Here is a 54,480-nt window from a genome sequence, read left to right as displayed (position 1 = left end):
GACGACCGCGCCGATCCGTGCCCCGAGCCGCAAGCGAAGCCGCTCGCGTCGTGCATTGCCGTGGCGTTCGCGCGATGACGCTGCGTTCCTTTCCCGCGCGCGGCCACACGCTCGTCGAACTCGCGATATCGCTCGCGCTCGGCATGCTGATCGTGCTGGCCATGCTGTCGCTGTATCGCGGTCAGCGCGCGGCGTTCGACCGCGCCGCCGACGCCGCGCGCATGCACGACGCCGGCGTGTCCGCGCTCGACCTCATCGCGCAGCAGATGCAGATGGCGGGTTTCGGGGCAACGCGCTCGGATGCCGCGCTATTCGGCTGCTCGCAGCCGCGCGTGGTCGGCGCGGACACGGCGGCGTCGTGCGAACCGCTTCCGAGCCGGTCCGACGGCGTGCAGGTGCGCTATGCAGCCGACACGGTTTCGACGTGGCCGACATCGGCGGGCGCGCCGACGGATTGCATCGGCCAGTCGGTCGCGGATGCCTTCGTCGGCAACCGCTTCTATGCGAAGGCCAGCGCGTCGACGGGCGAGCCGGAACTGTATTGCGAGGGCAGTGGCAAGCAGGCGCAGCCGCTCATCGAAGGCATCGAGCGCATTCGAGTTTCGTACTGGCTGGCGGGCGCGTCGAGCGCGGTGGATGCTTCCGCGATCCCGCGCGACCGTTGGCCCGATGTTCGCGCCGCCGACCTGTGCGTGCTCGTGCGCGGCTTCTCGGTCGCGAGACAGCGCCGCACGAACTACGTGGATTGCACCGGCGCGCCCGCCGTCGCCGACGATGCGCGCATGCATCAGGCGTTCTGGCGTCGCGTTCAGATTCGCAATGCGGCTGCCGCGAATGACGGAGGCGCCGCATGAACCGCCGCGACCTGTCTCGCGGCACGGCGCTGCCCATCGTTCTGCTGCTCGCCGCGATCATCCTCGTCACGGCGAGCGCATGGCTGCAAACATCGCTCGTGGCGGCGCGCACGACCGTTGCGGCGCGCGAGCGCGTGCAGGCCTTCCACGCGGCGGACAGTGCGCTCATTCGATGCAGCCACATGCTATCGGCGGCGTTGCCAGCGAGAGGAGCGGTCGATCAGGAGCCGGCGCGCTGGCGGCTGAAGGCGTCGTTCGAAGGCGCGTCGGCGATGGCAGTCGCGCCGTACGCGTCGTGGCCTTACGCAACGCGTCCGCCGCAATGCCTGATCGAGACATGGTCGCGATCCGGTCAGTCGTCGATGACGTCCTATCTGATCACGGCACGCGGTTTCGGCGCGACGTCGCAGACCGAAGCCTGGCTGCAATTGCGCATCGATTCGGCGAAGGGCACCGCTACGCGACAGTGGCGGCGCGTCGCGGGCAAACCATTTTAAGGAGGGCCAAGAATGAGCCGAGTGAGATCGAGCGCGGGCTTCAGCCTGCTCGAACTGATGATCGCGCTGGGCGTCGCGGCGATCATCGCGACGTTCGCCATTCCTGCGTATCAGTCGCATGTCGCGAAAGCGCATCGGCTGGACGCGGCGGCAGCGCTGTTCAAGGCGGTGCAGTTCGTGGAGAGCGCGCGACTATCCCAGATGAGCGCCGGCACCGTTGCGCTGAGCGCGGGCATCGACCAGGCGCCGTCAAGCGGAACGGCGGTGTACCGGCTCACGCTCTTGCCCGAGTCCGCGACCAACGGCGGTTATACGATCGAAGCCTCACCCGTGTCGCCTGGCCCGATGGAGGCAGACGCATGCGGCGTGTTCACCATCGACGCGACCGGCTCGCGCTCGAATCGGCTGACGGATGGCGCAGCGGCGCTCGACGCGGCCAAATCGGCCGCGTGCTGGACGGGCAAGGGGTAATGCGGCTATGCGACTAGAAAACGGTCGGATCGACGGCGTCGGTGGACGTTTCCACGCTCGTGGCCTTCATCTGTTGCCAGATGCGCCAGCCTTCCCATGCAGCGAGCCCGAGACCGCCCCATTTGATGAGCGGCTTCGCGCCGCGCAACAGACGGGTGCGTACCGGCTTCGTCAACAGCAGCGAAGCGAGCGATCCGACCACCGGATATTGCTTGAAGAGGAAGCTGAACTTGCCCGCGCCGCCGCGGCCGAGGAGCGAATCCAGCACGCCGCTGATGGTGCCACGCGGCGATGTATTTCGGATGCCACGTCGCGCAGGGCGGCTGCCCGGCACCAGCATGCCGATGAGCGGCAGATGCGCGACGTTATCGCGCAATTCGTGCGTGGCCTGTTGCAGTTCCATGCGTTCGACATCCGCGCGCGCAAGCAGCAATTCCTTGCGCAGCGTGCGCATGCGCGGCGTGCGAAGCTGCTGTTGAACTTCCTGCTTGGCTGCGCTGGAGGTGGCGTCGTTATGGCTCATGATCGAACGGGCAAGTGAGTTTCGCGTGGAAAGAGAAGAATCGCGTTCAAGGCGTCGCGCGGCGGCGCTCAGTTGAACATGTCGCGGTCCTTGCGGAACTGGTCGAGCGTGTCGTCGAACAGATGCGGCGCATCGCTCAACTTGCCGCGCGCGCGCAGGCCGCATCCAATGGCGAGCACCGCGTACAGCAGCGTGATGCCGCCGAGCGCCTGCCAACGATACGTATCCCAAAAGAATATGGCGATGAGCACTGTCAGCGAGATCAGCGCCATCATGGCGAGCAGCATGGCAGCGAGCCCGAGAAAGAGCACGCCGATGAGCCTGACTTTTTCTTCCTGCAACTCGATGCCGATCAGTTCCAGCCGGGTCTCGAAGATGGCGAAGGCGGAACTCACAATGCGGCGCAAGGGTCCGGGGGACGAATCGCGCGGTAGCCGTTCTGTCGTCATGGTTTGGGTGCGAGAGCGCGTTGGGTGCCGCTTGATGGTTTCCCGGCCGATGCACGAAGCATGGAGCCGGGGCGAAAGTCGAGCCGCCCGCCCGGTAAGAGCGTCGCAGTTCGAACTGATTCGATCCCGAAGGACCGCATCGGTTACGGGTTTAGCAAACCTCGGGCCATTGCGGCGAAAAAAATGCTGCCCGCGCAAGCGGGCAGCATGGAACGACTACTTACGATTGATGAGCAGACCGATCACCATGCCGACGCCCGCCGCGATTCCAATGGACGCCCACGGATGCTCGTGAACGTAATCGTCGGTGGCGCGCGCCGCTTTACGGCCGCGCTCAACCACGACGACTTGCGCGTCGGCGGCTTTTTCCTTGGCTTGTTTCAGGCGCGACATGGCGCTTTCGCGCAGCTCGGAAGCGCGCTCGCCCGTGGCGGCAGCGGCTTGCTTGAGCAGGTCTTCGGCGTCAGCGAGAACGGTTTTGATGTCCGACATGAATCGCTCCTTATTGGTATCTGACATTGAAAGCTCCATCGGTGAGGCTACGGGCATCGTAACCAAAGATGCCATCGCTGACGAGGAGGCTTTGGTGCAGCGGCTTGCGGATGCAGGTTCCGTTCCAGTCGCTTGGCGCCGCGCCGCTGCAGGCGGGCGGCACGCGCTGAAGCCGGCCCACTGTCCAGCATGGAGACGATCTGGCCCGTAAAAGTTTCAGCCGGGCATCGAAAGTTACAAAACGGCTGCGGCGCGCATCAACGAAAAAGGCCGGTCGTGCCACGACCGGCCTTGTCGCGAATCGGGGCCTGCGCGTTCAAAAGAACGCCTGAATGCCCGTCTGCGCGCGCCCGAGAATCAGCGCGTGGATGTCGTGCGTGCCTTCGTACGTGTTGACCACTTCGAGATTGACGAGATGCCGCGCCACGCCAAACTCGTCGGAGATGCCGTTGCCCCCGAGCATGTCGCGCGCAAGCCGGGCGATCTCCAGCGCCTTGCCGCACGAATTGCGCTTCATGATCGACGTGATCTCGACGGCCGCCGTCCCTTCGTCCTTCATGCGGCCGAGGCGCAGCACGCCTTGCAGCCCGAGCGTGATCTCGGTTTGCATGTCGGCGAGTTTCTTTTGAATCAGCTGATTGGCGGCAAGCGGTCGACCGAATTGCTTGCGATCGAGCGTGTATTGCCGCGCCGTATGCCAGCACGCTTCGGCCGCGCCGAGCGCGCCCCACGAAATGCCGTAGCGCGCCGAATTGAGGCACGTGAACGGACCTTTGAGTCCGCGCACGTTCGGCAGCAGGTTGTCCTCCGGCACGAACACGTCGTCCATCACGATTTCGCCGGTAATCGACGCGCGCAGTCCGACCTTGCCGTGAATCGCGGGCGCCGAAAGCCCCTTCCAGCCTTTTTCGAGGATGAAGCCGCGAATCTCGTCGCGCCCGTCTTCTTCCAGCTTCGCCCAGACGACGAACACGTCCGCGATCGGCGAGTTGGAAATCCACATCTTCGCGCCCGACAGCGAATAGCCGTCCTGCACTTTCCTCGCGCGCGTCGTCATGCTGGCCGGGTCCGATCCCGCGTTCGGCTCCGTCAGTCCGAAGCAGCCGATCCACTCGCCGCGCGCGAGCTTCGGCAGATACTTTTGCTTTTGCGCCTCGCTGCCGAATGCGTGAATCGGCACCATGACGAGCGACGATTGCACCGACATCATCGACCGGTAGCCGGAGTCCACGCGCTCGACTTCCCGCGCGATCAAACCGTAGCTCACGTAGTTGAGTCCCGGTCCGCCGTACTGTTCCGGAATCGTCGGGCCGAGCAGACCGAGTTCGCCCATTTCGCGAAAGATGGCCGGATCGGTCTTTTCCTCGCGAAACGCCTGCATCACGCGCGGCTGCAGCTTGTCCTGCGCGTAGGCGCGCGCCGCGTCGCGCACCATGCGTTCTTCTTCGGTTAATTGCTGATCCAGAAGCAGCGGATCTTCCCAGTTGAAGCGGGCGGCGTCGGCCATCGCGTTCTCCTCAAGTCGTGGAAAGCGCCATCGCGCGGCGCTTGACGTTGGTTCCGCTGTGCGAAACAATGTTCTGAAAACGAACCCCAGTTTAGCATTCGATGCAAGCCGATTCCAACTCATACGCCCCCGCGAAGACGCCGCCCGAAGGCATCGACGAGCGGCGGTTCGTCGTCGCGCTTGCACGCGGTCTCGATATGTTGCGCGCGTTTCGCCCGGGCGACACGCTGCTCGCCAACCGCGATTTCGTCGAGCGGACCGGCTTGCCGAAGGCGACCGTCAATCGCCTCGCGTACACGCTCGCGACGCTCGGCTATCTGCGTTTCGACGAAGCCGCCGGCAAGTACGCGCTCGACACCGGCGTGCTGTCGCTGGGCTTCGCGCTGCTCGCGGGCGCGGACACGCTCGAACTCGCGCGGCCGCACATGCGCGCGCTCGCGCGAGAGATCGGCGCGGCGGTGTCGCTCGGCTGCCGCGACGGGCTCGACATGATTTATCTGGAAACGATCCGCAGCGAGACCGCGCTGACGCTCGGGCTTGCACCCGGCTCGCGCCTTTCGATGCTCACGAGCTCGATGGGCCGCGCGTATCTCGCGGTGCAGGAGCCGGCCGCGCGGGCGGCGCTGTTGGAAGAACTGGGAAAAGCGGAAGGCGCAGCGCGCGTCGCGGCGGCCGAGCGCGCGATCGAAGACTACGCCCGCGACGGCTGTTGCTACTCGTTTCGCGAATGGCACGACGACGTGAACGCGATCGCCGCGCCGTTTCGCGACGAGCGCAATGGCCGCTGGCTCGTGTTGAGCAGCAGCGGCCCGGCTTCGTCGATGGACGAGGCGTATTTCCGCGAAACCATCGGCCCGAAGCTGCGGGCGCTGGCCGCGCGGCTCGCTTGAACGGTGAACGGTGAACGCTCAGAGCAGCGTGCGCACGTGCCAAAGCTCCGGAAACAGCACGACGTCGAGCATCTTGCGCAGATACGACGCGCCCGCCGTGCCGCCCGTGCCCTGCTTGAAGCCGATGATGCGCTCGACGGTTGTCACATGACGGAAGCGCCACTGGCGGAACGCGTCTTCGAGATCGACGAGTTCTTCCGCCATTTCATACAGTTCCCAATGCTTCGACGGCTCGCGATACACCGCGAGCCACGCGGCTTCGACTGACGCGTCGTGCGTGGTCGGCTGCGTCCAGTCGCGTTCGAGGCGCGCGGGATCGATCTCGAAGCCGCGTCGCGCGAGCAGACGAATCACTTCGTCGTAGAAAGAGGGCGCTTCGAGCGCCGCGCGCACCTCGCCGAGTATTTCCGGCCGATGCGCGTGGGGCTTGAGCATCTGCGCGTTCTTGTTGCCGAGCATGAACTCGATCTGCCGATACTGATGCGACTGAAACCCCGACGACGCGCCCAGATACGGCCGCATCGCGGTGTACTCGGAAGGCGTCATCGTCGCGAGCACGTTCCACGCTTGCACGAGTTGCTCGAAGATGCGCGACACGCGCGCGAGCATCTTGAACGCGGGCGGCAATTCGTCACGATGCACCGCGCCGAGCGCCGCGCGCAATTCGTACAGCGCGAGCTTCATCCATAGCTCGCTCGTCTGATGCTGCACGATGAACAGCATCTCGTTGTGATCCGGCGAGAGCGGATGCTGCGCGGTCAGAATCGAATCGAGGCCGAGATAGTCGCCATAGCTCATCGAATCCGAGAAATCGAGCTGCGCGTCGTGCCAACCTTCATTCTCTTGCGCCGCCGCCTTGCCGTGGCCGAACGGACAACCTTGGGTTTCGCTCATCATCTCAGTCCTCAGGTCACCGACGCGCGTTCGGCGAACTCCGGCGCGCGCCAGCTTTCGGTCGCGAGCACGTCGCGCAGCACCTCGACCGCATCCCACACATCGACGAAACGCGTGTAGAGCGGCGTGAAGCCGAAGCGCAGAATGCCCGGCTCGCGATAGTCGCCGATCACGCCGCGCGTAATCAGCGCCTGCATCACTTCGTAGCCGTGCGGATGCTCGAAGCTCACCTGCGAGCCGCGCCGTGCGTGGTCGCGCGGCGTCGCGAGCGTGAGCGGAAAGTCGCCGCACCGCGCTTCCACGAGCGCAATGAACGCATCGCCGAGCGCCAGCGACTTGCGCCGCAGCGCCTGCATGTCGGTTTGCAGGAACACGTCGAGTCCGCATTCGACGAGCGCCATCGAAACGATCGGCTGCGTGCCGCAGAGAAAGCGGCCGATGCCGTCGTCCGGGCGATACACCGGGTCCATCTCGAACGGTTTTTTGTGGCCCCACCAGCCGGAAAGCGGCTGCGAGAACGCGTTCTGGTGACGCTTCGGCACCCAGACGAAGCCGGGCGATCCCGGGCCGCCGTTCAGATACTTGTACGTGCAGCCGACCGCGTAGTCCGCGCCGACGCCGTTGAGATCCACCGGCACCGCGCCCGCCGAATGCGCGAGGTCCCACACCGCGAGCGCGCCCGCGCGATGAATCGTCTCGGTCAGCGCGGCCATGTCGTGCATGGCGCCGGTGCGGTAATTGACGTGCGTGATCATCGCGACGGCCGTGTTTTCGTCGATCGCGGCGGGCAGGTGGGCGGCATCGTCGACGAGACGCAGTTCGTAACCGCGATCCAGCTGCTCGATCAAGCCCTGCGCGATGTAGAGATCGCTCGGAAAATTCGAGCATTCGGAGACGATCACGCGGCGCTTCGGGTCGCGCTCGTTCGCGAGCTTCAGCGCGGCGGAGAGCACCTTGAAGAGATTCGCGGAAATAGTGTCCGTCACGACGACTTCATCTTCTTCTGCGCCGATCAGCGAACTCAGCTTGTTGCCGAGGCGCTTCGGCAGCGCGAACCAGCCCGCCGTGTTCCAGCTTCGAATCAGCCCTTCGCCCCATTCGCTGCCGATCACGCTCGCGGCGCGCGCGGCGGCGGCTTTGGGCGGCACGCCGAGCGAATTGCCGTCGAGATAAATGACACCGTCGGCAAGCGCGAACTGGTCGCGCAGGCGGGCGAGCGGGTCGTCGCGGTCGAGGGCGGCGGCGTCGTCACGAGATTTCATCGAAAAGTCCATGTGTTCGGGGAAGATTCAGGGAAGCCGGCGCAGAACGGCGCGCACGGGGCTAGCGTCGAGCGTCGAGAACTTGAGCGGCAGCGCGATCAGTTCGTAATCGCCGGGCGCGACGGCATCGAGCACGAGTCCTTCGAGAATCGCCATGCCGTGTGCGCGAATGCGGCGGTGCGCGTCCATCGTCTTCGACTCCTGCGGATCGAGCGAAGGCGTGTCGATGCCGACGAGCTTCACGCCCTTTGCCGCGAGCAGGTCGATGGTTTGCGGCGCGACCGCGCAGAACGCGCTGTCCCATGCGTCGAGCGGCGCGCGGTCATAGGTGCGGATGAGGATGCGCGGCGGTGCGTCGTCGAGATGCGGCGCGATCATCTCGGGCGTGACGACAGGCGCAGCGCCGATGCAATGCACGACACGGCACGCGCCGATGTACGTCTCCAGCGCGACCTCGCCGATTGCCGCGCCGTGTTCGTCGTAGTGCAGCGGCGCGTCGGCATGCGCGCCGGTGTGCGGCGAAAGCGTGAGACGCGCGACGTTCACCGGGGAGCCGGCTTCCATCCGCCAGACGCGCTCGATGCCGACAGGCGTGTCGCCCGGCCAGACCGGCGTCGCGGCGGCGATCGGCGGCGAGATGTCGATGAGCGTCATGGCGGCCTAGCAGAGAGCGTGGAGATGCGTCAAATCATAGCCGCGTTATCTTGGAAAGTGATTGCAAAATAACCACCCAAAAGGTTTGTGGCCAGAACATAATTCGAGGAAACGGGCTAGGAGACTCAAAAGTGACCGGATTCACGCTCGATGCAACGGATTGCCGAATTCTGGCGGTGCTGCAGGAAGATGGACGGATCAGTAACCTGGACCTCGCGGAGCGCATTTCGCTGTCGCCTTCCGCGTGCCTGCGGCGCATGCGCCTGCTGGAAGAGGAGGGCGTGATCGCGAGTTATCGCGCGTGTCTGGACCGCGAGCGGCTGGGGATCGAACTGGAGGCGTTCGTGCACGTCTCCATGCGCAACGATCAGGAGAACTGGCACGAGAAGTTCGCGGCGGCGGTGCGCGAGTGGCCGGAAGTGGTCGGCGCGTTCGTCGTGACCGGCGACACGCATTACGTGCTGCGCGTGCTGGCGCACAATCTCAAGCACTACTCCGATTTCATTTTGACGAAGCTGTACAAGGCGCCGGGCGTGATCGACATCCGCTCGAATATCGTGCTGCAAACCATGAAGGACGACGCGGGCGTGCCGGTCGCGCTCATCGAGCAGCCGGCGCGCGGCGCCTGAGCCGGCGTTATTCCAGCGGCCCGAGCGAATGGAAGCCGCCCGCCTGAAAGACGAGCGGCGCGACCTCGGAGGCGTCTTCGCGCACGCCGCAGCGTTCCACTTCGCCGACGAAGATCACGTGATCGCCTTCGTCATAGCGGCTGCGGTTATGGCATTCGAACCAGGCGAGCGCGCCGTCCAGCACCGGCATGCCGCTGTCGCCCGCCGCGTGCGAGACGCCCGCGAAGCGGTCGCCCTTGACCGTCGCGAAGCGTCGGCACAGGTCCAGTTGCGAAGCGGCCAGCACGTTGATGACGTAATGACTGTTCGCGCGAAACACGGGCATCGACGCCGAGCGCGTCGCGAGACTCCACAGCACGAGCGGCGGATCGAGCGAAACGGAATTGAACGAGCTAGCGGTGATGCCGATCAACTGGCCGGAATCCGTGCGCGTCGTGATGACGGTGACGCCTGTCGCAAACTGGCCGAGCGCGGCGCGGAACGCGGTGGGATCGAAGTTCGGAGTTCTGGCGCGTTTCATCGGGCAAGTGGGCGATCGAATAGGTCTTGTGGCACCGAACAGGCCGAGTGTCGTGCTGAATGTCGCGCTCGAGTCGGACGAACCTTTTTGAAGCCGTGTAAAAGCTGGAGATTGACTCGATTCTAGCGGAATCGGCTGCTTCGAGCCGCCATAAGCCAGTACCGGCAATGTGGGCAACGCCGCTTTGTAAAAGCCGGTAAGCTCGGCGGCATTGAATAAGCGGCTTCGCGCATCAATATGGATGGTCCGCGGCGTGGCCGCTGCACTTGAGAGGAGCAGGCATGAACCAGCAAGCGAGACTCGAAACCGCGACGCTCGGCGGCGGTTGTTTCTGGTGCACCGAAGCCGTGTTTCTGGCGGTGGAGGGCGTGCAGTCCGTCGAATCCGGCTACGCGGGCGGCCAGGTGGCGAATCCGTCGTACGAGCAAGTGTGCGACGGCGACACCGGGCACGCGGAAGTCGTGAAGGTCGTGTTCGATCCCGAGGTCATCGGCTATCGCGAGATTCTCGAAATTTTCTTCGCGACGCATGATCCGACGCAGCTCAACCGTCAGGGCAACGATGTCGGCACGCAGTATCGCTCGGCCGTGTTCACGCATTCGGACGAGCAGCGCAGGATCGCGCAGGAAGTCATCGAGGAACTGCAGCGGGAAGACGTCTACGGCGGCAAGATCGTGACCGAGGTGACGCCGCTACGGGACGACTACTATCCGGCCGAGGCGTATCACCAGAACTTCTTCGCGCAGCATCCGAATCAGGGTTATTGCGCGGCGGTCGTCGGGCCCAAGGTCGCGAAGTTTCGCGAGAAGTTCGCGCATCGCCTCAAGGCGTGACGGCGCGCGAGCCGGACTGCGCGCGCTCGCAGCGTTCCGCGATGCCGCGCGCCAGTTCGAAGCACGTCAACGGGGCGGAGCCTTCCGCCTTGTTGTTCACCGCGATGACCACCGGCTGGCCCGCGAAGGCATAACGCGCGGCCAGTTCCGCAAGCGCCTCGCGCGTCTCGCGGTCTTCATCGACGATTCTGTCAAACGGCTCGTACTTGGCCTTCGCCTGTTCATAGCGAAAGCCGCTGTGCAAACTCCAGCGCACGACGAGCGGTCCCATTTCTTCCTGATCCAAGAGCGCCAGCGCCTTTGCCTGACGGCGCACGTCCGGCATGCGCGCATGCACGCCGATGCAGTAGCGCACATTCGCGTCGCGCAACGCGCGGATGAAGCGCGGCGTCAGCATGACCGCGTCGCGCAGCTCGACCGCATAACACGCTTCGCCTTCGAGCGGCGGCAACGCGGCGAGGAACGACGCGAGCCGCTCGACGAAGCGCGACGGCTCCACGATCATCGCGTCCGGCAGCGGCGGGAACTGGAAGACCAGCGCGCCGGCCTTCGCCCCGAGGCCGCTCACGCACGGCGCGACGAACTCGTCGATGGCGATCTGCGCGTTCAGGAAAGCGGGATTGTCGGCGCCGGGCAGTCCGCGCTCGCCGCGAATGAAGGCATCGGTGACTGACGCGGGCGCCTTCACGATGAACCGGAAATGCGCCGGCACCTGCGACGCATACCGCGCGTATTGCGCGACCGATACCGGCCCGTAAAACGACCGGTCGATGGATACGCCACGCAACAGCGGATGCGCGGCGTAGGCGGCGAGGCCGTCGCGAGAAAGCGCGTTGTTCGCGTACGCGTCGCCGTACACGATGCCTTGCCAGCCCGGAAACGACCACGTCGACGTGCCGAGATGCACGCTCTCCGGCAGACGTTTCGCGATGTCCTCGTGCTCGCGCTTCAACGGCGCGGGCACTACGCCGCGCGTCTTCGAAACGACCGCAGGCTCAGGCGCGCCAAACAGATCGCACTGCTCGTCGTCGCCCGCGCCTGCTTCGATGGCGGACGGTTCCCGGCTCAGAGCGGCTTCTCGTAGATATAGCGCCGCGACCACGGCAGCGTCTTCGCGCTGCGGCCGGCCTTGCGGCAGACCACCTGATAGAGCGACACGTCGTCGTTCTCGAACGCATACGCGCAGCCGGCGAGATACACGCGCCAGATGCGGAACTTCTCGTCATCGACCAGCTTGCGCGCTTCGTCCGCGTTCGCCTCGAACCGCTCGGCCCAGATATCGAGCGTGCGCGCGTAATGGCGGCGCAGGCTTTCGACATCGACCGCTTCGAGCCCGCCGCGCTGCATGCTCTCCAGTGCGAGGCTGATATGCGGCAGCTCGCCGTCCGGAAACACGTATTTGTCGATGAACTCGCCGCCGCCGAGCGACGTCTCGCCGCTATCCGCATCCGACGACGTGATGCCGTGGTTCATCGCGATGCCGTCATCGACGAGCAGTTCACGCATCTTCGCGAAGTAGCCCGGCAGATTCTTGCGCCCGACGTGCTCGAACATGCCGACGCTCGTGATGCGGTCGAACTGGCCTTCCACGTCGCGATAGTCTTGCAGGCGGATTTCGATCTGGCCTTCGAGGCCGGCGTCCTTTACGCGCTGCGTCGCCAGCTTGAACTGGTTCTCGGACAGCGTGACGCCCACGCACTTCGCGCCGAATTTCTGCGCCGCGCGAATGACGAGCGCGCCCCAGCCGCAGCCGATGTCCAGGAGCCGATGTCCCGGCTGCACCTGGATCTTCGTGAGAATGTGGTCGATTTTCTTGATCTGCGCGGTGTCGAGGTCTTCGTCGCCGTTCTCGAAGTACGCGCAGGAATACACCATGTTCTTGTCGAGCCAGAGCTGGTAGAACTCGTTCGACACGTCGTAGTGATATTGAATGGCCTTCTTGTCCGACGCCTTCGAGTGATTGAAGTAGCGTCGCACGCGGGCGAGCTTGCTCGCATTCGTCACCGTGCTTTTCGCGAGCGAATAGCCGATGTTGATGATGTCCGAGAGCTTGCCCTCGATATCGATCTTGCCTTTGACATACGCCTCGCCCAGATTGTCGAGGCTCGGTTCCAGCAGATACGGCAGCGCGGTCGCGCTTTTCACGTGCAGCGTCACGGCAGGCGCGGCAAAGCGGCCGAAGTCGTGTTGCTGTCCGTCCCACAGCACGAGGCGCGCGGGCAAGTTGGCTTGCTCGCGGACTTCCTCGACCCACTGCGTCAGCTTCTTCTCCCAGAACATGCTTGTTTCTCCGCGCTAAGAAAATCAAGGTGGAAGGCGTGAAGCCTTCATGTTCGTCTGCCGTGTTGCTGCGCCGGCTGATTGTCTGCGCGCCGCGTGAGCGCGGCGCGCTTTACGTTGTGCTTACAATTCGTCCCGAACGGTGCACCGGGTCGTGCATGCCGCGATGCTTTACGGCGCCAGCCGCGTGATACGCCACGGCGCGTCGACGCCTTCGCGCGTATAAACCATGCGGTCGTGCAGCCGCGACGGCCGCCCTTGCCAGAATTCGATGGCGTCCGGCACGAGCCGGTAGCCGCCCCAGTGTGGCGGGCGCGGCGGCGCGTCGCCGAATTTCGCCGTCATCTCGCGTTCGCGCGCTTCGAGTGCCTCGCGGCTCGCGAGCGGCTGACTCTGATCCGACGCCCATGCGCCGATGCGCGAGCCGAGCGGCCGCGAGGCGTAGTACGCGTCGCTTTCTTCGGCGCTCGTCTTGACGACCGTGCCCTCGATGCGCACCTGCCGCTCGAGCTCGATCCAGTGGAAGAGCAGGCTCGCGGCCGGGTTCGCGGCCAACTCGCGGCCCTTGCGGCTATCGTAATTGGTGAAAAACACGAAACCGCGTTCGTCGACACCCTTGATGAGCACGATACGCGCTGACGGACGGCCCTCTGCGTTCACGGTGGCGAGCGTCATTGCGTTGGGTTCGGGCAGCTTCGCGTCGAGCGCCTGGGCGAACCATGCTTCGAACTGACGCACGGGGTTCGGGTCGATGTCGGCGGCGTCGAGCGCGCCGCGCGAATAGTTTTTACGAAGGTCTGCGAGGGTCGTCATGTTATGCGAACGCTACAGTCGCGTCAGTATAGCCAAGGTAAAACGTTCTTGCCCTGATTAAGAAATTCGTACAATGACGCGCGTCAAAGCCGGCGCTTTTGCCGTCACGCCATGGTGCGGAGATTCGGCGCGCCTATCACGTCTTGCGTTTCGATAAGGCAGAATACGCAATCCAGCCGGATTTTGCATGAACGGACTGCCATCTTTTGTGCAATCGACAGCCGCGCGTAAGCCTTGTCGCGCGGTGCTCCCCGGCAAGCCGCTTCGTTTTCATTTGCCCCAGCGCCATGACTCCATCCGATGCCACCGCTACGCTTCCCGTTGAAGACACCGTCGATCGCGAACGGCGCTTCGGCGGCATCGCGCGTCTCTACGGCCCGAGCGCGCTCGCGGCGTTCCAGCGCGCGCATGTCGCGGTGATCGGCATCGGCGGCGTCGGCTCGTGGGTCGCGGAAGCGCTGGCGCGCAGCGCGGTCGGCACGCTGACGCTGATTGATCTCGACAACGTCGCGGAGAGCAACACCAACCGCCAGATTCACGCGCTCGACGGCAACTACGGCAAGGCGAAAGTCACCGCGATGGCCGAGCGCATCGCGCTCATCGATCCGGCGTGCGACGTCCGGCAGATCGAAGACTTCGTGGAGCCGGGCAATTTCGACGCGACGCTCGGCGGCGGCTTCGACTTCGTGGTGGATGCGATCGACAGCGTGCGCACCAAGACCGCGCTGATCGCGTGGTGCGTTGCGCAGAAGCAGCCGCTCATCACCGTGGGCGGCGCGGGCGGGCAGCTGGATCCGACGCGCATCCGCATCGACGATCTCGCGCTCACCATCCAGGACCCGCTGCTTTCCAAAGTGCGCGGCCAGTTGCGCAAGCAGCACGGGTTTGCCCGCGGACCGAAGGCGCGTTTCAAGGTGAGCGCGGTGTATTCGGACGAGCCGCTCGTTTACCCGGATTCGCCGGCGTGCGACATCAGCGCGGGCGCGGAGCATCTCGAAACCGCTCCGGGCTACGCGGGCCCGGTCGGTCTCAATTGCGCGGGCTTCGGATCGAGCGTGTGCGTGACCGCGAGCTTCGGTTTTGCGGCGGCGGCGTTCGTGCTGCGCGAACTGGCGAAAGTGTCCTGATCGAACAAACGACAACGGCCAGCCTTTGGGGCTGGCCGTTGCATCTTGCTGCTCGCTGTTTCAGTTGATCGCCGCGCTCAGCCTGCGCCGCCAGAACGACACGAGATCCGGCTGATTCGACGCGAGCTCGAACACGGAAAGCATCGTCTTGCGGCCGACGTCGTCCATGAAGCTGCGGTCGCGCTCGACGATCGCGAGCAAGTGCTCCAGCGCGCCGCCATAGTCGCGGCCGGCGATCAGGCGGTTCGCGAGCGCAAAGCGCGCCTCCAGATCGTCGGGGTTCGCGTTCACCGCGTCGATCAGCGCGTCGGCGGGCGGCAGCGCGGCGGCGGCTTCGGCGGCGTCGATCTCCGTCTTCAGCGCGTTGTAGCGCGCGTCGATGCCTTGCGTCGTCTTCGGCGAAAGCAGCTTGTCCTCGGCCTTCGCGTCCTCGATGCGCCGTTCCGCGAGCAGCCATTCGATCAGGTCGAGCCGCGCCTCGTCGTAGCCGGGATCGAGCGCGAGCGCGGCCTTGATCCGGTCGATCGCTTCCTTGCGGTTGCCGAGCGCCCACGCGTTATGCGCGGCGCGGCGTTCGGTGTCGGCGCCGCCGGGCACGAGCTTGTCGAGGAAGGCGCGCAACTGGCCTTCGGGCAACACGCCGATGAACTGGTCGATCGGCCGGCCTTCCGCGAACGCGATCACATGCGGAATGCTGCGCACCTGAAAGTGCTGCGCGAGTTCCTGATTCTCGTCGACGTTCACCTTGACGAGCTTCCACGCGCCGCCGGCTTCGGCTTCGAGCCGTTCGAGCATGGGGCCTAGCGTCTTGCACGGGCCGCACCACGGCGCCCAGAAGTCGACGAGCACGGGGGCGAGCATCGACGCGTTGATGACGTCGTTCTCGAATGTGGCAAGAGTCGTATCCATGCGTTTCTCCTCAAACTTGCGAGCTATCCTGAAATGTCAGATGGGGACGATCCGCGTGTGTCTCAATGCTTTTCGCAGTTGGGCGCCGCAGGTCTCATGCCTCCGGCGCGCGCTCTTCGCGGCGCGGCGGCGGCAGCGGGATGAATTCGGTTTCGCCCGGAACGTGGCCCATGCGCTGCTCGCTCCACGCGAGTTTCGCCGCTTCTATCTTGTCCCGCGAACTGGACACGAAGTTCCATTCGATGAAGCGCGCGCCGTCGAGCGGTGCGCCGCCGAGCAGCATCACGACCGCGCCGTTCGCGCTCGCGAGCTTCGCCGGCACGCCGGGCGCGAGCACCGCCATCTGCTGCGCGGGCAGGCTTTCGCCGTCGATCGCGAGGTCGCCATCGACGAGATACACGCCGCGTTCCTCGTGCTCCGTATCGAGCGTCAGTTCGCTGTCGGCCGCGAAGTGCCCCGCGACGTAGAGCGTCGGCGAGAACGTGCGGGTCGGGGCCGTGGCGCCGAACGCCGTGCCCGCGATCACGCGCAGCGTGACGCCCGCGCGCTCGATCTGCGGCAGCGTTGCCGCCGGGTGATGCTCGAACGACGGCTCGACTTCCTCGCTCGCCACCGGCAGCGCGACCCATGTCTGGATGCCGTGCATAGTCTGGCCGGCGGCGCGCTCTTCATCGGGAGTGCGTTCCGAATGCACGATGCCGCGCCCGGCGGTCATCCAGTTCACGTCGCCGGGAACGATCTTCTGCACCGAACCGACGCTATCGCGGTGCATGATCGCGCCGTCGAACAGATACGTGACCGTCGCGAGTCCGATATGCGGATGCGGACGCACGTCGAGGCCCTTGCCGGGCACGAGGGTTGCGGGTCCGATATGGTCGAAAAAAATGAAGGGTCCGACGGTGCGCGCGGCGAGCGCGGGAAGGACGCGCCTCACCATGAGGCCGCCGACGTCGTGTTGATGAGGTTTCAACTGCGCGCGGATCGTCGAGGACATGGCAGGTCACCGGAAGGGAGAGGCGGGCGCCGGAATGGCGCACCAGAACCGCCGATTCTACCGGCGGCCGCAGACAGGCGCTCGTCGGCGGTTCGGGCGCGCGCTCAACCCTTCACCGTTCCGTGCGGTCGCGACCGGCCGCGCATTTTGAAGCATGCGTGCAGCTTTGCGCACTCTTGATAGGAGAGAGAAACAATGAGCAAGAACAAGCTGTTGATCGCCATCGCCGCGGGCGTTTTTAGCGCTACTGCCGCCACCGGCGCGTTTGCACAGACTTCGTCGGGCAACTCGTCGGCCGCGATGGGCGGCAATTCGGGCACGGCCGCGCAGGGCGACGCATCGACGGGCGCGGGCGGCGGTTCCGACATGGGCACGACCACGACCAAGAAGCACAAGTCGCACCGGCATACGGGGCATGCGTCGGGAGGCACCAAGAAGACGCCTGCAGTCGAAACGGGCAACAACGCGGCCACGGAGTCCGGCCAGAGCAAGTAAGCGCCCGGCCGCGGCCTTCGTCAGTCGCCGAGCGCCCACGCCCCCGGAACGGGCGCGGGCGCTTTTTCGCTTTGCGCTTCCTAAACCCACGTTGAGCGCAGTTTTTCACAATCCTTCGCAGGTTCGCTTCGCTACACTCGTCCGATCGCTCGCATAGCGCGCACGAAAAGAGGGGAGCGGCGATGTCGCCAAAGGATTTGCTGATAGCAACGGTGGTTATTTTTGCGTGGGGCGTGAACTTCGTCGTCATCAAGCTCGGGCTGCATGGCGTCCCGCCGATGCTGCTCGGCGCGCTGCGCTTCGCGCTCGCCGCGACGCCCGTATTCTTCGTCAAGCGCCCGCAGATTCCGCTGCGCTGGCTCTTTGCGTACGGCCTCACCATTTCGCTCGGGCAGTTCGCGCTGCTCTTCTACGGCATGTATGTCGGGATGCCGGCGGGGCTCGCGTCGCTGGTGCTTCAGGCGCAGGCGTTCTTCACGCTGATCTTCGCCGCGATGTTCCTCGGCGAGCGCATTCGCGCAGCGAACGTGATGGGCTTGCTGATCGCGGCGGCCGGGCTCGCGCTGATCGGCATGCGCGGCGGCCACGCGATGACGCTCACCGGCTTTCTGTTCACGCTCGGCGCGTCCGCGATGTGGGCGCTCGGCAACGTCGCGACCAAGCGCATGGGCAAGGTCGACCTGCTGTCGCTCGTCGTGTGGGCGAGCCTCATTCCGCCGATTCCGTTTCTCGTGCTGTCGCTGATCTTCGAAGGACCGGCGCGTATCGAATCGAGCCTCGCGGCCATTCCGATGGTGTCGGTGCTCGCGGTCTGCTATCTCTCGTTTATCGCGACCATCGTCGGCTATAGCCTGTGGGGCAAGCTGCTCGCGCGGTATCCGGCGGCGCAGGTCGCGCCGTTCTCGCTGCTGGTGCCGGTGATCGGACTGGCGTCGGCGGCGGTGTTTCTGGGCGAGGCGTTGAACGGCACGCAATTCGCGGGCGCGGCGCTCGTCATGGCGGGGCTGGCGGTGAACGTCTTCGGCGGACGGCTCGTGCAGCGGTTTCTGCCCGCGGCGCGTTGACCGAAGGCATGCGCGCTCGTCCGGTCAGGTCATGCGGCTCTTCGCGAGCGGCGGGTTCGCCGCGAAGTACCGCTTGATGCCTTTCATGATCGCGTTGGCCATCTTGTCGCGATACGCGTCGTCGTTCAGGCGCGCTTCTTCGTCCGGATTGCTGATGAACGCGGTTTCCACGAGGATCGACGGAATATCCGGCGCCTTCAGCACGGCGAAGCCCGCCTGCTCGACCGATCCCTTGTGCAGCTTGTTGATGCCGCCGATCTCGTTCAAGACGAAGCTGCCGTAGCGCATCGAATCGCGAATCTGCGCGGTGGTCGACATGTCGAAGAGCGCGCGGTTCACGCTCGCGTCCTGCGTCTTCACGTTGATGCCGCCGACCTGATCCGACGAGTTCTCCTTGTTCGCCATCCAGCGCGCCGCCGCGCTCGACGCGCCGTGTTCCGACAGCGCGAACACCGACGAGCCGCGCGCATCGGGCGTCGTGAACGCGTCCGCGTGAATCGAGACGAAGAGGTCAGCGCCGACGCGCTGCGCCTTTTGCACGCGCACGTTGAGCGGCACGAAGAAGTCGGCGTCGCGCGTCATCATCGCGCGCATGTTCGGCTGGGCGTCGATCTTCGCGCGCAGCTTCTTCGCGATGTCGAGCGCGATGTGCTTCTCGTACGTGCCCGCGCCGCCGATCGCGCCGGGGTCTTCGCCGCCGTGACCCGGATCGATTGCCACGGTCAAGAGGCGCGTCGTGGCCGCGCGGTCCTGCTTCGGCGCGGAGAACGCATAGCGGCTGTCGTCATCGTCGTCGCTCTTCTTCGCGATGACGGGCGGCACGGCGGCGGGCGGCACGCGCGGCTTGACCGTGGGTGGTGCTTTGGCGGCGTCTTCGGGCAGGTCGTTGCCCGCGTACTTCTGGAAGAACTCGTCCGTGGAATCGTGCGCGAGCGGCTTCTGCGCCGTGGCCGGACCCGAGAGCGTGGCGGGCGGCGGCGCGGACGGATTCGGATTCGCGCGATCGAATGCTTCCTGCTTGTGCTCGGTCTGCGCGAGCAGTTCCATCAGCGGATCGGGCGCGACGGCCGGATACAGATCGAACACGAGCCGATACTTGTAGCTGCCGATGGGTCCGAGCGTGAAGACCTGCGGCTTCACCGAGCCCTTGAGGTCGAACACCATGCGCACCACATGCGGCTGATACTGCCCGACGCGCACCGCCTGAATCTGCGGGTCGTTCGGCGTGATCTTCGAGACGAGGTCTCGCAGCGCCTGATCCAGATCGATGCCGTTCAGATCGACGACGAGCCGGTCCGGTCCCTGAAGCAGTTGATTGCTGTTCGTAAGCGGCTGGTCGGATTCGATCGTCACGCGCGTGTAGTCGCGCGCCGGCCACACGCGCACGCCGAGCACGGAACTCGCGTGCGCGAGCTTCGGGCCGACGAGCGCGAGCACCAGCGTCGAAGCGCCCGCGCGCAGCACCTGACGCCTGCGCCAGTTGTGCGGCGCGCTCGCGCTCGATTCGATCGAGTGGAACGGCTTGATCAGCATCTTTCGAGACATGTCTTTCCTGTTTCGCTAAACGCCCGCGCGGTCAGCACGCGGCCTTCTTCTTCGTTCGTCTGCGTCGTCGGTGCGCTGGCGTGAGAAAGCGTCAGCGCGAACACGAGGTCCGGCACGCCGAGCAAGCCGCCCGCTTGCTGCGGCCATTCGACGAGACACACCGCGCCCCGGTCGAAATACTCGCGAAAGCCGGCATCGGCCCATTCGGCCGGATCGGCGAAGCGGTACAGATCGAAGTGATAGACGTCGAGCGGGCCGCCGGGCGCATCGAGCGAATACGGCTCGACGAGCGTGTAGGTCGGGCTCTTCACGCGGCCCGCATGACCGAGCGCGCGCAGCGTCGCGCGCACGAGCGTCGTTTTGCCCGCGCCGAGATCACCGATCAACTGGACCTGCAAGCCGTGGAATGGTTCGGACGAGGTCTGAGCGCGCGTGTATCCGATGGCCTGCGCGAACCGTTCGCCGAATGCGAGCGTCGCGGCTTCGTCGCGCAACTCGAAGCGGCGTTCGATGAGCGCGGCGGGCAGATCGGGCGTCGATGGTGCGGGGTTCTCGGGCATTGCTCGTAAAATAGAGTGATGAACCGTTTGCCGGACCACTCCACTGAAGTCACTGAAATCACGACAGCGACGAGCGCCGCCGCCGTCGAGTCGCGCGCCTTGCATCCGTTAGAGAACGACGAGGCCGCGCTGGCGGAGCTCGCGCAGCGCATCAGGGCGTGGGGGCGCGAGCTGGGATTCGGTGCGGTCGGTATCAGCGATATCGACCTGACGGATGCCGAGGAAGGCCTCGCCAATTGGCTCGAAGCAGGCTATCACGGCGAAATGGATTATATGGCCAAACATGGGATGAAACGCGCAAGGCCGGCCGAGCTTGTGGCCGGCACGCGACGGGTCATCACTGCGCGCATGGCCTACCTTCCCGCTGCGACGCTCGCGCAAACGGGCGATGAAAGTGTCGCGACAGCCGATGGTCAGAAGAACGACTGGCGCGCGGTCGAATGGAAGCGGCTCGGCGATCCCTCGCAGGCCGTGGTGTCCATCTATGCGCGTGGCCGCGACTATCACAAGGTCATGCGTCACCGCTTGCAGCAACTCGCCGAGCGTATAGAGAGCGAGATCGGGCAGTTCGGGCATCGCGCGTTCACGGACTCCGCGCCGGTGCTCGAAGTGGCGCTCGCGCAGAAGGCGGGCAACGGCTGGCGCGGCAAGCACACGCTGCTGCTCGACCGCGATGCCGGATCGCTCTTCTTTCTGGGCGAGATTTACGTCGACGTGCCGTTGCCTGTCGACCCCGAACCCGAGCACGACGGCGCGCATTGCGGCCAGTGCACGCGCTGCGTCGGCGCGTGTCCGACGGGCGCGATCGTCGCGCCGTATCGCGTGGATGCGCGGCGCTGCATCTCGTATCTGACCATCGAATTGCATGGCAGCATTCCCGAGGACATGCGCCCGCTGATCGGCAATCGCGTCTACGGTTGCGACGACTGCCAGCTTGCGTGTCCGTGGAACAAGTTCGCGCAGGCCGCGCCGGTCGCCGATTTCGACGTGCGTCATGGGCTGGATCGCGCGACGCTCGTGGAACTGTTCTCGTGGACCGCCGACGAGTTCGACACGCGCATGCAAGGCAGCGCGATTCGCCGCATCGGCTACGAGCGGTGGCTGCGCAATATCGCCGTCGGCATGGGCAATGCGTTGCGCTCGCCGTTGCAGGGCGAGGAACGCGCGGCGATCATCGAAGCATTGCGAGCGCGCGCGGACGATTGTTCCGGGATCGTGCGCGAGCATGTCGGCTGGGCGCTGAAGCAAGGAGAGACGCATGAAGAGCATGCTGTCTGAAGGCGGCTTTATCACGGTGGACTCGACGGCACCGCCGGCGCGCCGGTTCGATGCCGTCATCGACGCGCCGTTCGGCAAAGTCGGCATACGCGCGGACGATCACGCCGTGCGCGAGATCGTCTATCTGCCGGCGCATGTCGAGAGCATCGAGGCGCACGCGCCGCTCGTGCAGAAAGCCGCCTGTCAGATTCGCCGCTACTTCGAGACGCCGTCGATGCGCTTCGATCTGCCGCTCGCTCTCGGCGGCACCGCGTTTCAACAGCGTGTGTGGCGCGGCATCAGCGGGATCGGGGCGGGGCAAGTGTGGACTTACGGACAACTCGCGCGTGAGATCGGCAGCGTGCCGCGCGCGGTCGGGCAGGCGTGCGGCTCCAATCCGCTGCCGATCGTGATACCGTGCCACCGGGTCGTCGCGGCGGGCGGAATCGGCGGATTCGCGCATCATCCGGGCGATGGCTTCTTCCGTGACGTGAAGCGCTGGCTGCTGGCGCATGAAGGTGTATCCATCGGATGACGAGCCCAATCATTGAAGAACCGCAAACGCCCGAACTGATCGCGAGCAGCGACGCCATCGACCTGTTCTGCGATGCATTGTGGCTCGAACACGGGCTCGCCAAGAATTCACTCGACGCGTACCGGCGCGACTTGCGGCTCTTCGCCGAATGGCTCGCGAAGACGCGCGGCGCGTCCATCGACGCGGCCACCGAAGCCGACATGAACGGCTACATGGCCGCGCGCCGCGGCGACAAGGCGACTTCCGCCAACCGGCGTCTGTCGGTCTTTCGCCGCTATTACGCGTGGGCGATGCGCGAACATCGCGCGAGCGCCGATCCGACGCTCAAGCTCCGTTCGGCGAAGCAGCCGCCGCGCTTTCCTTCGACGCTCAATGAATCGCAAGTCGAAGCTCTTCTGCACGCGCCCGATATCGAGACGCCGCTCGGCCTGCGCGACCGCACCATGCTCGAATTGATGTACGCGAGCGGTCTGCGCGTGACCGAACTCGTCACGCTGAAGACCGTGGAAGTCGGCCTGAACGAAGGTGTGGTGCGCGTGATGGGCAAGGGCTCGAAGGAGCGCCTCGTGCCGTTCGGCGAAGCGGCGCACGACTGGCTGATGCGCTATCTGCGCGACTCGCGCCCGGCGCTGCTCGGCCCGCGCGCCGCCGATGCGCTCTTCGTCACGGCGCGCGGCGAGGGCATGACGCGCCAGCAGTTCTGGAACATCATCAAGCGTCATGCGCTGAACGGCGGCGTGCACGCGCCGCTCTCGCCGCACACGCTGCGCCACGCGTTCGCCACGCACTTGCTCAATCACGGCGCGGACCTGCGCGTGGTGCAACTGCTGCTCGGCCACTCCGATATTTCGACGACGCAGATCTATACGCACGTCGCGCGTGAACGCCTGCAGAAGCTGCACCGCGAGCACCATCCGCGCGGCTAGATGTCCGCGCCGCGCATGAGCCCGCGCGCGATGATGACCTGCTGTATCTGCGACGTTCCCTCATAGAGCCGGAAAAGCCGCACGTCGCGATAGAACCGCTCGATGCCGTACTCCGCGATATAGCCCGCGCCGCCATGCACTTGCACGGCGCGGTCCGCGACGCGCCCGCACATTTCAGTGGCGAAGTACTTCGCGCACGACGCTTCGACGGACACGTCGCGGCCCTCGTCGCGGCGGCGCGCGGCGTCGAGCACCATGCATTCGGCGGCGTACAACTCGGCTTTGCTGTCGGCAAGCATGCCCTGAACGAGTTGGAATTCCGCGATCGGCTGCCCGAACTGGCGACGTTCCATCGCGTAGGCGAGGGCATCGCGCAACATGCGCTTCGCCGCGCCGACCGCGACCGCCGCAATGTGAATGCGACCCTTGTCGAGCGTTTTCATGGCCGTCTTGAAGCCGACGCCTTCCACGCCGCCGATCAGTTGACTGGCGCTCACGCGGCAGTTGTCGAAGATCACGTCGCTGGTATGCGCGCCGCGCTGGCCCATCTTGCGATCCGGCTTGCCGAGCGACAAACCCGGCGTATCGCGCTCGACGATGAACGCCGAAATGCCGCTCGCGCCCTTCGCGTCGCTGGTGCGGGCCATGACGGTGTAGATGCCCGCTTCCGGCGCGTTCGTGATGTAGCGCTTGGTGCCGTTGAGCACGTACGCGTCGCCATCGCGCCGGGCCGTGGTTTTGAGCGACGCGGCGTCCGAGCCCGAATCCGGCTCCGTCAGGCAGAACGAGCCGATCAGTTCGCCCGCCGCGAGCTTCGGCAGATAGTGCGCTTTCTGTTCTTCGGTGCCGTCGAGCAGAATGCCGATCGACCCGATGCCGTTGTTCGTGCCAATCACCGAGCGAAAGGCCGGCGACGTCTGCCCGAGCTCGAACGCGATGCGCACTTCCTCTTCCATCGTGAGGCCGAGGCCGCCGTATGCTTCCGGAATGGTGAGGCCGAACATGCCGATCTCGCGCATGGCGTCGATCAGGTCGGCGGGAATGGCGTCGGTTTCGTCGACTTCTGCTTCGCGCGGCACGAGCTTCTCGCGCACGAAGCGGCGAATGGTGTCTTCCAGGAGCGTTTGAGTTTCGGCGTCGCGGATCATGGCAAGGTCCTGTCGTGAGTCGAACGATCGTACGACATGCCGAGCCGTCGCACCACTAGGCCGAATGGCCGATGGTGAGCGGCATCCCGCGCCGCTACAATGCGTCCATGTCGAAAATCAAACACGTCTCCGAAACGCCTGCGACGCAATTCCTGCGCCGTCACAAGGTGGCGTTCGGCGAGCATCCGTACGATTACGTCGAGCATGGCGGCACCGAGGAATCGGCGCGGCAGCTCGGCGTGGACGAACATTCCGTGGTCAAGACGCTCGTGATGGAAGACGAGCACGCGAAGCCGCTCATCGTGCTGATGCACGGCGACCGCACCGTGTCCACGAAGAATCTCGCGCGGCAGACGGGCGCGAAGCGCATCGAGCCGTGTAAGCCGGAGGTGGCGAACCGGCACTCCGGCTATCTCGTCGGCGGCACGTCGCCGTTCGGCACGAAGAAGGCGATGCCGGTGTACGTCGAATCGAGCATTCTGGATCTGGACACCATTTATCTGAACGGCGGACGGCGCGGCTATCTCGTGAGCCTTAATCCCGCCGTGCTGACCGAACTGCTCGGCGCCAAGCCCGTCCAGTGCGCGAGCGTCGATTAGAATGCTGACCGCGCTTTCGCCCAGACTCGCCACGCTAGAAGAGAACCTATGATTGAACTGATCGTCGCCGTCGTGTCCTATCTGATCGGCTCGGTTTCGTTTGCCGTCGTCGTCAGCGCGGCGATGGGACTCGACGACCCGCGCTCCTACGGCTCGGGCAATCCCGGCGCGACCAACGTGCTGCGCACCGGCAACAAGCGCGCGGCCATCCTCACGCTGATCGGCGATGCCTTCAAAGGCTGGCTTCCGGTATGGCTCGTCGCGCACTTCGGCGCGCGCTTCGGTCTAGATGCAACGGGGCTCGCAACGTGCATCGCGCTGTCGGCCATCGCCGTGTTTCTCGGCCATCTGTATCCGATCTTCTTCAAGTTTCAGGGCGGCAAGGGCGTTGCGACGGCCGCGGGCGTGTTGCTCGCCATTCATCCGGTGCTTGGGCTCGCAACGCTGCTGACGTGGCTCATCATCGCGTTCTTCTTCCGCTATTCGTCGCTCGCGGCGCTCGTCGCTGCCGTGTTCGCGCCGTTGTTTCAGGTGTTTTTGTTCGGGCCGAGCCGCATCTCGCTTGCCGTGCTCGCGATGAGCGCGCTCTTGATCTGGCGGCATCGCGCGAATATTGCGAAGCTGCTGGCGGGCAAGGAAAGCCGCATCGGGGACAAGAAGAAGGCGGCGCAGTAAGCAACAAAAAAGCCGTTCCGGCATTGCGCGGAACGGCTTTTTGCATGGACTTGCGAGATCAGTCGCGGAAGTTATTGAAGTCGAGCGGCGTATCCGTCACTTCTTTCTTCAAGAGCGCGATGGTGCTCTGCAGATCGTCGCGCTTTGCGCCTTGCACGCGCACCGCATCGCCCTGAATGCTCGCCTGCACCTTGATCTTGCTGTCCTTCACGATCTTCACGACCTTCTTCGCCAGATCGCCCGACACGCCTTTCTTGATGGTGACGACCTGCTTCAGCTTGTCGCCGCCAATCTTTTCCTGCTTGCCGTAGTCCAGAAAGCGCACGTCGACGCCGCGCTTCGCGAGCTTCGACAGCAGCACGTCCTTCACCTGGCCGAGCTTGAAGTCGTCGTCGGCATAGAGCGTCAACTCGCGCTCTTTCTGCTCGACGCGTGAATCGGAACCCTTGAAGTCGAAGCGCGTCGAGATTTCCTTATTGGACTGCTCGATCGCGTTCTTCACTTCGATCATGTTTGCTTCGCTGACGACGTCAAACGATGGCATCTGTCTTCCCCTTCTTCGTTGGGCGAGGGCGGGCGCGGCGCGCGCACTCGCTATAATCACGGACCTGACGTCATTCTACCGACGCGCTTTGGTTTTCCCCAAGGCCGCTTCCAATCCAGCATTCGCCACGCGGTTCCCCATGTCCGACGCCTTCTTTCCCGCGCCCGCGCTTCTCGCGGATTACTCGCTGCGTCCGCACAACACGTTCGGCTTCGATGTTCGCGCGCGTCACGCGATGCAGATCGATAGCGTCGAAGCCGCCGCTGCGCTCGCCGCCGACGCGCGGATCGCCAACATGCCGCGCCTCGTCCTCGGCGGCGGCAGCAACGTCGTGTTGACGCGCGATTTCGAGGGCGTCGCGCTCGTCGTCGGCATCATGAACAAGCGCGTGATCGGCGAGGACGACGACGCATATCTGGTCGAAGCCGGCGCGGGCGAGAACTGGCACGCGTTCGTTGCATGGACGCTTGCACAGGGCATGCCGGGCCTCGAAAACCTCGCGCTGATTCCCGGCACCGTGGGCGCCGCGCCGATCCAGAATATCGGCGCATACGGGCTCGAAATGGGCGAGCGCTTCGAGCGGCTTCATGCGGTAGAGCTAGCGACGGGCGCGCGAGCCGAATTCGACCGCGATGCATGCGCGTTCGGCTACCGCGACAGCTTCTTCAAGCGCGCGGGGCGCGGGCGGTTCCTGATCACGTCAGTGGTATTCCGTCTGCCGAAAGCGTGGACGCCGCGCGCCGATTACGCGGACGTCGCGCGTGCGCTGGAAGGCGCGTCGTCCTGTGACGCGCGGGCCATCTTCGACGCCGTGATCGCCGTGCGTCGCGCAAAGCTGCCGGACTGGACCGTGCTCGGCAACGCGGGCAGTTTCTTCAAGAATCCGGTTGTCAGCGCAGAAGCGTTCGACGCGTTGCGCGCGCGCGAACCGGGTGTCGTTTCGTACGCGCAGCCGGACGGCAGCGTGAAGCTCGCGGCGGGCTGGCTGATCGACCAGTGCGGGTGGAAGGGGCGCGGCATCGGCGGGGCGGCCGTGCACGAGCGGCAAGCGCTGGTGCTCGTGAATCGCGGCGGCGCGACCGGCGCGCAAGTGCTCCAGCTCGCGGAAGCGATTAGAAGCGATGTGCTTGCGCGATTCGGCGTCGAGCTGGAGATGGAGCCGGTCGTCGTCTGAAAAAACGAACGCCGCCGGATACAACATCAGGCGGCGTTTTCGTGTGAGTAGAGCTCGTCAGTGGTTCAGCTTGCCGAGCAGCAGATATTCCATCAGCGCCTTCTGCACGTGCAGGCGGTTTTCCGCCTCGTCCCACACGACGCTCTGCGGCCCGTCGATCACTTCCGCGCTCACTTCCTCGCCGCGATGCGCCGGCAGGCAGTGCATGAAAAGGGCATCGGCGTTGGCGCGCGCCATCATGTCGGCATCGACGCAATAGTCCGCGAACGCCTTCTTGCGCGCCTCGTTCTCCGCTTCGAAACCCATGCTCGTCCACACGTCCGTGGTGACGAGATCCGCGCCCGCGCAGGCTTCGTTCGGATCGGCGAATTCTTCGTAGAACGGCGCGCTTTCAGGCGCCACCAGCGCGCGGTCGAGCTTGTAACCTTCCGGCGTGGACAGACGCAGCTTGAAGCCGAGAATCTGCGCGGCTTCGATCCACGTGTACAGCATGTTGTTGGCGTCGCCGACCCACGCGACGGTCTTGCCGTGAATCGGCCCGCGATGCTCGTAATACGTGAAGATGTCCGCGAGCACCTGACACGGATGGTATTCGTTGGTCAGCCCGTTGATGACCGGCACGCGCGAGTTCTCCGCGAATCGCTGGATGATGTCCTGCCCGAACGTGCGGATCATGATGATGTCCACCATGCGCGAAATGACCTGCGCCGCATCCTCGATCGGCTCGCCGCGCCCGAGTTGCGTGTCGCGCGTGCTCATGAACACCGCGTGACCGCCCAACTGGAAGATGCCCGCTTCGAACGAAAGGCGCGTGCGCGTGGAGTTCTTCTCGAAGATCATCGCAAGCGTGCGGTCGTGCAGCGGGTGGTACGTCTCGTAGTTCTTGAACTTGCGCTTCAGAATGCGGGCGCGTTCCAGCACGTACTCGTAATCGTCGAGCGAAAAATCCTTGAACTGAAGATAGTGGCGAATTTTCTTGGCGGTCATGAAACGCAAGCAGCGGCTTCGAACCGGGTGCGCGACTGCCGGAAGACGTCGCTCGACCGGACGGCGCCGCCATCGGGAGTGGGTTGGCGTTCGAGCATAAAGGATTTTGCGAGGTTTGACGAGGCGGCGAAAAGGCCGATAGACAGGCGCGCGAGCCTGTGTGCGCTGCGGAAAAAGGGGCGCTGCGGTATAATTGTCGGCGCTCGTTTCAACAACTCTGCAACACTCAGTAACGCTCAGCACCGTTTCACGCGCATGGTCGGCGTTGGCTCGCAAGAGTCCGCTTGGCGTTCTTTTGCGCTTGCGATCTCTTCGTGCTGCCGAGTCCGCCATCCAGTCGCGGTGGCGGGCGGTCCTCTTCGGCCGCTTCAAAGCGCCGCCCGGCGCTCGTGCCGGCCGGCGCGAGCGCCGCGTCAAGCGTGTGCATTCGCCGGTGCCGCCACCGGCCGACAAAAGGTATTGCTACATGGCTGAATCATCCCCTACCGAGTACTTCATACAAGGCATCACCAAGAGCGGGAGGAAGTTTCGGCCGAGCGACTGGTCGGAGCGCCTGTGCGGTGTCATGTCGGGCTTCGGGCCGAAAGCGAAAGGGCCGAACGCGCGCCTGCAATATTCCATCTACGTGCGCCCGACCATGATCGGCGACATCAAGGTCGTGATCGTCGATTCGCGTCTGCGCGACATCGAGCCGATGGCGTTCGACTTCGTGCTGAATTTCGCGAGGGACAACGACCTCGTGGTGACCGAGGCGTGCGAACTGCCGCCGCATCACGGCACGCAGACGCAGCAGCGTCGCTAGACCGAGAAGCCGCACGGTCGGCAGCAGGACGCAAAAAAGCCCGCGCAAGCGGGCTTTTTCGTTACAGCGCAGCGGAAACAGGAAGCCGTTCCGACGAGCGCGCGATGCTAAAAACCGCGAGCGCCCGCCGAAAACGAGCCGGAATTACTGGGCTGCGGGAGCCTGCAGACCCTTGATGGCTGCAGCCAGGCGGCTCTTGTGACGAGCGGCCTTGTTCTTGTGGATGATCTTCTTGTCCGCGATGATGTCCATCGTCTTGACCGACGACTTGAACACTTCGGCGGCCTTGGCCTGATCGCCGGCTTCGATAGCCTTGCGAACTGCCTTGATGGCCGTGCGGAACTTCGAGCGCAGCGCCGAGTTGTGCGAGTTGGCCTTGGCGGCCTGACGGGCGCGCTTGCGAGCTTGTGCGGTATTTGCCATGACGGTTCCTTATCCTGTTTCTGCTGTTACTTGTCGGAGCGGGCTTCACCTTCTGGCCCGGCGGGCCGGAAGCGGTGATGGATGCGCGCTGCCTTTGATCTGAAATTCCGGTTAGCGATTCAGCGGTTAAGCCATTCGCCCGGAAACCTGAGACGCCCAAGCTGGACGCCTTTGGAACACTGCCGACAGAGCCGGAAGTCGCGAAAAGCACGCCGGCGCTTCAAGTCAGACTTCCGCCGGATTCCCGTTTCGGGCGCAATTTCGCCAGAACCGGCCGTCGAAACCCGCGATTATAGCAAGTGAAGACGAGATATGACAAGCGCGACGGTGTCGGCGGCACGCCGCGCCCGCGCCGCCACGAATTTGGTGCAATCCGTCAATCTCGCGCCGTTGCGCGCCAGCGTTACGGGAGCGCGTCATCTGCGGCCCGTATAATAAGCGCCCCATGAATCTATTCCGAGCCCTCCTGACGGTCAGCGGCTTCACGCTGCTGTCGCGCGTGACCGGCCTGATCCGCGAAACGCTGATCGCCCGAGCCTTCGGCGCCAGTCTCTACACCGACGCGTTTTACGTCGCGTTCCGCATTCCAAACCTGCTGCGGCGCCTCTCCGCGGAAGGCGCGTTCGCGCAGGCGTTCGTGCCGATCCTCGCCGAGTTCAAGAACAGCAAGGGCCACGATCCGACCAAGGCGCTCGTCGATGCCATGTCGACCGTGCTGACGTGGGGTCTCGTCGTGCTGTCGCTCGCCGGCATGGCGGGCGCGAGCTGGGTCGTGTTCGCGGTCGCGTCGGGACTGAAGCACGACGGCGCGGCGTACGGCCTCGCCGTCGAGATGACGCGGATCATGTTCCCGTACATCATCTTCATTTCGATGACGACGCTCGCCTCGGGCGTTCTGAACACGTACAAGCAGTTCTCGCTGCCCGCGTTTGCGCCGGTTCTGCTGAACGTGGCGTTCATCTTCGCGGCGGTGTTCGTCGCGCCGCACATGAAAGTGCCGGTGTACGCGCTCGCCTACGCGGTGATCGCGGGCGGCCTGCTGCAATTCCTCGTGCAACTGCCCGGCTTGAAGAAGATCGACATGATGCCGGCTGTCGGCCTGAACTTCCGGCGGGCGCTCGCGCATCCGGGCGTCAAGCGCGTGGTCGCGAAGATGGTGCCCGCGACGTTCGCGGTGTCGGTCGGGCAGCTGAGCCTCATCATCAACACGAATATCGCGTCGAATATCGGGCAGGGCGCGGTGTCGTGGATCAACTACGCCGACCGCCTGATGGAATTCCCGACCGCGCTGCTCGGCGCGGCGCTCGGCACCATTCTTCTGCCGAGCCTCTCGAAAGCGCACGTCGACGCCAACGCCGACGAATACTCGGCGCTCCTCGACTGGGGCTTGCGCATCACCTTCCTGCTGGCCGCGCCCAGCGCGGTCGCGCTTTTCTTCTTCGCCGAGCCGCTCACCGCGACGCTCTTTCACTACGGCAAGTTCGACGGTCATTCGGTTGTGATGGTGGGCCGCGCGCTGTCGGCGTACGGCATCGGCCTTATCGGGCTGATCCTCATCAAGATTCTCGCGCCCGGTTTCTACGCGAAGCAGGACATCAAGACGCCGGTGAAGATCGCCGTCGGCGTGCTGATCATGACGCAGGTGAGCAATTACATCTTCGTGCCGATTTTCTCGCACGCGGGGTTGACGCTGTCCATCGGCCTCGGCGCGCTCGCCAACGCGCTGCTGCTTTTCATCGGCTTGCGCCGCCGCGGGATTTATCAGCCGTCTCCGGGCTGGACGCGCTTTTTCGTGCAGCTGGTCGGCGCGTGTCTCGTGCTCGCCGGCGTGATGCACTGGGTGTCGGCCAATTTCGACTGGATTGCCATGCGCGCGACACCCTTCGCACGAATCATGCTGCTCGGAGCTAGCCTGGTTGTGTTCGCGGGACTGTATTTCGGTATGCTTTCCGCAATGGGCTTCAAATACGCTTACTTCAAGAGACGAGCGCATTGATGACGACGACGCGTATCCTCGACTATTTCTCGGCCCTGATGGCCGACGACGAGAGCCTGCCGCTCACGGAGGCCGCGCTGTCGCTCGCGCAGGACGCCTATCCGGACGTCGACATGCAGGCGGTGCTCGCGGAACTGGACGAACTGGTCGTGCGCGCGCGCCGCCGCATGCCCGAGGACGCGGATGTCAAACAGCGCGTCGAGGCGCTCAATCGCTATTTCTTCCGCGAGCTGGGTTTCTCCAGCAACCTGAACGACTATTACGACCCGGACAACAGCTATCTGAACGCGGTGCTGCGGCGTCGGCGCGGCATCCCGATTTCGCTTGCCGTCATCTATCTGGAAATGGCCGAGCAGCTTGGGTTGCCGGTGCAGGGCGTGTCGTTTCCGGGGCATTTCCTGTTGCGCGTCGCGACGCCCGGCAGCGATCTCATGCTCGATCCGACGACCGGCCAGTCGCTCTCCGAAGCGCAAATGGTCGAAATGCTGGAGCCGTATGTGCAGCGCGTCGGCGAATCGATCGGCAGCGCGTTGCGCGTGCTGTTGCAGCCCGCGACGCGCCGCGAAATCGTCGCGCGGATGCTGCGCAACCTCAAGAGCATCTATCTTCAGACGGAGCGTTGGCAGCGTCTGCTTGCCGTGCAGCAGCGGCTGGTGATCGCGCTGCCGGACAGCATCGAGGAAGTGCGCGATCGCGGCTTCGCGTACGCGCGGCTCGACTATTTGCGCCCGGCGCTCGAAGACCTTGAGCGCTATCTGGAAGACCGCCCCGACGCGGTGGATGCCACCGTCGTCGAGTCCGAGCTGCACGATCTGCGACTGCGCACGCAGGAAAACGGCGACTGAGCCGAGATTCAAGGGGCGCGCTTATTTCGGCTGCATGCGGATTGCGCCGTCGAGGCGGATCACTTCGCCGTTGAGCATCGGGTTGTCGAAGATCTGCTTGACCAGCATCGCGAATTCGTCCGGCTTGCCGAAGCGCGAAGGGAACGGCACCATCGCGCCGAGCGCCGTCTGCACGTCGGGCGGCATGCCGAGCAGCATCGGCGTTTCGAAGATGCCCGGCGCAATCGTCATCACGCGAATGCCGCTGCGCGCGAGATCGCGTGCGACCGGCAGCGTCATGCCTACGACGCCGCTTTTGGACGCCGCATACGCCGCCTGCCCGATTTGCCCGTCGAATGCCGCGACCGACGCCGTATTCACAATCACGCCGCGTTCGCCCCCGCCGTTCGGCTCGTTCTTCGACATCGCGTTGGCCGCGAGCCGGATCATGTTGAACGTGCCGATCAGATTGACCGCGACGACCTTGCTGAACAGATCGAGCGGGTGAGGGCCGTCGCGCCCGACCGTCTTCGATGCCGGCGCGATGCCTGCGCAGTTCACGAGGCCGCGCAGCGTGCCGAGCTTCGTCGCGGCATCGACGGCGCGCTGTCCGTCGTCTTCGCGGCTCACGTCGCACTTCACGAACACGCCGGACAATTCACGCGCAAGCGCTTCGCCCGCAGCTTCGTTCATGTCGGCGATCACGGGCTTGCCGCCATTGCCCGCGACGACGCGCGCGGTCGCCGCGCCCAGACCCGACGCGCCGCCCGTGATCAACACGACGTTGTCCTTCATCTCCATGTGTCTTCTCCTTGTAGTGTGGCCCTCGCGGGCGACGCGTCGATTGTAGCCAACGCGTTGCCGCGAGCGCGCATAAAAAAACCCGCTCGTTCGGAGCGGGTTTCTTGGATGCTCGGCTGCCTTACTTCAGCGCAGCGAACACGCGATCGCGGATTTCATCGACACTGCCGGAACCCGAAATGCGCCGGTATTGCGGCGCCTTCAGGCCGTCTTCGGTCGCGCCCGACTTCGCCCAGTCGTTGTAATACGCGATGAGCGGCTTCGTCTGCGCGTCGTACACGTCCAGACGCTTGCGCACGGTCCCTTCCTTGTCGTCCTCACGCTGGATCAGCGGCTCGCCGGTCACGTCGTCCACCATGTCGTTCTTCGGCGGATTGAACGTGACGTGATACGTGCGCCCCGACGGCGCATGCACGCGACGCCCGCTCATGCGGGTGATGATTTCGTTGAAGGGCACGTCGATTTCAAGCACATAGTCGATCACGACGCCCGCGCTCTTCATGGCTTCCGCCTGCGGAATGGTGCGCGGAAAGCCGTCGAACAGATAACCGTTGGCGCAGTCGCTTTCCCGCAGCCGCTCCTTCACCAGATTGATGATGAGCAGGTCCGGCACGAGTTCGCCCGCGTCCATGTAGCGCTTCGCCTCGACGCCGAGCGGCGAGCCCGCTTTCACGGCGGCGCGCAGCATGTCGCCGGTGGAGATCTGCGGAATGCCGAATTTCTCCTTGATGAAGTTTGCCTGGGTGCCCTTGCCCGCGCCGGGTGCGCCCAACAGGATCAAACGCATGGTGATATCTCCGAATCGTCTAGAAACCGCTGGCGCGAGGTTCGTGACATCCGGCGGCGACGCTCGGGCGGCGTCGACGACAGGCGGCGCGGCCGATTCGACAGGCAGCGCGGCACCCGCGGACAGCGGCGCAACGTTGAGCGTGGCGCTGACCGGAAGGCTCGCGCAATCGCTTGATTATGCCACGCCTCATTACGATCGCGGCCGTGATAGCGATTATGGAAACCGCTAAGACGCCCGTCGTGCGGGCGTTTGGCGGGGTATACACCGGTTGCGCGATGCGTTCAGTTCGCGCGTGGAAACAGCGCCTGCACGCGCGCGAGATCCGCGGGCGTATCGACGCCGGGCGGCGGCGCGTCTTGCGTGACAAGCACCGCGATGCGCTCGCCGTGCCACAGCGCGCGCAATTGTTCGAGGGCTTCGGCCGCTTCGATGGGCGCTTGAGCGAGCGCCGGAAAGGCGCGCAGAAACTTCGCGCGATAGGCGTAGAGGCCGATATGCCGCAGCACGTTGTCCGGCACGGCGGGCAGCGCACACAGCGCGGCGACGTCGGGCCAGTGCGGCTGCCATGCATCGCGCGACCACGGAATCGGCGCGCGGGAGAAGTAGAGCGCGACGCTTTTCGCATCCAGCGCGACCTTCACCACGTTCGGATTGAAGACGTCGGCGGGATCGTGAATGGGATGCGCGGCCGTGGCGATTGCGCATTCGCCGTGCGCCGCGAGATGCGCGGCGACATTGCGCACGAGTTGCGGGTCGATCAGCGGTTCGTCGCCCTGCACGTTCACGACGATGGTTTCGTCGCTCCAGTTCAGGCGCATGGCGACTTCGGCGAGACGGTCGGTGCCGGTCGGATGATCGCTGCGCGTGAGCATCACTTCGATGCCGTGATCGCGCGCCGCTTCGACGACGAGATGCGAGTCCGTCGCGACGAGCACGTGACTCGCGCCCGACTCGCGCGCCCGCTCGGCGACGCGCACGACCATCGGCTTGCCGCCGAGATCGGCGAGCGGCTTGTTCGGCAGCCGCGTGGACGCGAGACGCGCGGGAATGACGGCGATGAACGGCACGGACATGATGATGACTTCAGAGGTCGCCGACCGGCTTCAGCGGCGTGACGGGCGTGCCTTCGACCGTCTGGCGCGCTTCGTCCACGAGCATCACCGGAATGCCGTCGCGAATGGGGTACGCGAGTTTGTCCGCGTTGCAGACGAGCTCCTGTGCCGCGCGGTCGTAGTTGAGCGGGCCCTTGCAGATCGGGCAGACGAGGATTTCAAGCAGACGTGCGTCCACGGAGTTTCTCCACAACGAGAGCGATGAGGCGAGAGCTGAGCACGGCTTGCACGGGAACGACCCAGATGCGCGCGTCGCGCCAGGCCCCGAATTTTACTGCATCCTTTTCCGTGATCAGGATCGCGTCCGCTTCGACCGAGGCGAACGGATTCTCGCGGTACGCGTAGTGATCGGGGAAGGCGCGCGTCGTCGGCGCGATGCCCGCCGCGCGCAGCGTCGCGAAAAAACGCTCCGGCGAGCCGATGCCGGCCGCCGCGACCACTTTCTCGCCGGCGAACTGCGCGAGCGGACGGCGCACCGACGGATCGTCGAGCAGCCACGCGTCGCCGGGTTCGAGGTCGAGCGCGAACGTGTTCGGCCACGGCGGCAGCGTGCGGTCGTAGGGACTGTTGATGAGCGTGGCATCGCGATGACGCGACATCGGCTCGCGCAAGGGACCTGCGGGCAGCAGGAAGCCGTTGCCGCCCAGCCGGTCGTCGAACACGACGAGCTCGAACACGCGCGCGAGGCGATAGTGCTGCAGGCCGTCGTCGCTCACGATCACGTCCACATTCGCATGCGCGTTCAGCAAGGCGCGCGCGGCGGCGACGCGGTCCGGGCAGACGAACACCGGCGCGTGCGTGCGGCGCGCGATCAGAAGCGGCTCGTCGCCGACCTGTGCGGCGATGCTCGCGGGCGTCACGCTCGTCGGCTCGGCGACCTTCGCGCCGTATCCGCGGGAGACTACGCCCGGCTGGAAGCCTGCGGCCCGCAGCGCCTCGACGAGCGCGATGACGGTGGGCGTCTTGCCCGTGCCGCCGACGGTCACGTTGCCGACGACGACCACCGGCACGCCGACATCGACGCGCTTCATCCAGCCCAGGTCGAAGAGCGCGCGGCGCGTCGCGGCGATCGCGCCGAATACGCACGCAAAGGGCGTCAGCGCCCACGCGACGCCGCCGCGCCGGCGCCATTCGCGGGCGAGGAAGTTTTCGATCGGCGGCTTGAAATCAGACATGGACCGCCTTCGCGCGGACGGCATCCAATGCGCAAAAACGCGGGAACGATGTCGGGTACGGCAGGGCGCGCAACGGCAACTCCTTCGATTTCGGTATGCGTTGAACGGTTCGACCGGCGGTGCGCGTTCAAAGGTCCTGAACGACCTCGGAACCTTGCGAGCCGGTGCACGACCCGGCACTCTAGCGCGCGAACGCGCTCTTCGCCAGTCGGTGCGGCCGTTCGCGGCGTGGATTCAGACTGTGGATAACTCTGTGAAGAACTTGGCGTTCAAAAAGGCGAAATCGGCTTCAGGAAACAGTTGCTTCGGGAATTTGCCGGAGTTGCTTTGAGAAACCGTGTGGAATCATAGACTTGCCACGAACTCATGGGCGTCCGGCGGGCGCCTGAAGGCGGCGTCGGTAAGTTCTTCTGTGTGGACACTTGCTACACTGGCGGGGCCTTGCCTGGCGGACCGCGCCGGGCGACGCGCCTCTCATCCGATCCGAACCATGACTCCCGATTCCTTGCCGACGCCAGGCGGCGACGCCGTTATCCCCGTTTCCGTGCTCAACCGTGCGATCGGCACGATGCTGGAGCGGTCGTTTCCGCTCGTCTGGGTATCGGGCGAAGTCTCGAACTTCACGCGCGCCGCGAGCGGCCACTGGTACTTTTCGATCAAGGACGCCAACGCGCAGATGCGCTGCGTGATGTTCCGAAGCCGCGCGCAGTACGCCGAGTTCGTGCCGCGCGAAGGCGACAAGATCGAAGTGCGCGCGCTCGTCACCATGTACGAGCCGCGTGGCGAATTGCAACTGAGCGTCGAAGCGGTGCGGCGCACGGGGCAGGGGCGCCTGTACGAAGCCTTTCTGCGGCTCAAGGCGCAACTGGAGAGCGAAGGTCTCTTCGCCGCCGAGCGCAAGCGACCGCTGCCGACGCATCCGCGCGGCATCGGCATCGTCACGTCTTTGCAGGCCGCCGCGTTGCGCGACGTGCTGACGACGCTCGCGCGCCGCGCGCCCCACGTGCCGGTGATCGTGTATCCGGGGCCGGTGCAGGGCACGGGCGCGGGCGCGAAACTCGCGGCGATGGTCGAAGCAGCCAACGCACGGCGCGAAGTCGATGTGCTGATCGTGTGCCGCGGCGGCGGGTCCATCGAAGATTTGTGGGCGTTCAACGAGGAAGTGCTCGCGCGAGCGATCGCGGCGAGCGACCTGCCCGTGGTGAGCGGCGTCGGTCACGAGACGGACTTCACGATTGCCGATTTCGCCGCCGATGTCCGCGCGCCCACGCCGACCGGCGCGGCCGAACTCGTGAGTCCGCAGCGCGTGCTGTTGCTGCGAGAGCTCGATCATCGCCACGCGGCGCTCGCGCGCGCCTTCGGCCGCACGATGGAGCGTCGCGCGCAGCAACTCGACTGGCTCGCGCGCAGGCTCGTGAGTCCCGCCGAGCGGCTCGCGCGGCAGCGTGTGCATCTGCGCCAACTGGCAAGCCGTCTCGCAACAGCAGGCGCGCGGCCCGTGCGCGATGCCCGCGCGCACTTCGCGCTCGTGCGGTATCGCTTCGAGCGCAGGCGGCCGGATGTCGCCGCGCAGACCGAGCACGTGCTGCGGCTCGCGCAGCGCCTGAAAAGCGCGAACGAGCGTCGTCGCGAGCGTGAGAAGGCGTGCGTGTCGGAACTCGCGGCGCGCTTGCAGGTGCTCAGTCCGCAGCGCACGCTGGAACGCGGTTATGCCGCGCTCATCGACACGCAGACGGGCCGCGCGCTGCGCGCGCCGAACGCGCTGAAGCCCAAACGCGCGCTCACGGTCCACCTTGCGCAAGGCTCGGCGGATGTCGTTCTCGCCGACGTTCAGCCGCGCCTGTCCGACGAATTCTGACGCGCTTTGCGCTCGCTCCACGGCGTAATTTCGACGTGGCGCGAGGCGCGGCCGCGAGCACTTTTTACGCCGCTTCTGGCGGTATGAATGCGATCTTCCTCATAAAGGCGGGCGGTTTGCGGGGTTATCCCAACTCGCCTACAATCCATTGCTCCACTGCTTCACTCCTCAAAGTCCCACAATCCACATAGAAAGGAAGCTCGCAATCATGGAACATACGCTCCCGCCGCTGCCGTTCGACAAGAACGCGCTTGCTCCGCACATGTCGGAAGAAACGCTCGAGTTTCACTATGGCAAGCACCACCAGACCTATGTGACCAAGCTCAACGAGCTGATCAAGGGCACTGAATTCGAGAACATGCAGCTCGAAGAGATCGTGAAGAAGTCGTCGGGCGGCGTGTTCAACAACGCAGCTCAGACGTGGAATCACACGTTTTTCTGGAACAGCCTGTCGCCGAACGGCGGCGGCGCTCCGACCGGCGCGCTGGCCGACGCGATCAACGCGAAATACGGCTCGTTCGACAAGTTCAAGGAAGAGTTCGCGAAGGTCGCCGTGGGCACATTCGGCTCGGGCTGGACGTGGCTCGTGAAGAAAACGGACGGCTCGCTCGATATCGTCTCGACCAGCAACGCCGCGACGCCGCTGACCACCGACAGCAAGCCGCTCGTCACGCTGGACGTGTGGGAGCACGCGTACTACATCGACTATCGCAATGCGCGTCCGAAGTTCATCGAGGCATTCTGGAACATCGCGAACTGGGACTTCGCTTCGAAGAATTTCGGCGCGTAAGTCAGTGGCGCTGACCAGATAGCGCTGGTAAGTGCCGCAAAGTTCGTTGGATGTTAAGTATTTGAAAGCCCTCCGTGCGAGGGCTTTCTTGTTTTCCGGGGTCGGCGCAGGACAAGGCGCGCATGATCTCATTCGCTGTGCTGAACTCTGCGACGGCGCCACGATAGGTCCCGCAATCCAACTGGCTTCGCCGCCGGATTGCGTCTATAACGACAAATTGCAGTGACGACATGCCGGCCGACGCGAATCGATTGCGACGAGAGCCGGTTATGACAATGCCGCGAAATCGCGCGGCGCGCTCGCTCCCCGATGGCTGTCTGAATAATCGCCGACCCATACCGTGGCAGATGAGTGAGTCAGTGTGTCCGATTGGGTCGCCTCGCTTCCTCTATACAGTGAAGTGCAGAAGTTGTTCGATACGACTCTCGTGGTTTCCTGTTGCCCCAGGCGATAGCTTCCGTCACCAGAAGTTCAACCTCGCGCAAGCCATGACGATCCCATTCGACAGTCAGGAAACGATTCCGAACTCCCGTTCGACGAGGAAGACTGATGTCGACAAGCTGTCGCAATTGCGCGACGTCCGTAAGGACGGCCGTTTTCTGCAATGAGCAAAACGGTGCCGGTCGGATCGGTCGAGACAGCCCAGAGGCTCAGCAGTACTAAGCCTCCAACCACGCAACAAGGGCTCGGTTGGCGCGGCTGGGCGGCCTTGGTGACTGGGCTTAGTCTGCTGTCCATAGCGATTACCGGTTTTACGATCGACAATAACAATATCTTCCACTTGCCGATCCTCGAGGGCCTGTGGCGCGAACCGCAGTTCGCACACGATGCCTTCATTCAGTCTCTACGTTATTTCGCCTCCGAATTCTGGCTCCTGCAAGCGGGCATCGCCGACGACAGCAATGTGCTGAAGTTTTTCCTGCCGTGGCTGTTCGTTTCTCGACTGGTTTTCTTTGCAGGCATCGGCTCATGGATCGATGTTCTGGGTCTCAAAGGGCGAACTCAGACGCTGATTTTCATGCTGCTGAGCGCGGTCATCGGCTTGCTGCGCGGGGTATCTTTCGCCGGAGAGGGCGGAATCGTCATTAGTTCTTTCACCCACTCCGAACTCGGCAATGGCTTGAGCCTGATTGCGCTGTCGCTCGTGTGGCGCCAACGTTATGGCTGGGCGCTGACCTTTGCGGGGCTGGTATTCGCGCTCAACATCTTCATGGCCGTCTGGCTTGCGCCGCTCATCGCGACGATGGTCTGGCTGCAATGGCGCGAACAAGGACTCTCCATCGGCCGCCTCGCGCGCAGCAGTTGGCCCGGCTTGCTAGCGTGTGTCGTGCTGGCCCTCCCGGTGTTGGCCAACCTCGCGCACAATCCGGAATTGGGAAGACGACCCGATTACGATTTCCGAGTCTTTCTGCTCGAGCATTGGCCCGATCATTTTCTGGCGATGCACTTGGCAGTCAGGGAGTACGCAGGCTTTGCGGTCGTTATTGCGACGGCCTTGGTGTCGGCATCGCAGTTGCCGCGAGATCAGGCGCGGCTCATCTACGCGCTGACGGGTGTATTGCTGGCGATCTGGGCGGTCGGCGCGGCGCTGCCGCTGATCACATCCTCGCCCACGCTGTTCAACCTTCACCTGCTGCGCTCGACGACGTATCTGCAGATACTGGCCGGACTCGCGCTCGCAGCCCTCATCACGCGATGGATGACGTCACCGAGGCAGGCGGATCGCTTTTTATGGGCGCCTGTCCTGACGTGTTCGGCGGTTGCCAGCCCCTTCGGCGCCACGATGCTGTTTCCGGTGCTCGTGGGGCGCAAATTCTGGAACCCCGGTGCGCGTCTCGCGAGCCCGATCGTGGCGGCTTTGCTGTTGACCGTGACTGCTGCGGGAACCGTCGCCCTCATCGTCAAGCAATATCGCCGCGTTTCATACGCCGCCGCAGAACGCTCACACTGGCTCGCCGTCGCTGGCTGGGCGAAAGCCCATACACCGCCCGATACGGTTTTCCTCTTGCCGGTGATGCGGCTCCACGATCGCAGCCCTCTCCCGGCGGCGCCATCGCGCATGACGGATCTGCTGGTCGGCAGCGAGGTATTTCCCACGATGTCGCATCGCCAGGTATGGATCATGGGCAAATACGGCGCGGCGGCGCTATGGCAGCCGAGCTATTACCCTATCTGGCACGAGCGGATGCTGGGGAGTATCCGTGCCGCAAGCCTTGCCGAACGCATGGCCTACGCCCGAAGCCACGCTATCGGCATGGTGGTGGATGATTGCGGCGTCGCCGGCAGTCATGTTCCGGTCTACCGGTCCGGCAAGCTCTGCGTCTTTTCATCGAATCAAATCGGGAATAGTCGATGACCGACGGCAGGCGGTCGCATCGGAGGTGAAAGGCGGCAGTGGCCTCCGCTGTACCGGGCGTTTCCCAGGCCCGCCGCCGACGGCACGGCCAACGGCACGCAGAGCGCCTGCACGTTCACGGGCAGCTTCAAGCCACGCGCAACCGGCAAGCATCTGCTCGACGGAACGCTGAATTTCAGCGGCGCGTTGTGCGGTCTCAACAACGTGTCGATGCCCGTCGAAGCGACGGTCGTGAATGGCTTGCCGACCGAGGTCGGCGTGACGCCGCAGCGGGATCAGGCGTTTTATCTGGCGGCGCAGTAGGGGTGGTGTCATTGCGGGCCGAGGGGCGGTGCACGCTAAACCAAAGCCTCGGCTGACGCAATCGAGTTGATGCCATCAGCAACGCCGCAAGCGGCCATTCATGCGTTCATCCACGCCCGCTCGATAAAATAGCGGTCTTTTTCTGCACCACCGCTTCATCATGAAACGCTTCGCTGCCCTCTGCCTCGCGGCGTGGACTTCCGCCGCGCTGCTTTACTACGGACGACACTCCGCCGCGCTCATCGTGCTGTCGGGTGTGCTCGCGCTGGCGGCGTTCGATCTTCTGCGCCCGGAATCGAACGAAACCGCGTGACGCCGCCGGTCGCGAAATATCGCGCGACGAGCAGCGCGTACAGCAGCCAGACCGCGACCGTGTAGCTCGCGCCGCGCGACGCGAACGCCATTACCGCAATCGCGAAGCTCGCGAGCATCAGTTCGACGCGCGGTGCGACGAGCGAGAGCCGCGCGCCGGGCCGCTCGAACGCCGTGCCGAACAGAATGCACACCGGGATCAGCGCAACGACCAGATGCACCGGCTCCAGCATCGGGGATGCGACGAGCATCGTCATCGTGGCGAGCGCGAAGTCGATGCGGCGATCCGCGTGGCGCCGCACCACCAGCACCACGGCCAGCGTGCAGACAACCGAGGCGGTGGCGATCCATACCGCGCCGAGCAGCGTCTGCGACGCGCTCATGCCCACGATCTCAATCACCGTTTGCAGGCCGCCGCGCAGCGCAACGTTGATCGGCGCGCCGCCGAGCATCAGGTTCTGCGCATTGAGGCGCGGCATGTCGGACACGATGTAATGCCAGATCGCATAAAAGCCGAGCATCCACGCCGTAATCGCCGTCAGCACGACTAACGTGATGAACGTGAAGAGGGCAGTGCGCCATTCGCGTCGCAAGAGCAGAAGACCCGCAATCGCGACGGGCGTCACCTTCAGCGAGATCGCCGCGCCGAGGAACACGCCCGCGAGCCCGCGATTACCGCGATCCATGAAGAAGAACGTCGCTGCGAGCAGGAAGAACAGCAACTCGTTCGACTGGCCCCAGTACACATCGTCGAAGAACGGGCGGCTCAACAGCGCGAGCGCGACGATCAGCAGCACGACGCCGCGATCCGCGCCCCGATACGCGAGCTTCGCGATCATCGCGACGCCCAGCGCGAATAGCACCAGCGATCCGCCGACCCACACGCCCTTCGCCGCGAGCGACGAGAGCGCGCCGAGCGGCGAGAACAGCCACGCGAATTGCGGCGGATACGCATAGAACACGTCCATGCCGGTATCGCGGGCCCCGATGGATCGCATGAATGCGACGAGGCTCGCGTGATCGTAGAGCACCGTCGCATCGGCAGGATGGCGCAGCACGGTCGTGAACGCGTACAGGTAGTAGTTGAAGTCGCTGAACGCATTCGCGGGATCGGCGCGGAACTGCGCGTAGACGTGCGGCACGCGCGCCGCGATCATCGCCAGTGCAACGACGATCAGCGCCGTCGAAATCGCGCCGAGACTCGGCGCGGACTTGCCCGTGGCAGCCCGTGAAATCAGCATGACAGTATCCCCGATACGACTTCTTCTATTTGATATTCGCGCAGCTCAGGCCGTGGCCGGAGCGGGCGCGTAAAGCAGCAGAACGCTTGCGATCAACAGCGCCGCGCCGGCAAGCGTGCGCAGCGACATGGCTTCGCCGAGCACGACGCCGAAGAGCATGATTTCGAGTATCGTCACCGCGACCATCAGCGGATAGGCGACGCTCAGTTCCACGCGCCGCAGCGCGAGCGCGTACAGCACGAAGCCCGCGCCGTAAGCGCCGATCGCCCCGAGCCGGTAGATGAGCGCGCGGGGCTCCATGCCGAACACAAGCGCGTGGCCGCTCGCCGGCAACGTGCCCGCGAGACGCAGCAAGATACTCGCGAGCGCGCTGCACGTGCCGCTCAGAAGAAGCGTGATGTATTGCATGAAGCGCAGTTAGGTTGGGAGCTAGATCGCCGCGACGATCGTGGCGATGCATAGACAGATGACGAGAAGGCTCAGGCGGTTCTTGATCGCGTAGACGATCGGGTCGTCGTGCATCTCGCCGCGAAATGCGAGCATCCACACGCGACTCACCCAGTACAGCAGAAGCCCGAAGAGCACCCATAGCGCGTGCGGATGCCGATACAGGAGCCGCACGTCCGACGAGTTCAGATACAGCGCCAGCACCAGCACGGCGACGTAGCCCGACGCGGTGCCGAACGACCGCAGAATGCCCAGATCCTGCGTGACGTAGCCGCGCCCGGCCGCCGAGACCTTGCCGTCGCGCAAGAGGGCGTCGAGTTCGGTGTAACGCTTGACCATCGCGAGGCTCAGGAAGATGAGCACCGAGAACATGATGAGCCAGTCCGACAGCAGGATATCGGCCGCCGCGCCGCCCGCGATCACGCGCGACGTATAAAGCGCGGCGAGCGTGAACACATCCACCAGCATCAGGCGCTTGAGCTTGAACGAATACGCGAGCGTCACGATGAAGTAGCCGCCGAGCACCAGCTGGAAGTTGGGCGCGAGTTGCCCGGCAAGCGCGGCGGACGCGACGAGCAGCGTCACCGTGAGCGCCATGCCGTAGGTCAGCGGCAACTGGCCGGACGCGAACGGCCGATTGCGCTTCTTCGCATGGCGACGGTCCGAGTCGAGATCGAGCATGTCGTTCAGCAGATACACCGCAGAGGCGCAGAAGCTGAACGAGAAGAACGCCAGCGTTTCGTCGAGCAGCATCGCCGGATCGATGAAGCGGTGCGACGCGAGAAGCGGCACGAAAATCAGCAGGTTCTTCACCCACTGGTACACGCGCATTTCCTTGAGCGTCAGGCGAACGAGCGAGCGCTTTTCCTCGAAGAAGACGATCGTCTTATTCACCTTCTCCGCCGCCGCCGCGATGTGCCGGTTGCCGACGACGATCGCCTGCCGCGACGCCTTCCAGACCGGCACGTCGGCGAGCGCGTTGCCGCAGTAATCGAAACCGTGCGCGCCGAATTCCTCGGTGAGCGCGCCGGCCTTGTTGCTGCCTTTGAGGTTGTGCGCGTGGTCGCTCGCGAGCACGCCCGTGAAGATGCCGAAGTGCTTGGCGATCTGTTCTGCGAACTGTCTGTTCGACGCGGTGCAGAGATAAAGGTCGCGCCCCGATTGACGCTGCTCCCGCAGATATTCGACGAAACGCGCGTTATACGGCAGCACCGACACGTCGATGGCCACGCGCTCCGCAATCTGCGCCTTCAGATACGCCTTGCCGCGCAGGAGCCAGACGAAGCAGTGGAAAATGTAGACCGGATTCTTCTTGACGAGCACGAGGAACGATTCGACCAGCAGATCGGTGGCGGTCAGCGTGCCGTCCAGATCGACGCACAGGGGAACGCTAGCTTCGGCCATGATTTCCTCGTTGCGATCATTCGTCGTGAGATTCGGGCGAGCGCCGCCGAACCGTTTGCGTACAGAATAACGAGGGCTCTTTTTCCAGCTCTGTGCGTTAGGGCACTCGTGTCGCGCGCCCGAGACAGTACGGTATGTGTTTCCCCTAAGTTTTGCGAGTTGTTTGGGACCACTTGCTTTCAGGGACGGATGCGGCGCTGTTAAGTAAGCGCCGCATCGAAAGAAAGGCTTCTCAGCGGCGCTTCGGCACGCCTTCCCAGTTGATGTCGACGCACAGCACCTGGAGCCCGTAAGGCGTTTGCGCCGCGATGGACGCCGTCACGCACAGATGCGCCTCGTTGATCGACAAATAGGGCGCCGTCAGATGCACGCGCCCCGGCGCGCGCAGCGCTTCGATGAAATAGGGCCGGCGTTCCCAGCTCGCGCCTTCCGAATGCAGCAGCGGGCTGAAGCGCTTCGCGCGCTGCGACGTGCGCACCACGGGCACGACGTTGTCGCCGATCTGCCGGCCCGCGTGGTCGAGCAGGAAACAGCGCGCGGTGTCGGCAAGTTGCAGCAATTCGCTCGTGGCGGCGGCGAGCGCCTCGCCTTCCATCAGCTTGACGGCGGCGCGTTCCAGTCCGCTCACGTACGGTTCGAGCCGCGCGGCCTGCGCGCGCTCGCGTGCCGCGACCCGTTCGCGCGATGCCGCCGTGAGCGCGTCCATCGTTCTCGCCGCGACTTCGCTGTGCACGGCTTCGACGCTCGGCTGCGCGAAATACGCGCCCTGCACGAAATCGACATTGCATTCGAGCGCGATCAGCGCGTCGCGTTCGGTGGCGAGGCCGCCCATCAGCACGAGCTGGCCGGATTCGTGCAGCAGCGACACGAGCCGCGGCAACACGCGCTCGATATGCGAATGCTCGGTCGCCTGCTGAAGAATGCAGCGGTCGAGCGAGACGATATCCGGCCGCAACTGCCACACGCGATCGATGTTCGAATGCTTCACGCCGAAGCCGTCGAGCGCGATCAGGAAGCCGGATTTGCGCAGCGAATCGACGATCTCGGAAAAGCGCGTCGTCTCGCCGCCCGCCTGCTCGGGCACTTCGAGCACCACGCGCTGCGGCGGCAAGCCGATGTCCTTCAGCGCGGCGAGCAGCGCGTCGCCGTAGCTCGTGTCCATCAGCGCGGCCGGGTGCAGGCTCAGGAAGAGCCATTCGTCGTGGCTGTCGAACGCGTTGAAGTTGCCCAGATGCAGCGATTCCGCGAGCCGGCCGAGTTCCAGCAAGTCGCCGCGCCGGGCCGCCTGCGTGAAGACTTCATGCGACGGCACATGACGATGCGTGTCGTCGCGCGCCCGCAGCGACGCGTGATAGCCGATCGCCCGCCGATGCGACACGGAAAACACCGGCTGAAACACGCTGAAGACCGTGTATTCGCCATACAGCACGGTGCGACGCGAGCCGTCGTCGCCGGCAACGGGGCGCGGCGGCTGGAAGCGGGGAGGGTCGAGATCAACCATGCTCATGGTCTGACGGGCGTCGATCGGCTTTATGAGATAGCGGCAGTTTACAAGATCGCATCCGATCGTTCGAGCAAGAAGCATGCGAATCGAGCATCGGCGCGGTTTTGCGCAGTGGGGCGCGCGTATTCGTCCGCCTATTGCGGGGCAAGGCGACGTAGGGCGTCGCGTCGCGGTGCCGCGCGCACCGCCCCGGTGCGGCGCACGTCCCCATGGTGAATGCCTTGTGAATGCCGCTCAGTTCGCTTCCGACGGGTCTGGCTTCTTGCGCGCGCCGCGTACTTCCGGCGCGAGTTGTCCGAAGATCCACGCGGTCGCCGCCGTGATGACGCCCACGCACAGGAACGTCGCGTGAAACGCCGGCAGCGTATTCGTTTCGGTGACGCGCGGCAGCAGGCCGGTGAACGTCGAGAGAATCGCGCCCGCGACGGTCACGCCGAGACTCATCGACAGCATCTGCACGAGCGAAAACAAGCTGTTGCCGCTGCTCGCGCCGCCGGTGCCGAGGTCCTTCAGCGTGAGCGTGTTCATCGCGGTGAACTGCATCGAGTTGACGGCGCCGAACGCGGCCAGCTGCACGAGCCGCAGCCACAGCGGCTGATGCGCGGTCGTGAGCGCGAAGCTCGCCATCATCAGGCCGACGAGCACGGTGTTCGTCACCAGCACGCGCCGATAACCGACGCGTTCGATCAGCCGCGTGACGAGCCGCTTGCTCGCCATGCCGGCGGCGGCGACGGGCAGCATCATCATGCCGGCCTGGAACGGCGTATAGCCGAGGCTCACTTGCAGCAAGAGCGGAATGAGATACGGCATCGCGCCGCTGCCGATACGCGCGAACAGATTGCCGAGCAAGCCGACGCTGAACGTGTGAATCTTGAAGAGATCGAGCGAGAAAATGGGCTGCGCGGCGCGCGTCGCGTGCAGCCCGTAAGCGACGAAGCAGCCGACGCTCAGAATCAGCAAGACGAGCACGATGGCGTGCTGAAGGCCGAGATCGGCGAGACCGTCGAGCGAAATCGTCAGCGCCACCATGCCGACCGCCAGCAGCAGATAGCCCGCGAGATCGAAGCGCGCGGTCGCGGGATTGCGGCTGTCGGGCATGTACAGATTCGTCGCGATGCAGCCGATCACGCCGACCGGCACGTTGATCAGAAAGATCCAGTGCCACGACGCGATCTGCACGAGCCAGCCGCCGAGCGTCGGACCGATGAGCGGCCCGATGAGCCCGGGAACCGCGACGAACGCGAGCGCCGAGAGATAGCGTTCCGCCGGGAACACGCGCAGCACGGCGAGCCGGCCGACCGGCAGCAGCATCGCGCCGCCCACGCCCTGCACGACGCGAAACGCGACGAGTCCGAAGAGCGACTGCGCATTCGCGCACAAGAGCGAGCCGATGGTGAAGATCAGGATCGCGCTGAAAAACACGCGCCGCGTGCCGAGCTTGTCCGCGAGCCAGCCGGAGACGGGAATCATCATCGCCATGGTCAGCGAGTACGCGATCACGACGCCCTGCATGCGCAGCGGCGCTTCGCCGAGGCTTCGCGCCATCGCGGGCAGCGCCGTGTTGACGATGGTCGAGTCGAGCGTCTGCATGAAGAAGCCCGTCGCGACGAGCCACAGCATGATGGTGAGCGATCGGTCGGACGGCTGGACTGTGGCGGTGTCGGTCATGGCGGGCGACCTCGTTATTTGCGAAGCTCGGCAACGAAGTCGTAGTAGTCGTTGCGGCAGTAGGTATCGGTCAATTCGATCGCGCGCTGATCCGCGGTATAGCCCACGCGCGTGATGAGCAGAAGCGCGTCGTGCGGCGCGATGCCCATCTGTTCGGCAATCTCCGGGCTCGCGTTCACCGCGCGAAAGTGCTGCAACGCGCGCACGATCGAGAGGCCGCGCGTGTCGAGATAGCTGTACAGCGAATCGCCGATGGCGAGCGGATCGGGAATCAGCGCGGCGGGGAAGGTGGAGTTCTCGACGGCCATCACCGTATCGTCGGCAAGACGCAGGCGCTTGAGCCGCGCGACGGTGGCCGCGGGCGAGAGGCCGAGCTGAATCACTTCTTCGCGATTGGCCGGCTCGATGGTGCGCGAAAGCCACTTCGAACTCGGCTGGAAACCGCGCCGGCGAAGCATCTCGGAGAAGCTCGACAGACGCGAGAGCGGATCTTCATAGCGCGGCCGGATGAAGCTGCCCGCGCCTTGTTCGCGTCTGATGAGCCCTTGTTCGACCAGCAGCGCGATGGCCTTTCTCGACGTGATCCGCGAAACGCCCAGCGCTTCGGAAAGCACGCGCTCCGACGGGAGCGCTTCGCCCGCATTCCAGCGGTTGTCGTGAATGGCGTTGGCGAGCTTGCGGGCGAGCTGAAGGTAGAGCGGAGTGTCGCTGTCCGGGTCCGGGCGCAAATCGCGCCAGCGGTCTTCCGTGGTCGAGTTCATAAATCGGACGCTGTGGGGCCAAGCGGCGATTTTAAGACAAAGAGCGGGCAAAATTTCCGGCGATTGCCTGCTCTTTCGGGGAAGAGCGTCGAGCGATCCGCGAAACGTCCGTTCACGCGGTCGCCGGGCCGCCCACGCCGCGCCCGGCGCGCACGTAGAGCGCCACCGACAACGCGACCGCCGCTGCCGCCGCCAGCGCCGCGAACAGAAACACCGAGCCGTAGCCGAACTCGCCCGCGACATAGCCGGCGAGCGGCCCGGTCAGGCCGAGCGACAAGTCGAGGAACACCGAGTACGCGGACAGCGCCGCGCCACGGCTCGCGGGCGGCACGAGGCCGACCGCTTCCACGCCGAGCGCCGGAAACACGAGCGCGAAGCCGCATCCGGTCAGGGCCGCGCCGGCCAGCGCAAAAGTGGGCTCGGCGGAGAGCCACAGCATCAGCAGGCCCGCGCATTCCAGCGCGAACGACACGATGGCCACGCGAAAGCCGCCGTAGACCTTGATCGTGTTGGCGAACAGGAGGCGCGCGCCGACGAACGTCGTGCCGAAGACCGTGAGCGAAAGCGCCGCGTTCGGCCAGTGATGCGCGGCATAGAACAGCGTGATGAACGTCGCGATGGACCCGAAGCCCGCGGAACCGAGCGCGAGTCCGAGCCCATGCGGCAGCACGCGGAAGAAAACACTGCGATACGACATGCGCTCGCCGTGAACGATAGGCACGCTCGCCATGCGCGTCGCGAGCCAGTAGCCGATACCGCCGAGCGCGATCACGATGAAGCCGAGCGACGCGAAGCCGAGCGAATGGTCGATGGCGACGCCGAGCGGCGCGCCGATGGCAAGCGCGCCGTACGTCGCGATGCCGTTCCACGAGATCACCTTCGCGTTGTGCGCGACGCCCACGCGCCCGATGCCCCATGTGATGGAGCCGGTGCCGACCCAGCTTTCGCCGAAGCCGAGCACGAGCCGCGCGATCACGAGCAGCACGAGGCTCACCGCGTGCCATTGCGCGGCGAGCGCCGAGCACAGCAGCAGCCCGCCGCTCGCCGCGCAGGCGGCCAGCCCGTAGAGCACGGTTTTTTTCGGCCCGAGCGTGTCGGCGGTGCGGCCCGCGAGCGGCCGCGACAGCAGCGTGGCGAAGTACTGGACGCTGATCGCCGCGCCTGCCATCACCGAGCCGTAGCCCAGGTCCGTATGCACGAAGCCCGGCAGCACCGCGAGCGGAATGCCGATCGTCAGGTAGCAGAGGAACGTGTACAGCACGACCGACACGATCCGGAGAGTGACGGCGAAATCGCCTTGCGGCGCGGCGGCGGTGCGGGGCTGGGTGGACATAGGGAAAGTGCGGACTTGAATTCGGCGCGAAGGCGTGATTGTCCCATATGTTGCGGCGCAGCGTCGCAGCCGTTTTGTAACTAGATGGACCAAATCCGCCCGGAGCACGGTCGGGCCGCATCGCCGGAAGCCTTGTCGGGCAAGGCGCTGGCGACTTATCGCGGGGCGAATATGTCGCTCATGCAATGTCCGCTATGGGTTCCGCATTTTGGCGGTGATAGCTTTCGAACCATCGAGGCGGTCGGACTATTCCGAAAAAATGCCCGGCCCGAACCTCTCCGCCACCGGCTGCGCACCCCGCGCAACCAGCAAGAAGCCATGAAGCCCCGCGAGACACTCGTCATGACCCAGCCGATCCGCTTTTATCACCGCAACGCGATCCGCGAAGTGAGCGGCGCGTCGCCCACGCGCACCGTTCTTCAATATCTGCGCGAAGACGCTCGCTGCACCGGCACGAAGGAAGGCTGCGCTGAAGGCGATTGCGGCGCGTGCACCGTCGTCGTCGGCGAGCCGGACGGCGCGGGCGGTGTCGCGTTCAAGGCGGTCAACGCGTGCGTGCAGTTCCTGCCGACGCTCGACGGCCGCGCGCTCTTCACCGTCGAAGACCTGCGCCAGCCCGACGGCTCGCTGCATCCGGTGCAGCAGGCGCTCGTCGATTGCCACGGGTCGCAGTGCGGCTTTTGCACGCCGGGATTCGCCATGTCGATGTTCGCGCTCTTTGAGAAGCACGGCCACGCGACTACCGGCTGCGCGCACCGCACGACGCCGTCGCGCGAGGAAATCAGCAACGCGCTGACCGGCAACCTGTGCCGCTGCACGGGCTACCGGCCGATCATCGACGCGGCCGAGCGCATGTTCGATCACGCGCCGCTTTCGCCCGTCGATGTGCAGTCGCTCGCCCGCACGCTCGACGCCATCGCCCGCGACGACACCTTCCACTACGAGCACGCCGGCCGCCAGTTCGACGCGCCGCGCACGGTCGAGGCGCTCGCGAAGATCAAGGCCGAGAAGCCGGAAGCGCGCATTCTCGCGGGCAGCACGGACGTCGGCCTGTGGGTGACGAAGCAGTTGCGCGATATCGGCGACATCGTCTATGTCGGGCAGATCGATGCGTTCAGGCGCGTCGAGACGACCAACGAGTGGATCGAGATCGGCGCGGGCGTGAGCGTCGAGCGCGCGTATGCGGAACTCGCGAAGACTTATCCGGAGCTGGAAGAGATGTGGCAGCGGTTCGCGTCGCTGCCGATCCGCAACGCGGGCACGCTCGGCGGCAACGTGGCAAACGGCTCGCCCATCGGCGATTCGATGCCTGGGCTCATCGCGCTGAACGCGCGCGTCGTGCTGGCGAGCATCGACGGCACGCGCGAGATGCCGCTCGAAGACCTGTACCTCGCGTATCAGAAGAAGGACATGGCCGAGCATGAATTCGTCGCGGCGGTGCGCGTGCCGACGCGCAACGGAAAACGCGCGAATCTGCGCTTTCGGACCTACAAGCTGTCCAAACGCTTCGACTCCGACATCTCCGCCGTGTGCGCCGCGTTCGCATATATCGCGGAGGGCGACGTGATCCGCGAGCCGCGCATCGCGTTCGGCGGCATGGCCGCGACGCCCAAGCGCGCCGCGCGCGCCGAAGCCGCGCTCGCCGACGCCCAGTGGCACGAAGCGACGGCGCAGGCCGCGATGCGCGCGCTCGGCGAGGACTACGCGCCGCTCACCGACATGCGCGCGAGCAGCAGCTATCGGCTGGAGACGGCGAAGAGCCTGCTGTACCGCTTCTGGCTGGAGACGCGCCCGCACGATCCGGTGCCGAAATCGAAGCTGGATGTGCGCGCGATCGAACTCGTCGAAGCGAAATAAGGACACACGAACATGAATCAGCAAGCCGAAGCCTTTCTCGCCGACGCGCAGTCCCTCGTCAACGACGCCGACGCGTTCAAGCAGGTCCACGTCTCGCGGCCGCATGAATCCGCGAATCTGCACGTGAGCGGTCGCGCGAGCTATACCGACGACATTCCCCCCGTCGCGGGCACGCTGCACGCCGCGCTCGGGCTGAGCCCGAAAGCGCACGCGAAGATCGTGTCGATGAACTTCGACGCCGTGCGCGCGACGCCAGGCGTGGTCGCCGTCTTCACCGCCGACGACATTCCCGGCGTGAACGACTGCGGCCCGATCATCCACGACGATCCGATTCTCGCGTCGGGCGTCGTGCAGTACGTCGGCCAGCCGATGTTCATCGTGGTCGCGACGTCGCACGACACCGCGCGGCTCGCGGCGCGCCGCGCGTCGATCGAATTCGAAGACTTGCCGGCCGTGCTCACGGCCGAGGACGCGCGCCGCGCCGAATCGTACGTGCTCAATCCGCTGAAGCTCGCTCGCGGCGATGCAGACAGCGCCATGTCGAAGGCCGCGCATCACGAACGCGGCGCGATGAAGCTCGGCGGCCAGGAGCAGTTCTATCTCGAAGGCCAGATTGCGTACGCCGTGCCGAAGGACGACGACGGCATGCACGTCTACTGCTCGACGCAGCATCCGACGGAAATGCAGCATCTCGTCGCGCATGTGCTCGGCGTGCATTCGCATAACGTGCTCGTCGAATGCCGGCGCATGGGCGGCGGATTCGGCGGCAAGGAATCGCAGTCGGGCATCTTCGCGTGCTGCGCGTCGCTCGCGGCGTGGAAGCTCTTGTGTCCGGTGAAGCTGCGTCCCGATCGCGACGACGACATGATGATCACCGGCAAGCGCCACGACTTCGTGTACGACTTCGAAGTGGGCTACGACGATGAAGGCGTGATCGAGGGCGTGGCCGTCGACATGACTTCGCGCTGCGGCTTTTCCGCCGATCTTTCGGGACCGGTGATGACGCGCGCCGTCTGCCACTTCGACAACGCGTACTGGCTGCCGAACGTCGCCATCGAAGGCTATTGCGGCAAGACCAACACGCAGTCGAACACCGCGTTTCGCGGCTTCGGCGGACCGCAGGGCGCGTTCGCGATCGAGTACATCATGGACAACATCGCGCGTTCGGTGGGCCGCGATCCGCTCGATGTCCGCGTCGCGAATCTGTACGGCAAGACGGAGAACAACCGCACGCCGTACGGCCAGACGGTCGAGGACAACGTGCTGCACGAGCTCATCGGCGAACTGGCCGCGACGAGCGACTATCGCCGCCGCCGGGAAGCCGTGCGCGAGTTCAACGCGAACAACGAGATTCTGAAGAAGGGACTGGCGCTCACGCCGGTGAAGTTCGGCATCGCGTTCAACGTCACGCATTTCAATCAGGCGGGCGCGCTCGTCCATATCTATACCGACGGCTCGATTCTCGTGAACCACGGCGGCACCGAAATGGGCCAGGGCCTCAACACAAAGGTGGCGCAGGTCGTGGCGCACGAACTCGGCATCGACTTCGGCCGCGTGCGCGTGACGGCGACGGACACGAGCAAGGTGGCGAATACGTCGGCGACGGCGGCATCGACCGGAACGGATTTGAACGGCAAGGCCGCGCAGGACGCCGCGCGCCAGTTGCGCGAGCGGCTCGCGGCATTCGCGGCGGAGAAGTTCGGCGCGGGCACGGTGCCGGCGGCGAGCGTGCGCTTTGCGAACGACTGCGTGATCGTCGGAGATGATGCGATTCCGTTCGGCGAAGTCGTCGCGAAGGCGTATCTCGCGCGCGTGCAGCTGTGGTCCGACGGCTTCTATGCGACGCCCAAGCTGTACTGGGATCAGGCGACGATGCAGGGCCGCCCGTTCTTCTATTACTCCTACGGCGCGGCGGTGTCGGAAGTGGTGATCGACACGCTCACCGGCGAAATGCGTGTGCTGCGCGCGGATGCGCTGCATGACGTGGGCGCGTCGCTGAATCCGGCGCTCGACATCGGACAGGTGGAAGGCGCGTTCGTGCAGGGCATGGGCTGGCTCACGACGGAAGAACTCTGGTGGAACAAGGACGGCAAGCTGATGACGCACGCGCCGTCGACCTACAAGATTCCGACGGTCAACGACATGCCCGCCGATTTCCGCGTGTCGCTCTTCAAGAATCGCAACGCGGAGGACAGCATTCATCGCTCGAAGGCGGTGGGAGAGCCGCCGCTGCTGCTGCCGTTTTCGGTCTTCTTCGCGATCCGCGATGCGGTCTCGGCAGTCGGCGACCACAAGGTGAATCCGCCGCTGAATGCGCCCGCGACGTCCGAAGAGATTTTGCGCGCGGTCAACGCGGTGAGGAGCGCGCGGTCATGATGCACGTCGTCGTGTTCGGCGCGGGCCACGTCGGCCATGCGCTCGTGAAGGTGCTGGGCACGCTGCCGTGCGTCGTCCAATGGGTCGATGCGCGCGACGAGCTTTTCCCCGACGAAGTGCCCGCGAACGTGCAGATCGAAGCGACGGATGTGCACGACGCGATCGTCGATGAAGCGCCCGCCGGGGCGTATTTCATCGTGATGACGCACGATCATTCGCTCGACTTCGCGCTCACGCAGC

The 54,480-nt window shown here is 65.0% G+C and carries 56 protein-coding genes (2 of these 56 cut by a window edge); 25 read left to right on the top strand and 31 right to left on the bottom strand.

What is annotated here, in order from left to right:
• The 4 genes in view from LDZ26_RS10480 to LDZ26_RS10465 are tightly spaced (at most 12 nt apart) and all read left to right on the top strand, a layout consistent with a single transcriptional unit that may run on beyond the window.
• Positions 1-78, top strand: the 3' end of a protein-coding gene (locus LDZ26_RS10480; RefSeq protein ID WP_244847187.1) for a prepilin-type N-terminal cleavage/methylation domain-containing protein. The gene continues 306 nt to the left of window position 1, outside the view; 78 of the gene's 384 nt are visible here — the last part of the coding sequence; its start codon lies beyond the left edge, outside the window; it ends in the stop codon at positions 76-78.
• On the top strand, positions 75-854 hold the full coding sequence (locus LDZ26_RS10475; RefSeq protein ID WP_244847186.1) for a PilW family protein: 780 nt from the start codon (positions 75-77) through the stop codon (positions 852-854). The genes LDZ26_RS10480 and LDZ26_RS10475 overlap by 4 nt, the downstream gene beginning before the upstream one ends.
• Entirely contained in the window at positions 851-1,351 is a 501-nt protein-coding gene (locus LDZ26_RS10470) for a pilus assembly PilX N-terminal domain-containing protein (RefSeq protein ID WP_244847185.1), read from the top strand. The genes LDZ26_RS10475 and LDZ26_RS10470 overlap by 4 nt, the downstream gene beginning before the upstream one ends.
• Positions 1,352-1,363: 12 nt before the next feature.
• Complete coding sequence (locus LDZ26_RS10465; RefSeq protein WP_244847184.1) at positions 1,364-1,822, top strand: type IV pilin protein; 459 nt, start codon at positions 1,364-1,366, stop codon at positions 1,820-1,822.
• Positions 1,823-1,835: 13 nt separating this feature from the next.
• On the opposite strand, the gene LDZ26_RS10460 is transcribed toward LDZ26_RS10465, so the two are convergent.
• The 4 genes from LDZ26_RS10460 to LDZ26_RS10445 all read right to left on the bottom strand — a co-directional run bounded on the left by LDZ26_RS10460 (position 1,836) and on the right by LDZ26_RS10445 (position 4,793).
• Positions 1,836-2,345, bottom strand: a complete 510-nt coding sequence (locus LDZ26_RS10460) for a DUF3318 domain-containing protein (RefSeq protein WP_244847183.1) — start codon at positions 2,343-2,345, stop codon at positions 1,836-1,838.
• Positions 2,346-2,413: 68 nt separating this feature from the next.
• The gene (locus tag LDZ26_RS10455; protein ID WP_175944917.1) at positions 2,414-2,794 is read right to left on the bottom strand and encodes a phage holin family protein; all 381 of its coding nucleotides are present in this window, start codon (positions 2,792-2,794) and stop codon (positions 2,414-2,416) included.
• 216 nt (positions 2,795-3,010) lie between these two features.
• Entirely contained in the window at positions 3,011-3,313 is a 303-nt protein-coding gene (locus LDZ26_RS10450) for a YqjD family protein (RefSeq protein WP_244847182.1), read from the bottom strand.
• A 289-nt stretch (positions 3,314-3,602) separates the two neighbouring features.
• On the bottom strand, positions 3,603-4,793 hold the full coding sequence (locus LDZ26_RS10445; RefSeq protein ID WP_244847181.1) for an acyl-CoA dehydrogenase: 1,191 nt from the start codon (positions 4,791-4,793) through the stop codon (positions 3,603-3,605).
• A gap of 101 nt (positions 4,794-4,894) precedes the next feature.
• On the opposite strand from LDZ26_RS10445, the gene LDZ26_RS10440 reads away from it, so the two are divergent.
• The gene (locus LDZ26_RS10440; protein WP_244847180.1) at positions 4,895-5,683 is read left to right on the top strand and encodes an IclR family transcriptional regulator; all 789 of its coding nucleotides are present in this window, start codon (positions 4,895-4,897) and stop codon (positions 5,681-5,683) included.
• Positions 5,684-5,701: 18 nt separating this feature from the next.
• Here the strand turns inward: LDZ26_RS10440 and kynA are convergent, their stop codons facing one another.
• Genes kynA through kynB form a run of 3 tightly spaced genes read right to left on the bottom strand, consistent with a single transcriptional unit; the run spans position 5,702 to position 8,493 of the window.
• Positions 5,702-6,577: a tryptophan 2,3-dioxygenase gene (kynA, locus tag LDZ26_RS10435; RefSeq protein WP_244847179.1), complete on the bottom strand. Its 876-nt coding sequence runs from the start codon at positions 6,575-6,577 to the stop codon at positions 5,702-5,704.
• Positions 6,578-6,588: 11 nt separating this feature from the next.
• A complete protein-coding gene (gene kynU / locus LDZ26_RS10430; RefSeq protein ID WP_244847178.1) occupies positions 6,589-7,839 on the bottom strand; it encodes a kynureninase in 1,251 nt (416 codons plus the stop codon).
• Positions 7,840-7,866: 27 nt separating this feature from the next.
• Positions 7,867-8,493: an arylformamidase gene (gene kynB / locus LDZ26_RS10425; protein WP_244847177.1), complete on the bottom strand. Its 627-nt coding sequence runs from the start codon at positions 8,491-8,493 to the stop codon at positions 7,867-7,869.
• A 131-nt stretch (positions 8,494-8,624) separates the two neighbouring features.
• Here kynB and LDZ26_RS10420 point away from each other — a divergent pair, with 131 nt between their 5' ends.
• Positions 8,625-9,122, top strand: a complete 498-nt coding sequence (locus tag LDZ26_RS10420; RefSeq protein WP_175944902.1) for an Lrp/AsnC family transcriptional regulator — start codon at positions 8,625-8,627, stop codon at positions 9,120-9,122.
• A gap of 7 nt (positions 9,123-9,129) precedes the next feature.
• Here LDZ26_RS10420 and LDZ26_RS10415 read toward each other — a convergent pair whose 3' ends face one another.
• The gene (locus LDZ26_RS10415; RefSeq protein ID WP_244847176.1) at positions 9,130-9,642 is read right to left on the bottom strand and encodes a flavin reductase family protein; all 513 of its coding nucleotides are present in this window, start codon (positions 9,640-9,642) and stop codon (positions 9,130-9,132) included.
• A gap of 281 nt (positions 9,643-9,923) precedes the next feature.
• Between LDZ26_RS10415 and msrA the strand changes: the two genes are divergently transcribed.
• On the top strand, positions 9,924-10,475 hold the full coding sequence (gene msrA / locus LDZ26_RS10410; RefSeq protein WP_244847175.1) for a peptide-methionine (S)-S-oxide reductase MsrA: 552 nt from the start codon (positions 9,924-9,926) through the stop codon (positions 10,473-10,475).
• On the opposite strand, the gene LDZ26_RS10405 is transcribed toward msrA, so the two are convergent.
• The 3 genes from LDZ26_RS10405 to pdxH form a co-directional block, all read right to left on the bottom strand.
• Positions 10,465-11,544 carry a DUF72 domain-containing protein gene (locus tag LDZ26_RS10405; protein WP_370650674.1) on the bottom strand — a complete coding sequence of 360 codons (1,080 nt, stop codon included), beginning with the start codon at positions 11,542-11,544 and terminating at the stop codon, positions 10,465-10,467. The genes msrA and LDZ26_RS10405 overlap by 11 nt on opposite strands.
• Entirely contained in the window at positions 11,541-12,755 is a 1,215-nt protein-coding gene (locus tag LDZ26_RS10400; RefSeq protein ID WP_244847174.1) for a cyclopropane-fatty-acyl-phospholipid synthase family protein, read from the bottom strand. The genes LDZ26_RS10405 and LDZ26_RS10400 overlap by 4 nt, the downstream gene beginning before the upstream one ends.
• A gap of 171 nt (positions 12,756-12,926) precedes the next feature.
• Positions 12,927-13,568, bottom strand: a complete 642-nt coding sequence (gene pdxH, locus LDZ26_RS10395; RefSeq protein WP_244847173.1) for a pyridoxamine 5'-phosphate oxidase — start codon at positions 13,566-13,568, stop codon at positions 12,927-12,929.
• A gap of 287 nt (positions 13,569-13,855) precedes the next feature.
• On the opposite strand from pdxH, the gene LDZ26_RS10390 reads away from it, so the two are divergent.
• Positions 13,856-14,695 (top strand): ThiF family adenylyltransferase, encoded by an 840-nt coding sequence (locus LDZ26_RS10390; protein WP_244847172.1) that lies wholly within the window; start codon positions 13,856-13,858, stop codon positions 14,693-14,695.
• A gap of 60 nt (positions 14,696-14,755) precedes the next feature.
• On the opposite strand, the gene trxA is transcribed toward LDZ26_RS10390, so the two are convergent.
• Entirely contained in the window at positions 14,756-15,604 is an 849-nt protein-coding gene (gene trxA, locus LDZ26_RS10385; protein WP_244847171.1) for a thioredoxin, read from the bottom strand.
• A 94-nt stretch (positions 15,605-15,698) separates the two neighbouring features.
• Entirely contained in the window at positions 15,699-16,598 is a 900-nt protein-coding gene (locus LDZ26_RS10380) for a pirin family protein (RefSeq protein ID WP_244847170.1), read from the bottom strand.
• 195 nt (positions 16,599-16,793) lie between these two features.
• Here LDZ26_RS10380 and LDZ26_RS10375 point away from each other — a divergent pair, with 195 nt between their 5' ends.
• Together LDZ26_RS10375 and LDZ26_RS10370 are read left to right on the top strand one after the other, a co-directional pair.
• Entirely contained in the window at positions 16,794-17,093 is a 300-nt protein-coding gene (locus tag LDZ26_RS10375; RefSeq protein WP_244847169.1) for a hypothetical protein, read from the top strand.
• Between the two features lie 182 nt (positions 17,094-17,275).
• Entirely contained in the window at positions 17,276-18,157 is an 882-nt protein-coding gene (locus tag LDZ26_RS10370) for an EamA family transporter (RefSeq protein WP_244847168.1), read from the top strand.
• Between the two features lie 24 nt (positions 18,158-18,181).
• On the opposite strand, the gene LDZ26_RS10365 is transcribed toward LDZ26_RS10370, so the two are convergent.
• A complete protein-coding gene (locus LDZ26_RS10365) occupies positions 18,182-19,702 on the bottom strand; it encodes an N-acetylmuramoyl-L-alanine amidase (RefSeq protein WP_244847167.1) in 1,521 nt (506 codons plus the stop codon).
• Positions 19,684-20,262, bottom strand: coding sequence for a tRNA (adenosine(37)-N6)-threonylcarbamoyltransferase complex ATPase subunit type 1 TsaE (tsaE, locus tag LDZ26_RS10360; RefSeq protein WP_244847166.1), 579 nt, complete (start codon positions 20,260-20,262; stop codon positions 19,684-19,686). Before tsaE ends, LDZ26_RS10365 begins: the two co-directional genes overlap by 19 nt.
• Before the next feature lie 18 nt (positions 20,263-20,280).
• Between tsaE and queG the strand changes: the two genes are divergently transcribed.
• From queG to xerD, 3 genes are read left to right on the top strand one after another with little or no spacing between them, the layout of a single operon-like run.
• Positions 20,281-21,540, top strand: coding sequence for a tRNA epoxyqueuosine(34) reductase QueG (queG, locus tag LDZ26_RS10355; RefSeq protein WP_244847165.1), 1,260 nt, complete (start codon positions 20,281-20,283; stop codon positions 21,538-21,540).
• Positions 21,530-22,054, top strand: coding sequence for a methylated-DNA--[protein]-cysteine S-methyltransferase (locus LDZ26_RS10350; protein WP_244849154.1), 525 nt, complete (start codon positions 21,530-21,532; stop codon positions 22,052-22,054). The genes queG and LDZ26_RS10350 overlap by 11 nt, the downstream gene beginning before the upstream one ends.
• Positions 22,051-22,980 (top strand): site-specific tyrosine recombinase XerD, encoded by a 930-nt coding sequence (gene xerD, locus LDZ26_RS10345; protein WP_244847164.1) that lies wholly within the window; start codon positions 22,051-22,053, stop codon positions 22,978-22,980. The genes LDZ26_RS10350 and xerD overlap by 4 nt, the downstream gene beginning before the upstream one ends.
• Here xerD and LDZ26_RS10340 read toward each other — a convergent pair.
• Positions 22,977-24,128, bottom strand: a complete 1,152-nt coding sequence (locus LDZ26_RS10340; protein WP_244847163.1) for an acyl-CoA dehydrogenase family protein — start codon at positions 24,126-24,128, stop codon at positions 22,977-22,979. The genes xerD and LDZ26_RS10340 overlap by 4 nt on opposite strands.
• Positions 24,129-24,235: 107 nt before the next feature.
• On the opposite strand from LDZ26_RS10340, the gene ybaK reads away from it, so the two are divergent.
• Together ybaK and plsY are read left to right on the top strand one after the other, a co-directional pair.
• Positions 24,236-24,727, top strand: a complete 492-nt coding sequence (gene ybaK, locus LDZ26_RS10335) for a Cys-tRNA(Pro) deacylase (RefSeq protein ID WP_244847162.1) — start codon at positions 24,236-24,238, stop codon at positions 24,725-24,727.
• A 48-nt stretch (positions 24,728-24,775) separates the two neighbouring features.
• Entirely contained in the window at positions 24,776-25,402 is a 627-nt protein-coding gene (plsY, locus tag LDZ26_RS10330; protein WP_244847161.1) for a glycerol-3-phosphate 1-O-acyltransferase PlsY, read from the top strand.
• Positions 25,403-25,460: 58 nt separating this feature from the next.
• On the opposite strand, the gene LDZ26_RS10325 is transcribed toward plsY, so the two are convergent.
• Complete coding sequence (locus LDZ26_RS10325) at positions 25,461-25,946, bottom strand: YajQ family cyclic di-GMP-binding protein (RefSeq protein WP_175944867.1); 486 nt, start codon at positions 25,944-25,946, stop codon at positions 25,461-25,463.
• 139 nt (positions 25,947-26,085) lie between these two features.
• On the opposite strand from LDZ26_RS10325, the gene murB reads away from it, so the two are divergent.
• Positions 26,086-27,120 carry a UDP-N-acetylmuramate dehydrogenase gene (gene murB / locus LDZ26_RS10320; protein ID WP_244847160.1) on the top strand — a complete coding sequence of 345 codons (1,035 nt, stop codon included), beginning with the start codon at positions 26,086-26,088 and terminating at the stop codon, positions 27,118-27,120.
• Positions 27,121-27,177: 57 nt separating this feature from the next.
• On the opposite strand, the gene argF is transcribed toward murB, so the two are convergent.
• Positions 27,178-28,107 carry an ornithine carbamoyltransferase gene (argF, locus tag LDZ26_RS10315; RefSeq protein ID WP_244847159.1) on the bottom strand — a complete coding sequence of 310 codons (930 nt, stop codon included), beginning with the start codon at positions 28,105-28,107 and terminating at the stop codon, positions 27,178-27,180.
• A 466-nt stretch (positions 28,108-28,573) separates the two neighbouring features.
• Between argF and LDZ26_RS10310 the strand changes: the two genes are divergently transcribed.
• Positions 28,574-28,909 (top strand): DUF3579 domain-containing protein, encoded by a 336-nt coding sequence (locus LDZ26_RS10310; protein WP_244847158.1) that lies wholly within the window; start codon positions 28,574-28,576, stop codon positions 28,907-28,909.
• 144 nt (positions 28,910-29,053) lie between these two features.
• Here the strand turns inward: LDZ26_RS10310 and rpsT are convergent, their stop codons facing one another.
• A complete protein-coding gene (gene rpsT, locus LDZ26_RS10305; protein WP_159836876.1) occupies positions 29,054-29,332 on the bottom strand; it encodes a 30S ribosomal protein S20 in 279 nt (92 codons plus the stop codon).
• A gap of 445 nt (positions 29,333-29,777) precedes the next feature.
• On the opposite strand from rpsT, the gene murJ reads away from it, so the two are divergent.
• Positions 29,778-31,328: a murein biosynthesis integral membrane protein MurJ gene (gene murJ, locus LDZ26_RS10300; protein ID WP_370650610.1), complete on the top strand. Its 1,551-nt coding sequence runs from the start codon at positions 29,778-29,780 to the stop codon at positions 31,326-31,328.
• Positions 31,328-32,173 (top strand): SirB1 family protein, encoded by an 846-nt coding sequence (locus tag LDZ26_RS10295; RefSeq protein ID WP_244847157.1) that lies wholly within the window; start codon positions 31,328-31,330, stop codon positions 32,171-32,173. Before murJ ends, LDZ26_RS10295 begins: the two co-directional genes overlap by 1 nt.
• A gap of 21 nt (positions 32,174-32,194) precedes the next feature.
• On the opposite strand, the gene LDZ26_RS10290 is transcribed toward LDZ26_RS10295, so the two are convergent.
• The 5 genes from LDZ26_RS10290 to lpxK all read right to left on the bottom strand — a co-directional run bounded on the left by LDZ26_RS10290 (position 32,195) and on the right by lpxK (position 36,030).
• Positions 32,195-32,953, bottom strand: a complete 759-nt coding sequence (locus tag LDZ26_RS10290; RefSeq protein WP_244847156.1) for a 3-hydroxyacyl-CoA dehydrogenase — start codon at positions 32,951-32,953, stop codon at positions 32,195-32,197.
• Positions 32,954-33,074: 121 nt separating this feature from the next.
• On the bottom strand, positions 33,075-33,740 hold the full coding sequence (adk, locus tag LDZ26_RS10285; RefSeq protein WP_244847155.1) for an adenylate kinase: 666 nt from the start codon (positions 33,738-33,740) through the stop codon (positions 33,075-33,077).
• 284 nt (positions 33,741-34,024) lie between these two features.
• Positions 34,025-34,816 carry a 3-deoxy-manno-octulosonate cytidylyltransferase gene (gene kdsB, locus LDZ26_RS10280; RefSeq protein WP_244847154.1) on the bottom strand — a complete coding sequence of 264 codons (792 nt, stop codon included), beginning with the start codon at positions 34,814-34,816 and terminating at the stop codon, positions 34,025-34,027.
• Positions 34,817-34,826: 10 nt separating this feature from the next.
• Positions 34,827-35,033: a Trm112 family protein gene (locus tag LDZ26_RS10275; protein ID WP_206466865.1), complete on the bottom strand. Its 207-nt coding sequence runs from the start codon at positions 35,031-35,033 to the stop codon at positions 34,827-34,829.
• Positions 35,014-36,030 carry a tetraacyldisaccharide 4'-kinase gene (lpxK, locus tag LDZ26_RS10270; RefSeq protein ID WP_244847153.1) on the bottom strand — a complete coding sequence of 339 codons (1,017 nt, stop codon included), beginning with the start codon at positions 36,028-36,030 and terminating at the stop codon, positions 35,014-35,016. Before lpxK ends, LDZ26_RS10275 begins: the two co-directional genes overlap by 20 nt.
• 490 nt (positions 36,031-36,520) lie before the next feature.
• Here lpxK and xseA point away from each other — a divergent pair, with 490 nt between their 5' ends.
• From xseA to LDZ26_RS10255, 3 genes are all read left to right on the top strand, one after another.
• Positions 36,521-37,888, top strand: a complete 1,368-nt coding sequence (gene xseA, locus LDZ26_RS10265; protein ID WP_244847152.1) for an exodeoxyribonuclease VII large subunit — start codon at positions 36,521-36,523, stop codon at positions 37,886-37,888.
• A gap of 208 nt (positions 37,889-38,096) precedes the next feature.
• Positions 38,097-38,678, top strand: coding sequence for a superoxide dismutase (locus LDZ26_RS10260; RefSeq protein WP_244847151.1), 582 nt, complete (start codon positions 38,097-38,099; stop codon positions 38,676-38,678).
• Positions 38,679-39,282: 604 nt separating this feature from the next.
• Positions 39,283-41,034, top strand: a complete 1,752-nt coding sequence (locus LDZ26_RS10255) for a hypothetical protein (RefSeq protein WP_244847150.1) — start codon at positions 39,283-39,285, stop codon at positions 41,032-41,034.
• A gap of 542 nt (positions 41,035-41,576) precedes the next feature.
• Here LDZ26_RS10255 and LDZ26_RS10250 read toward each other — a convergent pair.
• The 7 genes from LDZ26_RS10250 to LDZ26_RS10220 all read right to left on the bottom strand — a co-directional run bounded on the left by LDZ26_RS10250 (position 41,577) and on the right by LDZ26_RS10220 (position 50,007).
• Entirely contained in the window at positions 41,577-42,890 is a 1,314-nt protein-coding gene (locus tag LDZ26_RS10250) for a glycosyltransferase family 87 protein (RefSeq protein WP_244847149.1), read from the bottom strand.
• Positions 42,891-42,935: 45 nt separating this feature from the next.
• On the bottom strand, positions 42,936-43,298 hold the full coding sequence (locus LDZ26_RS10245) for a ligand-binding protein SH3 (protein WP_244847148.1): 363 nt from the start codon (positions 43,296-43,298) through the stop codon (positions 42,936-42,938).
• 21 nt (positions 43,299-43,319) lie between these two features.
• Positions 43,320-44,741: a UbiA family prenyltransferase gene (locus tag LDZ26_RS10240; protein WP_244847147.1), complete on the bottom strand. Its 1,422-nt coding sequence runs from the start codon at positions 44,739-44,741 to the stop codon at positions 43,320-43,322.
• A gap of 232 nt (positions 44,742-44,973) precedes the next feature.
• Positions 44,974-46,248 carry an EAL domain-containing protein gene (locus LDZ26_RS10235; protein WP_244847146.1) on the bottom strand — a complete coding sequence of 425 codons (1,275 nt, stop codon included), beginning with the start codon at positions 46,246-46,248 and terminating at the stop codon, positions 44,974-44,976.
• A gap of 231 nt (positions 46,249-46,479) precedes the next feature.
• Positions 46,480-47,913 (bottom strand): multidrug transporter subunit MdtD, encoded by a 1,434-nt coding sequence (gene mdtD / locus LDZ26_RS10230; RefSeq protein WP_244847145.1) that lies wholly within the window; start codon positions 47,911-47,913, stop codon positions 46,480-46,482.
• A 14-nt stretch (positions 47,914-47,927) separates the two neighbouring features.
• Positions 47,928-48,674, bottom strand: a complete 747-nt coding sequence (locus LDZ26_RS10225; protein WP_175944828.1) for a GntR family transcriptional regulator — start codon at positions 48,672-48,674, stop codon at positions 47,928-47,930.
• 112 nt (positions 48,675-48,786) lie between these two features.
• Entirely contained in the window at positions 48,787-50,007 is a 1,221-nt protein-coding gene (locus LDZ26_RS10220; RefSeq protein ID WP_244847144.1) for an MFS transporter, read from the bottom strand.
• Positions 50,008-50,349: 342 nt separating this feature from the next.
• On the opposite strand from LDZ26_RS10220, the gene xdhA reads away from it, so the two are divergent.
• The 3 genes in view from xdhA to xdhC are tightly spaced (at most 12 nt apart) and all read left to right on the top strand, a layout consistent with a single transcriptional unit that may run on beyond the window.
• Positions 50,350-51,864, top strand: a complete 1,515-nt coding sequence (xdhA, locus tag LDZ26_RS10215; RefSeq protein ID WP_244847143.1) for a xanthine dehydrogenase small subunit — start codon at positions 50,350-50,352, stop codon at positions 51,862-51,864.
• Positions 51,865-51,876: 12 nt separating this feature from the next.
• On the top strand, positions 51,877-54,240 hold the full coding sequence (gene xdhB / locus LDZ26_RS10210; RefSeq protein ID WP_244847142.1) for a xanthine dehydrogenase molybdopterin binding subunit: 2,364 nt from the start codon (positions 51,877-51,879) through the stop codon (positions 54,238-54,240).
• Positions 54,237-54,480: the 5' end (the start) of a xanthine dehydrogenase accessory protein XdhC gene (xdhC, locus tag LDZ26_RS10205; protein ID WP_244847141.1), read on the top strand. Its footprint extends 263 nt past the window's final position; the window shows 244 of its 507 coding nt (coding positions 1-244); it begins with the start codon at positions 54,237-54,239; the stop codon falls past the right edge of the window. Before xdhB ends, xdhC begins: the two co-directional genes overlap by 4 nt.

It is taken from the genome of Caballeronia sp. SL2Y3 (assembly GCF_022879575.1).
Lineage (GTDB): Bacteria > Pseudomonadota > Gammaproteobacteria > Burkholderiales > Burkholderiaceae > Caballeronia.
Note: the sequence above shows the minus strand (reverse complement) of the source record. Positions and strands in the feature narration are given on the sequence as shown.

What these genes read in the sequence shown, in the direction of transcription:
- LDZ26_RS10475 (WP_244847186.1), top strand. Translation starts at nt 75, where the DNA reads ATGACGCTGCGTTCCTTTCCCGCGCGCGGCCACACGCTCGTCGAACTC.
- LDZ26_RS10470 (WP_244847185.1), top strand. Translation starts at nt 851, where the DNA reads ATGAACCGCCGCGACCTGTCTCGCGGCACGGCGCTGCCCATCGTTCTG.
- LDZ26_RS10465 (WP_244847184.1), top strand. Translation starts at nt 1,364, where the DNA reads ATGAGCCGAGTGAGATCGAGCGCGGGCTTCAGCCTGCTCGAACTGATG.
- LDZ26_RS10460 (WP_244847183.1), bottom strand. Translation starts at nt 2,345, where the DNA reads ATGAGCCATAACGACGCCACCTCCAGCGCAGCCAAGCAGGAAGTTCAA.
- LDZ26_RS10455 (WP_175944917.1), bottom strand. Translation starts at nt 2,794, where the DNA reads ATGACGACAGAACGGCTACCGCGCGATTCGTCCCCCGGACCCTTGCGC.
- LDZ26_RS10450 (WP_244847182.1), bottom strand. Translation starts at nt 3,313, where the DNA reads ATGTCAGATACCAATAAGGAGCGATTCATGTCGGACATCAAAACCGTT.
- LDZ26_RS10445 (WP_244847181.1), bottom strand. Translation starts at nt 4,793, where the DNA reads ATGGCCGACGCCGCCCGCTTCAACTGGGAAGATCCGCTGCTTCTGGAT.
- LDZ26_RS10440 (WP_244847180.1), top strand. Translation starts at nt 4,895, where the DNA reads ATGCAAGCCGATTCCAACTCATACGCCCCCGCGAAGACGCCGCCCGAA.
- kynA (WP_244847179.1), bottom strand. Translation starts at nt 6,577, where the DNA reads ATGAGCGAAACCCAAGGTTGTCCGTTCGGCCACGGCAAGGCGGCGGCG.
- kynU (WP_244847178.1), bottom strand. Translation starts at nt 7,839, where the DNA reads ATGAAATCTCGTGACGACGCCGCCGCCCTCGACCGCGACGACCCGCTC.
- kynB (WP_244847177.1), bottom strand. Translation starts at nt 8,493, where the DNA reads ATGACGCTCATCGACATCTCGCCGCCGATCGCCGCCGCGACGCCGGTC.
- LDZ26_RS10415 (WP_244847176.1), bottom strand. Translation starts at nt 9,642, where the DNA reads ATGAAACGCGCCAGAACTCCGAACTTCGATCCCACCGCGTTCCGCGCC.
- msrA (WP_244847175.1), top strand. Translation starts at nt 9,924, where the DNA reads ATGAACCAGCAAGCGAGACTCGAAACCGCGACGCTCGGCGGCGGTTGT.
- LDZ26_RS10400 (WP_244847174.1), bottom strand. Translation starts at nt 12,755, where the DNA reads ATGTTCTGGGAGAAGAAGCTGACGCAGTGGGTCGAGGAAGTCCGCGAG.
- pdxH (WP_244847173.1), bottom strand. Translation starts at nt 13,568, where the DNA reads ATGACGACCCTCGCAGACCTTCGTAAAAACTATTCGCGCGGCGCGCTC.
- LDZ26_RS10390 (WP_244847172.1), top strand. Translation starts at nt 13,856, where the DNA reads ATGACTCCATCCGATGCCACCGCTACGCTTCCCGTTGAAGACACCGTC.
- trxA (WP_244847171.1), bottom strand. Translation starts at nt 15,604, where the DNA reads ATGGATACGACTCTTGCCACATTCGAGAACGACGTCATCAACGCGTCG.
- LDZ26_RS10380 (WP_244847170.1), bottom strand. Translation starts at nt 16,598, where the DNA reads ATGTCCTCGACGATCCGCGCGCAGTTGAAACCTCATCAACACGACGTC.
- LDZ26_RS10375 (WP_244847169.1), top strand. Translation starts at nt 16,794, where the DNA reads ATGAGCAAGAACAAGCTGTTGATCGCCATCGCCGCGGGCGTTTTTAGC.
- LDZ26_RS10370 (WP_244847168.1), top strand. Translation starts at nt 17,276, where the DNA reads ATGTCGCCAAAGGATTTGCTGATAGCAACGGTGGTTATTTTTGCGTGG.
- LDZ26_RS10365 (WP_244847167.1), bottom strand. Translation starts at nt 19,702, where the DNA reads ATGTCTCGAAAGATGCTGATCAAGCCGTTCCACTCGATCGAATCGAGC.
- tsaE (WP_244847166.1), bottom strand. Translation starts at nt 20,262, where the DNA reads ATGCCCGAGAACCCCGCACCATCGACGCCCGATCTGCCCGCCGCGCTC.
- queG (WP_244847165.1), top strand. Translation starts at nt 20,281, where the DNA reads ATGAACCGTTTGCCGGACCACTCCACTGAAGTCACTGAAATCACGACA.
- LDZ26_RS10350 (WP_244849154.1), top strand. Translation starts at nt 21,530, where the DNA reads ATGCTGTCTGAAGGCGGCTTTATCACGGTGGACTCGACGGCACCGCCG.
- xerD (WP_244847164.1), top strand. Translation starts at nt 22,051, where the DNA reads ATGACGAGCCCAATCATTGAAGAACCGCAAACGCCCGAACTGATCGCG.
- LDZ26_RS10340 (WP_244847163.1), bottom strand. Translation starts at nt 24,128, where the DNA reads ATGATCCGCGACGCCGAAACTCAAACGCTCCTGGAAGACACCATTCGC.
- ybaK (WP_244847162.1), top strand. Translation starts at nt 24,236, where the DNA reads ATGTCGAAAATCAAACACGTCTCCGAAACGCCTGCGACGCAATTCCTG.
- plsY (WP_244847161.1), top strand. Translation starts at nt 24,776, where the DNA reads ATGATTGAACTGATCGTCGCCGTCGTGTCCTATCTGATCGGCTCGGTT.
- LDZ26_RS10325 (WP_175944867.1), bottom strand. Translation starts at nt 25,946, where the DNA reads ATGCCATCGTTTGACGTCGTCAGCGAAGCAAACATGATCGAAGTGAAG.
- murB (WP_244847160.1), top strand. Translation starts at nt 26,086, where the DNA reads ATGTCCGACGCCTTCTTTCCCGCGCCCGCGCTTCTCGCGGATTACTCG.
- argF (WP_244847159.1), bottom strand. Translation starts at nt 28,107, where the DNA reads ATGACCGCCAAGAAAATTCGCCACTATCTTCAGTTCAAGGATTTTTCG.
- LDZ26_RS10310 (WP_244847158.1), top strand. Translation starts at nt 28,574, where the DNA reads ATGGCTGAATCATCCCCTACCGAGTACTTCATACAAGGCATCACCAAG.
- rpsT (WP_159836876.1), bottom strand. Translation starts at nt 29,332, where the DNA reads ATGGCAAATACCGCACAAGCTCGCAAGCGCGCCCGTCAGGCCGCCAAG.
- murJ (WP_370650610.1), top strand. Translation starts at nt 29,778, where the DNA reads ATGAATCTATTCCGAGCCCTCCTGACGGTCAGCGGCTTCACGCTGCTG.
- LDZ26_RS10295 (WP_244847157.1), top strand. Translation starts at nt 31,328, where the DNA reads ATGACGACGACGCGTATCCTCGACTATTTCTCGGCCCTGATGGCCGAC.
- LDZ26_RS10290 (WP_244847156.1), bottom strand. Translation starts at nt 32,953, where the DNA reads ATGGAGATGAAGGACAACGTCGTGTTGATCACGGGCGGCGCGTCGGGT.
- adk (WP_244847155.1), bottom strand. Translation starts at nt 33,740, where the DNA reads ATGCGTTTGATCCTGTTGGGCGCACCCGGCGCGGGCAAGGGCACCCAG.
- kdsB (WP_244847154.1), bottom strand. Translation starts at nt 34,816, where the DNA reads ATGTCCGTGCCGTTCATCGCCGTCATTCCCGCGCGTCTCGCGTCCACG.
- lpxK (WP_244847153.1), bottom strand. Translation starts at nt 36,030, where the DNA reads ATGTCTGATTTCAAGCCGCCGATCGAAAACTTCCTCGCCCGCGAATGG.
- xseA (WP_244847152.1), top strand. Translation starts at nt 36,521, where the DNA reads ATGACTCCCGATTCCTTGCCGACGCCAGGCGGCGACGCCGTTATCCCC.
- LDZ26_RS10260 (WP_244847151.1), top strand. Translation starts at nt 38,097, where the DNA reads ATGGAACATACGCTCCCGCCGCTGCCGTTCGACAAGAACGCGCTTGCT.
- LDZ26_RS10255 (WP_244847150.1), top strand. Translation starts at nt 39,283, where the DNA reads ATGAGCAAAACGGTGCCGGTCGGATCGGTCGAGACAGCCCAGAGGCTC.
- LDZ26_RS10250 (WP_244847149.1), bottom strand. Translation starts at nt 42,890, where the DNA reads ATGCTGATTTCACGGGCTGCCACGGGCAAGTCCGCGCCGAGTCTCGGC.
- LDZ26_RS10245 (WP_244847148.1), bottom strand. Translation starts at nt 43,298, where the DNA reads ATGCAATACATCACGCTTCTTCTGAGCGGCACGTGCAGCGCGCTCGCG.
- LDZ26_RS10240 (WP_244847147.1), bottom strand. Translation starts at nt 44,741, where the DNA reads ATGGCCGAAGCTAGCGTTCCCCTGTGCGTCGATCTGGACGGCACGCTG.
- LDZ26_RS10235 (WP_244847146.1), bottom strand. Translation starts at nt 46,248, where the DNA reads ATGAGCATGGTTGATCTCGACCCTCCCCGCTTCCAGCCGCCGCGCCCC.
- mdtD (WP_244847145.1), bottom strand. Translation starts at nt 47,913, where the DNA reads ATGACCGACACCGCCACAGTCCAGCCGTCCGACCGATCGCTCACCATC.
- LDZ26_RS10225 (WP_175944828.1), bottom strand. Translation starts at nt 48,674, where the DNA reads ATGAACTCGACCACGGAAGACCGCTGGCGCGATTTGCGCCCGGACCCG.
- LDZ26_RS10220 (WP_244847144.1), bottom strand. Translation starts at nt 50,007, where the DNA reads ATGTCCACCCAGCCCCGCACCGCCGCCGCGCCGCAAGGCGATTTCGCC.
- xdhA (WP_244847143.1), top strand. Translation starts at nt 50,350, where the DNA reads ATGACCCAGCCGATCCGCTTTTATCACCGCAACGCGATCCGCGAAGTG.
- xdhB (WP_244847142.1), top strand. Translation starts at nt 51,877, where the DNA reads ATGAATCAGCAAGCCGAAGCCTTTCTCGCCGACGCGCAGTCCCTCGTC.